The organism is Ruegeria sp. AG1 (assembly GCF_056541705.1).
Genome location: NZ_JBQFYU010000018.1, coordinates 1 through 57,671, shown reverse-complemented (window position 1 = coordinate 57,671; position 57,671 = coordinate 1). Strand labels below are relative to the sequence as shown.

43 protein-coding genes are annotated in these 57,671 nt (G+C 54.5%); 19 read left to right on the top strand and 24 right to left on the bottom strand.

The genetic code is table 11. The features are described from left to right. The first annotated feature begins 54 nt into the window (after positions 1 to 54). Together ACR0B5_RS21690 and ACR0B5_RS21685 are read left to right on the top strand one after the other, a co-directional pair. Positions 55 to 1,590, top strand: a complete 1,536-nt coding sequence (locus ACR0B5_RS21690; protein WP_480543383.1) for a hypothetical protein — start codon at positions 55 to 57, stop codon at positions 1,588 to 1,590. Next, positions 1,587 to 2,552, top strand: a complete 966-nt coding sequence (locus ACR0B5_RS21685; RefSeq protein ID WP_480543381.1) for a glycosyltransferase family 2 protein — start codon at positions 1,587 to 1,589, stop codon at positions 2,550 to 2,552. The genes ACR0B5_RS21690 and ACR0B5_RS21685 overlap by 4 nt, the downstream gene beginning before the upstream one ends. Before the next feature lie 4 nt (positions 2,553 to 2,556). Here ACR0B5_RS21685 and ACR0B5_RS21680 read toward each other — a convergent pair whose 3' ends face one another. The 17 genes from ACR0B5_RS21680 to ACR0B5_RS21600 all read right to left on the bottom strand — a co-directional run bounded on the left by ACR0B5_RS21680 (position 2,557) and on the right by ACR0B5_RS21600 (position 19,237). Further along, the gene (locus ACR0B5_RS21680) at positions 2,557 to 3,924 is read right to left on the bottom strand and encodes an oligosaccharide flippase family protein (protein WP_480543379.1); all 1,368 of its coding nucleotides are present in this window, start codon (positions 3,922 to 3,924) and stop codon (positions 2,557 to 2,559) included. A 38-nt stretch (positions 3,925 to 3,962) separates the two neighbouring features. After that, the gene (locus tag ACR0B5_RS21675; RefSeq protein WP_480543377.1) at positions 3,963 to 5,033 is read right to left on the bottom strand and encodes a WavE lipopolysaccharide synthesis family protein; all 1,071 of its coding nucleotides are present in this window, start codon (positions 5,031 to 5,033) and stop codon (positions 3,963 to 3,965) included. Between the two features lie 5 nt (positions 5,034 to 5,038). Then, complete coding sequence (locus tag ACR0B5_RS21670; protein WP_480543375.1) at positions 5,039 to 5,794, bottom strand: glycosyltransferase family 2 protein; 756 nt, start codon at positions 5,792 to 5,794, stop codon at positions 5,039 to 5,041. Next, positions 5,788 to 6,108: a cupin domain-containing protein gene (locus ACR0B5_RS21665; RefSeq protein ID WP_480543373.1), complete on the bottom strand. Its 321-nt coding sequence runs from the start codon at positions 6,106 to 6,108 to the stop codon at positions 5,788 to 5,790. The genes ACR0B5_RS21670 and ACR0B5_RS21665 overlap by 7 nt, the downstream gene beginning before the upstream one ends. Further along, the gene (locus tag ACR0B5_RS21660) at positions 6,105 to 6,851 is read right to left on the bottom strand and encodes a glycosyltransferase family 2 protein (RefSeq protein ID WP_480543371.1); all 747 of its coding nucleotides are present in this window, start codon (positions 6,849 to 6,851) and stop codon (positions 6,105 to 6,107) included. The genes ACR0B5_RS21665 and ACR0B5_RS21660 overlap by 4 nt, the downstream gene beginning before the upstream one ends. Continuing rightward, positions 6,848 to 7,480, bottom strand: coding sequence for an HAD family hydrolase (locus ACR0B5_RS21655; protein WP_480543369.1), 633 nt, complete (start codon positions 7,478 to 7,480; stop codon positions 6,848 to 6,850). Before ACR0B5_RS21655 ends, ACR0B5_RS21660 begins: the two co-directional genes overlap by 4 nt. After that, positions 7,470 to 8,105 (bottom strand): PI-PLC domain-containing protein, encoded by a 636-nt coding sequence (locus ACR0B5_RS21650; RefSeq protein WP_480543367.1) that lies wholly within the window; start codon positions 8,103 to 8,105, stop codon positions 7,470 to 7,472. Before ACR0B5_RS21650 ends, ACR0B5_RS21655 begins: the two co-directional genes overlap by 11 nt. A gap of 3 nt (positions 8,106 to 8,108) precedes the next feature. Then, positions 8,109 to 8,981: a class I SAM-dependent methyltransferase gene (locus ACR0B5_RS21645; protein ID WP_480543365.1), complete on the bottom strand. Its 873-nt coding sequence runs from the start codon at positions 8,979 to 8,981 to the stop codon at positions 8,109 to 8,111. Continuing rightward, on the bottom strand, positions 8,978 to 10,003 hold the full coding sequence (locus ACR0B5_RS21640) for a hypothetical protein (protein ID WP_480543363.1): 1,026 nt from the start codon (positions 10,001 to 10,003) through the stop codon (positions 8,978 to 8,980). Before ACR0B5_RS21640 ends, ACR0B5_RS21645 begins: the two co-directional genes overlap by 4 nt. A gap of 624 nt (positions 10,004 to 10,627) precedes the next feature. Then, positions 10,628 to 11,602, bottom strand: a complete 975-nt coding sequence (locus tag ACR0B5_RS21635) for a polysaccharide deacetylase family protein (RefSeq protein ID WP_480543361.1) — start codon at positions 11,600 to 11,602, stop codon at positions 10,628 to 10,630. Next, a complete protein-coding gene (locus tag ACR0B5_RS21630) occupies positions 11,599 to 12,804 on the bottom strand; it encodes a glycosyltransferase (protein ID WP_480543359.1) in 1,206 nt (401 codons plus the stop codon). The genes ACR0B5_RS21635 and ACR0B5_RS21630 overlap by 4 nt, the downstream gene beginning before the upstream one ends. Before the next feature lie 196 nt (positions 12,805 to 13,000). Beyond that, a complete protein-coding gene (locus ACR0B5_RS21625) occupies positions 13,001 to 13,738 on the bottom strand; it encodes an SDR family oxidoreductase (protein ID WP_480543357.1) in 738 nt (245 codons plus the stop codon). Then, positions 13,735 to 15,060, bottom strand: a complete 1,326-nt coding sequence (locus tag ACR0B5_RS21620; RefSeq protein ID WP_480543355.1) for an FAD-binding oxidoreductase — start codon at positions 15,058 to 15,060, stop codon at positions 13,735 to 13,737. Before ACR0B5_RS21620 ends, ACR0B5_RS21625 begins: the two co-directional genes overlap by 4 nt. After that, a complete protein-coding gene (locus ACR0B5_RS21615) occupies positions 15,057 to 15,479 on the bottom strand; it encodes a GtrA family protein (RefSeq protein ID WP_480543353.1) in 423 nt (140 codons plus the stop codon). The genes ACR0B5_RS21620 and ACR0B5_RS21615 overlap by 4 nt, the downstream gene beginning before the upstream one ends. After that, a complete protein-coding gene (locus tag ACR0B5_RS21610; protein WP_480543352.1) occupies positions 15,476 to 16,915 on the bottom strand; it encodes a UbiA family prenyltransferase in 1,440 nt (479 codons plus the stop codon). Before ACR0B5_RS21610 ends, ACR0B5_RS21615 begins: the two co-directional genes overlap by 4 nt. A gap of 439 nt (positions 16,916 to 17,354) precedes the next feature. Beyond that, on the bottom strand, positions 17,355 to 18,329 hold the full coding sequence (locus ACR0B5_RS21605) for an endonuclease/exonuclease/phosphatase family protein (RefSeq protein ID WP_480543350.1): 975 nt from the start codon (positions 18,327 to 18,329) through the stop codon (positions 17,355 to 17,357). 212 nt (positions 18,330 to 18,541) lie between these two features. Beyond that, positions 18,542 to 19,237: a VPLPA-CTERM sorting domain-containing protein gene (locus tag ACR0B5_RS21600; RefSeq protein WP_480543348.1), complete on the bottom strand. Its 696-nt coding sequence runs from the start codon at positions 19,235 to 19,237 to the stop codon at positions 18,542 to 18,544. Positions 19,238 to 19,846: 609 nt separating this feature from the next. On the opposite strand from ACR0B5_RS21600, the gene ACR0B5_RS21595 reads away from it, so the two are divergent. Beyond that, entirely contained in the window at positions 19,847 to 20,551 is a 705-nt protein-coding gene (locus ACR0B5_RS21595) for a sugar transferase (RefSeq protein ID WP_480543346.1), read from the top strand. 719 nt (positions 20,552 to 21,270) lie between these two features. Here the strand turns inward: ACR0B5_RS21595 and galE are convergent. Continuing rightward, positions 21,271 to 22,284, bottom strand: coding sequence for a UDP-glucose 4-epimerase GalE (galE, locus tag ACR0B5_RS21590; protein WP_480543344.1), 1,014 nt, complete (start codon positions 22,282 to 22,284; stop codon positions 21,271 to 21,273). 553 nt (positions 22,285 to 22,837) lie between these two features. Here galE and ACR0B5_RS21585 point away from each other — a divergent pair. The 9 genes from ACR0B5_RS21585 (at position 22,838) to ACR0B5_RS21545 (ending at position 34,110) form a co-directional block, all read left to right on the top strand. Continuing rightward, positions 22,838 to 23,605 (top strand): WecB/TagA/CpsF family glycosyltransferase, encoded by a 768-nt coding sequence (locus tag ACR0B5_RS21585; protein WP_480543342.1) that lies wholly within the window; start codon positions 22,838 to 22,840, stop codon positions 23,603 to 23,605. Between the two features lie 488 nt (positions 23,606 to 24,093). After that, positions 24,094 to 24,660 (top strand): dTDP-4-dehydrorhamnose 3,5-epimerase, encoded by a 567-nt coding sequence (rfbC, locus tag ACR0B5_RS21580; RefSeq protein WP_480543340.1) that lies wholly within the window; start codon positions 24,094 to 24,096, stop codon positions 24,658 to 24,660. Continuing rightward, on the top strand, positions 24,660 to 25,700 hold the full coding sequence (gene rfbB, locus ACR0B5_RS21575) for a dTDP-glucose 4,6-dehydratase (protein WP_480543338.1): 1,041 nt from the start codon (positions 24,660 to 24,662) through the stop codon (positions 25,698 to 25,700). The genes rfbC and rfbB overlap by 1 nt, the downstream gene beginning before the upstream one ends. Further along, positions 25,697 to 26,569: a dTDP-4-dehydrorhamnose reductase gene (rfbD, locus tag ACR0B5_RS21570; RefSeq protein WP_480543336.1), complete on the top strand. Its 873-nt coding sequence runs from the start codon at positions 25,697 to 25,699 to the stop codon at positions 26,567 to 26,569. Before rfbB ends, rfbD begins: the two co-directional genes overlap by 4 nt. Before the next feature lie 3 nt (positions 26,570 to 26,572). After that, positions 26,573 to 27,439, top strand: a complete 867-nt coding sequence (gene rfbA, locus ACR0B5_RS21565) for a glucose-1-phosphate thymidylyltransferase RfbA (protein WP_480543334.1) — start codon at positions 26,573 to 26,575, stop codon at positions 27,437 to 27,439. A 915-nt stretch (positions 27,440 to 28,354) separates the two neighbouring features. Continuing rightward, a complete protein-coding gene (locus tag ACR0B5_RS21560) occupies positions 28,355 to 29,161 on the top strand; it encodes an ExeA family protein (protein WP_480543332.1) in 807 nt (268 codons plus the stop codon). Next, positions 29,158 to 30,696 carry a GumC family protein gene (locus tag ACR0B5_RS21555; protein ID WP_480543330.1) on the top strand — a complete coding sequence of 513 codons (1,539 nt, stop codon included), beginning with the start codon at positions 29,158 to 29,160 and terminating at the stop codon, positions 30,694 to 30,696. The genes ACR0B5_RS21560 and ACR0B5_RS21555 overlap by 4 nt, the downstream gene beginning before the upstream one ends. Before the next feature lie 279 nt (positions 30,697 to 30,975). Next, positions 30,976 to 31,548, top strand: a complete 573-nt coding sequence (locus ACR0B5_RS21550; protein ID WP_480543328.1) for a tyrosine-protein kinase family protein — start codon at positions 30,976 to 30,978, stop codon at positions 31,546 to 31,548. 96 nt (positions 31,549 to 31,644) lie between these two features. Continuing rightward, positions 31,645 to 34,110 (top strand): tetratricopeptide repeat protein, encoded by a 2,466-nt coding sequence (locus tag ACR0B5_RS21545; protein ID WP_480543326.1) that lies wholly within the window; start codon positions 31,645 to 31,647, stop codon positions 34,108 to 34,110. Between the two features lie 14 nt (positions 34,111 to 34,124). Here ACR0B5_RS21545 and ACR0B5_RS21540 read toward each other — a convergent pair whose 3' ends face one another. Further along, positions 34,125 to 35,045 carry a hypothetical protein gene (locus tag ACR0B5_RS21540; protein ID WP_480543324.1) on the bottom strand — a complete coding sequence of 307 codons (921 nt, stop codon included), beginning with the start codon at positions 35,043 to 35,045 and terminating at the stop codon, positions 34,125 to 34,127. A gap of 152 nt (positions 35,046 to 35,197) precedes the next feature. On the opposite strand from ACR0B5_RS21540, the gene ACR0B5_RS21535 reads away from it, so the two are divergent. The 5 genes from ACR0B5_RS21535 to ACR0B5_RS21515 all read left to right on the top strand — a co-directional run bounded on the left by ACR0B5_RS21535 (position 35,198) and on the right by ACR0B5_RS21515 (position 51,109). Continuing rightward, a complete protein-coding gene (locus tag ACR0B5_RS21535) occupies positions 35,198 to 36,418 on the top strand; it encodes a glycosyltransferase (RefSeq protein ID WP_480543322.1) in 1,221 nt (406 codons plus the stop codon). Positions 36,419 to 37,759: 1,341 nt separating this feature from the next. Further along, positions 37,760 to 44,221: a type I polyketide synthase gene (locus ACR0B5_RS21530; RefSeq protein WP_480543320.1), complete on the top strand. Its 6,462-nt coding sequence runs from the start codon at positions 37,760 to 37,762 to the stop codon at positions 44,219 to 44,221. A gap of 2 nt (positions 44,222 to 44,223) precedes the next feature. Then, entirely contained in the window at positions 44,224 to 45,234 is a 1,011-nt protein-coding gene (locus tag ACR0B5_RS21525; RefSeq protein WP_480543404.1) for a glycosyltransferase family 2 protein, read from the top strand. Positions 45,235 to 45,237: 3 nt separating this feature from the next. Then, on the top strand, positions 45,238 to 49,899 hold the full coding sequence (locus ACR0B5_RS21520; protein WP_480543318.1) for a MupA/Atu3671 family FMN-dependent luciferase-like monooxygenase: 4,662 nt from the start codon (positions 45,238 to 45,240) through the stop codon (positions 49,897 to 49,899). 283 nt (positions 49,900 to 50,182) lie between these two features. Next, positions 50,183 to 51,109 (top strand): FkbM family methyltransferase, encoded by a 927-nt coding sequence (locus tag ACR0B5_RS21515; protein WP_480543316.1) that lies wholly within the window; start codon positions 50,183 to 50,185, stop codon positions 51,107 to 51,109. Positions 51,110 to 51,308: 199 nt separating this feature from the next. Here the strand turns inward: ACR0B5_RS21515 and pqqE are convergent, their stop codons facing one another. From pqqE to pqqA, 5 genes are read right to left on the bottom strand one after another with little or no spacing between them, the layout of a single operon-like run. Continuing rightward, positions 51,309 to 52,388: a pyrroloquinoline quinone biosynthesis protein PqqE gene (gene pqqE, locus ACR0B5_RS21510; RefSeq protein WP_480543314.1), complete on the bottom strand. Its 1,080-nt coding sequence runs from the start codon at positions 52,386 to 52,388 to the stop codon at positions 51,309 to 51,311. Continuing rightward, on the bottom strand, positions 52,385 to 52,672 hold the full coding sequence (gene pqqD, locus ACR0B5_RS21505) for a pyrroloquinoline quinone biosynthesis peptide chaperone PqqD (protein WP_170475152.1): 288 nt from the start codon (positions 52,670 to 52,672) through the stop codon (positions 52,385 to 52,387). Before pqqD ends, pqqE begins: the two co-directional genes overlap by 4 nt. Next, on the bottom strand, positions 52,669 to 53,397 hold the full coding sequence (gene pqqC, locus ACR0B5_RS21500; protein WP_170475149.1) for a pyrroloquinoline-quinone synthase PqqC: 729 nt from the start codon (positions 53,395 to 53,397) through the stop codon (positions 52,669 to 52,671). The genes pqqD and pqqC overlap by 4 nt, the downstream gene beginning before the upstream one ends. Next, the gene (pqqB, locus tag ACR0B5_RS21495; protein ID WP_480543311.1) at positions 53,394 to 54,281 is read right to left on the bottom strand and encodes a pyrroloquinoline quinone biosynthesis protein PqqB; all 888 of its coding nucleotides are present in this window, start codon (positions 54,279 to 54,281) and stop codon (positions 53,394 to 53,396) included. The genes pqqC and pqqB overlap by 4 nt, the downstream gene beginning before the upstream one ends. Before the next feature lie 26 nt (positions 54,282 to 54,307). Next, a complete protein-coding gene (gene pqqA / locus ACR0B5_RS21490; RefSeq protein ID WP_152460716.1) occupies positions 54,308 to 54,415 on the bottom strand; it encodes a pyrroloquinoline quinone precursor peptide PqqA in 108 nt (35 codons plus the stop codon). A gap of 199 nt (positions 54,416 to 54,614) precedes the next feature. Between pqqA and ACR0B5_RS21485 the strand changes: the two genes are divergently transcribed. Then, complete coding sequence (locus ACR0B5_RS21485; RefSeq protein ID WP_480543309.1) at positions 54,615 to 56,678, top strand: 4Fe-4S binding protein; 2,064 nt, start codon at positions 54,615 to 54,617, stop codon at positions 56,676 to 56,678. Then, complete coding sequence (locus ACR0B5_RS21480) at positions 56,675 to 57,565, top strand: FAD:protein FMN transferase (protein ID WP_480543307.1); 891 nt, start codon at positions 56,675 to 56,677, stop codon at positions 57,563 to 57,565. The genes ACR0B5_RS21485 and ACR0B5_RS21480 overlap by 4 nt, the downstream gene beginning before the upstream one ends. Positions 57,566 to 57,671 lie beyond the last annotated feature (106 nt).

The following is a 57,671-nucleotide window of genomic DNA, read 5'->3' as shown; positions in this document are numbered from 1 at the left end:
TTCGTGTACCTAAGAGGTGTTGCTTTTGAATACTTGGCGCGGGGCGGCTCCAAAATGTTCGGATATATCGTCCTGTATACTTGGCCGCTGGTTGTATTCGCCTTTTTTCGCGCGTGGCCCCCGGCGGTAGCGATATTGGCGGCAATCATAGGGGGATATCTGTTTCTCCCGACGGGATTGTCTCTCGACTTGCCCGGCCTGCCAACCTTGAACAAAAATACGATACCGGCGACGTCGGCGTTCATAGCCGCACTGATAACTTCAGGAACGACCACACCAACGAGCTTGCCGGGTTGGTTTCCCAAAAAAAGCCTGCCAATAGTTTTAATCGTTGTTCTGGCTTTGGGTACGTGTTTGACCGCTTTGACGAACCGAGACCCGCTTTTCTATGGACCACTCGTCTTTCCGCCGCTCCGAGTCTGGGACATTCTTTCGTCACTGCTTTCAGCTACGATGATGCTGCTGCCTTTTTTTCTCGGACGAAAGTACTTAGCCCATCCAGAAAAACAATGGCTTTTTCTGAAGGCACTCGTCATTTCTGGAGCCGGGTATTCGCTCTTGGCTCTGTATGAAATTAGGATGTCGCCGCAACTCAATTTTATGGTTTATGGGTTCTTCCCACATGCATGGGAACAGCATATTCGTCCCGGAGGCTATCGCCCACTTGTTTTCGTGCAGCATGGCCTTTGGTTGGCAATGTTCTTCGCAATGTGCGTTTTGGCCGCCGGAGGCCTCGCCAAGTACCTCAAAGAGAAAAGCGGTCGTGCTTATCTCTTGCTTTGTATTTGGCTATTGATGACGCTGTTTTTGTCAAATTCTCTCGGGGCCTTTTTAATCGCAACGATCCTGATCGTTGTGGTGTTTGTTCTGAATATCAGATTGCACTTTGCTATTGCTGCAGTGTTTTCCGGCATAGCACTGTTGTATCCGATGCTGCGGGGTGCTGATCTTGTTCCTGTCAATACTATCATTGAATGGGTTTCGAACCTGAGCGTTGATCGAGCTGACTCTCTGGAGTTTCGGGTCGTCAACGAAAACTATCTTTTGGAGAAGGCGCGCGAACGACCGCTGTTCGGATGGGGCGGTTGGGGTCGCAGCTTTGTGTATGACCCAGCCACTGGTGAGGGCATCAGTCTAGTTGCCGATGGGTATTGGGTTGGGGCAATTGGGGTTGGTGGATGGGCGCGATACTTATCCGAGTTTGGCTTGCTTTGTCTCCCGTCCATAATACTCTTTTTAAGGGCTCGAAGATTTGGTTTGGGTCCAGAGACGGCTATTCTTTCGTTGGTTTTGGTCGCAAATGTGATCGACTTGCTGCCCAACGCAACCATAACACCAATTAGCTGGCTTATAGCTGGGTCGCTTTGGGGCAGATTGGAATTCGCCCGTGTATCAGTAACCGACACTGAAACGGCACCAGTCGCTGTGTCGAGACATGCCCTTACCCGCGCTCGCCCAAGGGCACCCTTGTCGCCATCAACCACTGTGCCGAAATCGTCGGCCATGCAGCCGCGATCGGCCAGCCGCTATACCCGGCAAACCAACCGGATCACCCGTACCGGTCGCGGAAGGAAAGGATCTGACACATGACGGGCGGACCAACGGTTGGGGCCGTTATCATAGGCCGCAATGAAGGGGACAGATTGGTGCGATGCTTGATCTCAATTATTAAGCAAGCAGATCGAGTTGTTTATGTGGATAGCGGTTCGACCGACGGTAGCCAACAGGCGGCGAAAGCCGCCGGCGCGATGTGCATCGAACTGGAGCAAAGCCAACCCTTCACAGCGGCTCGGGCACGCAATGCCGGTTTTGATATGTTGCAAAAAGACCCTGAGCCCGTGCAATTTGTGCAATTCATCGACGGCGATTGCGAGTTGCAACCTGGTTGGATTGAAGCCGCGCTATCCTTTCTAAAGGAAATGCCAACTGCGGCCGTCGCCTGTGGCCGCCGCCGTGAACGCTTTCCTGAAGCATCGGTTTACAATCGACTTATTGACCAGGAGTGGGATACGCCAGTTGGCCAGACCAGATCCTGTGGTGGCGATGCACTAATGCGCAGCACAGCCTTGTCGGCGGTTGGTGGTTTTGACTCGGCACTCATAGCAGGGGAAGAGCCTGAGCTATGTGTCCGCCTGCGCGCAACGGGCTGGTCGATCTGGCGGCTCGATGAGGAAATGACGTTGCACGATGCGGCTCTGACCCGGTTTGGGCAATGGTGGAATCGGAACCGGCGTGCGGGCCACGCCTATGCGGAAGGGGCGGCCATGCATGGGACACCGCCCGAACGTCACTGCGTGCGGGAAACCCGATCAGCCCTCGCTTGGGGGGCTTTTCTGCCTTTGCTCGTTGTGATGGGTACGCTTGTAACATTTTGGTCGCTCGCGTTGCTTCTGGTTTGGCCCGCTCAGGTGCTGCGCCTTGTCGCGCGTGGGATGGACCCGACCCGTGCCGTGTTTTTAACACTGGGCAAAATCCCTGAGGCACAAGGTGTCTTGGGCTATTGGTGGGACAGGTTCCGTGGTCGCCGGGCAAAGTTGATAGAATACAAATAGGATTTTATTGTCCGACAAATGGCAGAATGCCCAGAACGCTCGGGTTCATCCAGATGGCAGCCATCACAACTCCGCAGGAAGCAATCAAGAAAGCGACGTCTTGCTTGGGAAACCAGCCTTTGTAAGGCTTTATGAAATAGATCAGAATTGGATAGGAAAGAACATCAACGACAACAGGAGCTAAAGCTGCGCCGACCAGGCCAAACTTGCTGACCATAGGTAACAACACCAAGATTCGAGCGATTGCGGTGCCCGTCGTGAATATAGTGAAATCGCGCGAGTTCCCATTCGCCAATAGTATCTTGTCATAGCTCATGATGATCAGTCTTGGGATCATCGCCAGACTAAGAAGTACCAGAATTGGCCCTGCTGCATGGTAGCGGGGGTCATAGAGAAAAGTTACAGCAAAAACGCCGACCATCGCCAAGATGGCAGCCATTCCAAGTGCTCCTACGGTCAGCAGCATTCGCGCGCGTCCAATACTTTGTCGATTTGCGTCGTTGTCTGCAGGTGGTCGGGAACGATAAAGCGGGAACAATATCCGCTCTAGCAGTTGAGTGCTGAGTGTCAGCGGGACAGCGGCAAGCATGAAAGCGATGGTGTAGATTGCAAGATCTTCAAGGCTTACATATTTCCCGAGCACCATACGGTCACCCTGCTGCACAAAGAATCCTGCAGCAGTCCCAAGCAAAATGTACTTTCCGAAATGGAAGATTTCCCAAAAAGCGTCACGTTCCCAAGCAAGTCGATTTGCTGGCCCGTGCAAGATCATATGTGAAAGCACAACGCGAACGCTAACCCCGACAAGAGTACCCAATACAAGGGCCCAAACCGAGTTTAGCCAAATAGCCATAGCGATCATGAATACGGTTCCAGTAATCTGGGACACCAGTTCCATTGCCGTCAAACGGCCTAAGTTGAGATGTCGATTGGCGAGATACATTTTCGTCGACTGGCACCCCTGGATGAATGTCGACATCGCCACAACCGGAATAATTAGGCCAAGTTCAGGTTGCTCGTAAAAAACGGCGATCGGATTTGCGCATAGACACGCTACAACCCAAAGCAAAGCACCCCGAATAACCTGCAACGTCCACGCGGTGTTTAGGAACTTGGGGTCATCGCCTCGCGGGCTTTGGACAACAGATGGACCTATTGCCACGTCAGAAAACATTTCGAGGCCTGCGATGACAACCTGCACCAGAGCCATCAGGCCGAATGCTTCTGGAAAAAGAATGCGCGTCAGGATCAGGTTCGACCCTAGGCGGATCAACTGACTGCTGCCGAAGCCCATGATACTTAAGGCTGTTCCGCGGATTGCCCGCGCCTTTAAACCATCACCCCTAAGAGCGGACTGTATCGCAGTTTTCATGATAGCAGCAAATGGTGATCAGGTTGTCTTAACATGCCTTAACCAGTGCGTCTGGCGAGGTCTATGGATTCCATGAACCGCATGTCTAGGGCCTGTTCATACTTTCGCGCGGCCTCTGGCAGCACCTGCCCTGAGTTCAAAAGCAGCCAATCGGCAAAAGTTAACTCGTTGCGGGTCCAGATTGTGTCATAGATGTTGATGAACTCGCGGAATGTTCCTGTCTGCACTTTGTGCCAGAAGAAATCCGTTGTTGCATAGTCGACGAAGGCAAAGCAGTCGCGGTAGGCCATCCAGCTGTCTTCCAAGGTCCAGTTCAACGGACGTCCTATACGTGTCAGGAATGTTGAAGCGATATAGCTTTCCGCAGCTCCGTATTGGCAAAGTTCACCGATAGGGACTTGGGCATAAATGTCTGAAAGCGCTTCAGGCCAGTGATCAGGCAAGGCGTCGGTTCGTAAGCCCGGCGTCCAATAGCGCAGCATATCTTCGGCATGGCCGAAGACGGTTTGATCTGTGACGTGATAGGGAGCAAATTTGAGCGTCCCGTGTCCTACGCCTATGATCCGGTGAAGCTGATCAAATCCACCCCGAGCCGGGAAGCTGCGGGCGAGGGCAGTGAGGAAACCCATGACATTGGGACGGTACAGCCGCTGATCAGTACGGGTTTTCATGATCCATGTTGCACCATCTTTATGCGCTTGAGTGATCCCGGCGCCAGCGCTGACCAGTTGCATGTTAATGTTGAAGAGCCCCGGGATCTCGGGTTTTTCCGATAGCACCACATCGACCCCTTCTGCTCGGATAGGGGCAAGATCGGCCTCAGGCGTGTCATTCCAAGTTGACAAGATTAATCTGACATCAGGCATGTTGCGGCGATAAATCCGCAAGGTTTCCACAGTGAAATCATTCAACGTGGAGATCGGTCCCTGCATGACGATTGCCATTGGTTCATTCGTGGCTTCGGGTTCGGATTGATCGATGATCTGGCGGCTTAGTTTAGGCCGCTGCGTGTATGTTAGAAAATGATCTGATGACCGGGTGATCTGCTCCAGACTCCACATCAACAAGCGCCGAGCAATTTTGACCATCACGGTATCAGGAGTATCCATGGTGTTTATCCCGTCAGGCCATTGGTAGCCTTTTGCGATACCGGCGCGGCTAGGAAAGCATCAAGATCATTTGGTACGCCGATCCCGTGCATCCCCGCGCCGACCCGACCGATGGAATGACAGGCAATCGTCGCGCCCTGTTTGATCATTGTCGTGTAAGCAGGAGCAACATAGAATTCTCCGTTTACACGGATATTGGCGGCGATCATCGCATCTGCGGCGGCCACGAAGTCGCGGCCACGCGCAAAATTATAGATGCCGACTGTCGCCTCGTTCGAAACGACTTCCTTTTCGACTACCTCAGTAACGCGGCCGTCGTCATCTCGGCGTACGAAGGACCATTTGTCGTCATCAGCCCACATTGTCATAATGAGCCCGTCGGCTGTTCCCATGTCGCCTAGGTAGGCGTCGATGTCGGCATCAATGTATTGGTCACAATTGGCGATCATCAGCGCATCATCATTGTTGATGGCGTCACGATTGAGAAGAACAGTGCAAGCTGCCCCTTCCGTTACCGCATCGACGTAGGTGATAGAGCAACCCGGTGCCCAACCCCGTAGCATGTCAGCCAAACCATATTCGCTGTCGTGTTCGCGCAGGATCAGAAAATGGAACTGGTGTGGTATAGATGGTGCCAGATTGGCGATTACGACCCGGATCATTGGAAATCCATGAATAGGGATCAGGGGTTTGGGAAGGTCATAGCCTGCATCAGCAAACCGGCTTCCCCGGCCGGCCATCGGAACAACAATGTTCAGCATTCGTATTTGTCTCCAGCCACGCTTGGGGTCTTGACGACAACGGTGGTTACGTCGGTAAGCGTCTCAAAGTCGGTCGCTTCGCCCGGTTCGATCAAGATGATGTCGCCAGCGCCGTATTCTACCCCATTCATTCTGACCCGACCTGTCGCAATCAGCGTCACTTCCGAGGCAACCTTGTGCATGTGGCGGGCCTCTTTCGCGCCAGCTTCGTAGGATTTCATTGCAACTTCTGCATCCTGAGTTCGCAGCACCACTGGATCAAAATCGCCAACAAACCAACCCTTGGTCATGTCTTCCAATCGAAATTTCTTCATGATGCGGCCTCGCGCCGACGGGCGATCAAGTCCTGTTCATAGTCTTCGACCGCCTGTGGCGTCGCCAATGATATGTACCGTTCTCGGTCAATCTGATAGGTGCCGACCGATTTCTGCAATAGGATCAACTCGTTAAATGTCGGGCAGACGAAATACCCTCCGTTCACGTCGGCTCCTTTCATGATCATGGCCTGCGCTGCGTCCACAAAGTCTTGACCACGTTTGAAATAATACATACCCGCTGTGGCATTGCGGCTGATCGGGCGCTTTTCCGCAGCTTCAATAACCATGCCATTTTCATCAGTTTTCACGAAGGACCAGCGCGGATGAACACTGTCGAACACGACGGTCCCAGCATCCAAATTGCGACTGCGGAAATCAGAGATCACAGCCGCTAGGTCGAATGCCAGGATCTGGTCGGCATTGGCGATTAGAATCTCATCATCATTGGCCAAATGCTCGACCGCCAACAGCGTCGTACAAGCCGCCCCGGCGGTTTCCCCTTCCGTGCAGATTATATGGCAATTGGAGTGCAAAAGTTGCAAAACCTCGCGCAAATGGAAGCGTAGGTCATCTTCTTTTCGAATGATGAAAACGAACTCCGCTCCGTCGATCACATCTAAACAGTCGGTAGCATGCTCGATCATCGGGCGTCCGTCGATCTCGATCACGGGCTTGGCAAAAGGAAAGCCATGTTTGCGGAAGCGCTCGTCGCTACCGGCCATGGGGATCACGATTTTCATACCTCACCCTCCTCTACACGAGCAATTGCATCCAGTATGCGATCCAGTTGGACATCGTAGACGCTTTGCACCACCAGTAAGTGGCAACCTGCATCCTCGGCTGCCTTTATGCCGTTTTGATTGTCTTCGACCACTAGACACTGGTCGGGTCGCAACCCCAGCTTGGCAGACGCTGTCAAGTACATGTCAGGATCGGGTTTCGATCTGGCGACATCTTCGTTGGAAAGCATCACATCAAGATACCCATCCAGCGCGCTTTTCTGCATCATCAATTCGACGCTATCCCGCACCGAATTTGAGGCTAGCCCCAGTTTGTAGCCGCGCGCCTTGAGGTTCGAAAGCGCGTATTCATGTACAAAGACCGGATGACAGTTCACATGCACCTGATCGACTGTAAATTTCTGTTTCAACGTGTTCAGAAATTCATGTAACCCACGTGGCAGGCCGCGTTCCTTGGACAGCATCTCCAGTTTGGTGCGTGTAGGTAACCCGTCGAAGGTCGACAGATGATCCGCTCGAGAAATCGTATAGCCAAAATGCTCTAGCGCGCGGTTTAAAGCATGATAGTGCCATTCTTTAGCGTCTATCAATACGCCGTCCATATCAAATATGACCGCCTCAATTTTCATGATTAAAATACTCCTTGGCCGTTTCCGGATAGTCAGTGCAAATCAGGACGTTGTCATGTTTTGAGACGTCCCATTCTGCGAGGCGCTCCCACACTGGTTCATAGGCGCGTTTGTGTAAGTCGGGCGAAACAATACACACGCGTTTTCCCGCGTCCAAATGCCGTGAGATATCATCGCGGCTCCACCAGTCAGTGCGGAATGCGTCAAGCCACACTCCGGTGGCCTCTGAATAAAGAGGCGGTTCCGGTTCTACATCCGAATGGCGGGTGAAAACCGGGACACCAGCGTTGAACCAGTGCAGCGTGTCGGGCACCGACATGTCGAAGACAAAGGCATCACGCAGTTCAAACTGATCCAGCAGATCCCGAACCATCACCTGCAGACCGTCCGCCTTAACGTTCAGTGCAAGAGTCAATCTCGGGTTTACTTTGGTATGGATTGTGAACATTTCTTTGGCCTGCATGGCACCGGCTCTTGGCGGATCGTGCGCAATGACCAGATCACCTCCTAGGTCGCGGAGGTCGGTTTCGGTTCCGAAGCCCAGTTCGAATGATCGGTTGAAGGCATCCGGTGTGTTCTTCTCCGCCTCGGTCTTCCAATATCCTCTATGACTTAGAATTTGCATGTCTTACTCAGATTTCACATGAAAACAGGTTTCTGTCCCGACGGGCGTGGGTGGAGATGCTTTTTCCAGACCAGCCTGTCGTAGCATCCGCGCCATCGCGCTCTGTCCTGGGTAAATCGGGCGGGACGTGGAAAATCCGTTGCGAGCTGGTACCAACCGCCGCCCCAGCCATGAATAGCTCAGCGTGTTAAGCGTCGTAATCGTCAGACCTTTCATGCTTCTCGGATTGGAGGCAAGCTCCACAACAGTCCCAAAGAAATAAGGCCAAAGCGTTCCCCCGATGATGATGGCCTCTCCGTTGGAAGCTAGCACACGGTTGATCTCGGTAAAAGCTGGCGTCAGATCGAAATATTGATGGGCCGACACGCACAGGACGAGATCGAATTCACCATCGCCAAACGGTAAGGCCTCGGCTGCACCTTGACGTACTTCTGGAGGTTCCATGCCTTCACGCTCACAGAAGATAGTGCCCATCTGAACATAGGCCTCGACGGGTTCAACGCCCATCACTTTTGCCCCTTGTCGCGCAAAGGACATCAAATTCGTCCCCATGCCGGACCCAATTTCGAGCACGCGTCGTCCGCGAAAGCGCTGAATCTCGAGCTGAGGTGCAGCACCTTCGAAAGGCAGCGCCCTGTCACGTTCGATCCAGAATTGGTACTCGCGGCAAGAATCCGCAGCGCAAATGCCAAGTTCCGTTCTACACCCGTCTGCCCCAAGCCATTCCAATTCGCTGGCCTGAGCTCTGGGACTGGAACTTTGGAGTTTTGGATCTGTTTCAAGTGCCAGACCGTGCATGAAACGGATCAGATCCTCGCTTTCAGGGCCAAGAAGTGCTTTGCGAATGTTCTCAAGTGATTTTGGGTCAAACTTCATTTGATCCGCTCCAGAACGCCCAGATTCAGGGCGGGATCGTGTACGATGATTTCGAAAGAATCGGAAAAGGTTGTGGCCCTCTGATTTGCGATGTCCATCCAGGTCACAATGCCGCGCCAATCTGCCAACACTTCAATCGGACTCTCGAGCACGTAGTTCAAAATGTGGCCGTCAGTGAGGATTGCTTGAAGCGCAGTTGGGTTGACCTTGCCATCCAGATTGATTGTCCGATCGTGCCAGTATCCTACCGTTCCTGTTTGCGCGGCGCCAACCCAAGTTTCGGCGGGGACGTTTTCGGTGACCCAATCGACAACCTGAAAATGTCCCTGGTTGCGCACTCCTGGCATCAGGTAGCGGCCTAGAAGGCAAACACACAGCACCAAGGCTCCCAAACCCAAAAAACGGGATATTTCGGTATGCCGCACGGGCGCAATGCGTCCCACAATCGACAAGAGAACGGATACTGCAGCGATAGTGGTGAAAGGCGCAATGGGGGCCAGATAGCGACTCAGAAACCAACCAGCGCCGAAATAAAACCCATAGTATACGCTGAGGGTAGTAGCGAACATCAAGAATGCAACAGTTACGTATCGCGCCGGACCTCCACGTTTCCAGGTTTGGACCACGAACACTGAAACAATAGGAAAAACCAATGAAATTGCGATGATTTGAAAGAGCGGAGTAATTTGCGTTTCGGCCGGAACCGGTAGCATCGGAAAGGTGTTTTCAAACAGGATTGCGGGCAACAAATCGACGTGTTTGGCAAAGCCTCCACTCAAAGCTTGCGCCGTTCCGCTGACAGGCACGATGGAGCCGAAGTTTACATAGTTGTTGATCAGCCATGGCGCGGCAATGACCAGGCTCAGTATGCCGGGTGGAAGCAGATCGGCGATAACTTTTACAAACCTGTCTCGCGTCACGATCAAGTTATGCAAACCCCAGACAAGGAAGATCGCCGTCACCAGGAATGCACCGTCATTGCGTGCCAGGAAAGTCACGCCGCAGGATGCGCCCAGGATCATTCGGTCCGCAAAGGTTGCACTCGGACTCTGTCCCAGCACGTTGCAGAACAGAACGAGCGTTAGCGCGATTATTGCGGTGTAGAGCCCAGTCTCAAGCCCGTTCATTGTATGAAACAACAACAAAGGTCCCAGAAACCACAGAGCGGCCACGAACCACGGCCAAAGCGGATTGTCGTCTTGCCGCCGCAACAAATCTCGCGCCAATGCGCGAACTGCAAAAAGCCCTCCTACTGATATGGTTGCCGCGATCAGGTGTACTCCGGTCAGCCCCAAAACCTTGTCGCCATTGGTCAACAGATACGGGATCGAAAACAGGAACGTGGCCAATGGCTGAACGCCATTGCTTGCAATTGTGCCGTCTGACACCGACATCCCCAAACCGATTGCCATGTTACGAGCGATGGTCAGCATGAGATAGCCGTCTTCGGTCATGAAGAATTGGGCAAGCGCTGGCATGCCCGCCACAATGGGCCAAAGTCTATAAGCCATACCCAAGACCAAAGATGCCACAATAAGGCGAAATGTGGTTTTCTCAGTTAAAACTGTCATAGCCTAACGCTATTGCCTGAAAAATGTGTCATTAATATTGCCGCCGTTAACAATGAACTCGTTCCGTTTGAAGCTTCACATCCCTATCATTCGCAGTCGAAATCTCTCCATTCCATCATACCGGCCTATACCGATCCGTGGCAGCGCTTGCCTTGGATCATCAGGCATCATAAGCCTGTCTTCGAGGATCGTAGCACTGACAAAGCCGAGATCATCAAGCGTTTTCATCAAGCCGGGCGTGCAGTTTCCGTTGGGATAGGCGAAATGGCAGACTTCTTGCCCCGTCCAGCCCTGTAGAAGATCGCGTGATTGCGTGATACTGGCAGCGGCATTGCGCAGCGATATCTGATCCAATAATTCATGGCTGTGGGTGTGTGATCCAATGGTTACGAGAGACTCCGCCGAAAGCTCCTGCAACTGTAGGGGACTCATAGGTTGAAGCGGCGTGAAGCCTTTGGTCTCCTGAGCTGTTTGCGCAACAATTTTGTCGGCCAGCGCGTCTCTGTTTGCGGTGTTTGCGGCTTTCAACGCTTCTAGTACCGGGCCGATCTGAGCCCAACGGTGTTTGCCGCCATTTGGCCCGATTTGCCAGGATCCAATGCCGTCCAGCGTGATCCTTGTGGTCCCTTCACTCTGCAGCGCATTCATTACCCGATCGAACCAGAATGCCCGGTTGGTTTCGATTTGTTTTGTTGCAACATAGACAGTCACTGGCAGAGCTTCAGCCCGGATGATCGGTAATAGGTACTCGTAGAGCCCTAGTTCTCCGTCATCAAATGTAAGCACCGCGCGGCGGCGGTCGCTAGCGGTGGGAACCAATGCATCGTCCAGAGAAACAATATCATAGTCTCGCCGCAGTAGATCGATTTGCGCGCGAAACGCTTCGACGGACAGCACAGTCCATGCATCCAGTTGCTCGTTGGCTGGCCGGAGGGTGTGATAGCATAGGATTGTCACTGGGTTCTCTTTTAGTGCCCGACGACGCAGCAACCCATAGACCGGTGGCGTGGTCAGCGCCATAAGCGCTCCACGTTTCAAAAGCGCTTTCATGATCCGACGGCCTCAATCAAGACTTTCAACTTGGCAGCTTCGACAGACGCATCGTGACGTGCTTGCACCCGGTCGAAACCGGCTCGGCCTACTACCTCAAGTTTTTCAGAGGGCATCTCTGCACAGGCCAGCATCGCCTGTTCCAGATCCTTGACTTGTCCTGCCGGTACCAACCAACCTGTTCGCCCATCCTGGACCAGTTCCGGAATCCCCGCGATAAACGTTGAAATGACCGGTCGGCGCTCCGCCATGGCTTCCATGATCACGACGGGCAGGCCTTCTGTGAAACTCGGATGTACCAGCGCCCGGGCACCGCGCAATTCTTTGCGCACCTGATCTGATGTCACCCAGCCAGTGATCCTCACGGCCTGTTCCAGATTTAACTGAGTAATCCTATCTTCCAGCGCCGCGCGCATTGGCCCGTCACCCGCCAGTACCAGCCTTGCCTCTGGGTAGGCGGAATGTACGGCGGCAAAGGCTTCAATCAGTAGTAAATGCCCCTTTTCAGGGCTAAAACGCCCAACACTCAGGTAAACCGGAACATCTGGCAACGGTGCAGCCTCGCCGACAAAGGCCGAGGCCGCCAGCCCGCATCGCACAACATTGACCTTTGACCAATGTGCAGGGGGCACATGATACATCATCTGGCCACCAATATAGGCGCAAGACGTTGCCGCAAACCGCGAGCGGTCTATTTTCAATGGGAGTGCGTGGCGTTTAGGATCATCGAAAACCTCGGATCCATGCGTCGTAAAGCTGAAACTCGGACCGCCTATCGCTTCTACCAAAGCGGCAATCTCTGCCGAGTTAGAGCCGAAATGGGCATGCAGATGGTCCACTTCCGTCCTTTCAAGCCAGGTCACAATCTTGCAGGCATGGGCGAGGTAGATCAGGTGATAGGGCCAAGGGCGAACGGCCCCCTTCGACATCAAAAACGCTAGCTTCAAGCCACGCAAGAATGCGCTCGGACGGCGCAGCCCCCAGCCCAGAGCCCCCAGTATCAGCCTGCCAGCCCCGTCTTTCAGTGTGTGGCGGGTCCGAGCCAGTTCTTCGAGGTCCAGCGGATCGACAAATTCGCTGTCCCACCCTCTGAGCGCAAAACGCTCGATTGTAACGCCCATGTCTTCCAGCGCCCGGATCTCGCGACGAATGAAGGTATGGCTGTTTGCTGGGTATTGGTTGATCAGATAGGCGATGCGCATTCAGGCCTACTCCTAGCTGCAATCAGAGACGCGCAGCTGTTTTGTTCATCACCAAAGTCAGTGAATTGATTCGAACTTAGACGTCCCCGATCCCAGTGGATATCGGCAATGTACGCGACTGCGTCGTCCGGCAGAGTCATGCAAAAAATCTTATCTCTAAGTGTCATGGTGAGTTTCAACCGATATGTGCCAAATGTTAAATATCCAACTTCTTAAATATGCTTTCCGGGATCGCACCAATAATCGCCATAATTACAAACCAGATGCGGCGCACGTAGATGACGTTTCGGCCTTTGCGTAGGCCATTGAAGATGGCCTCGGCCACCTCCTCCGGCTCGGCTGTTAGCTTTTCCGGAAGATCCATACCTGCGGTCATTTGTGTATTCACGAACCCTGGCAGCACTGTCATGACATGGATTCCGCGTTTGGCCATCCGATTGCGCAGGCCTGAGAGATAGGCGGTGAAACCTGCTTTAGCGGAGCCATAAATGTAATTCTTGGCCCGTCCGCGGTTGCCCGCCACCGAGCTAACGCCCACAATCTGACCAGAGCCCCGCACATCGAACCGTTCCGCAAGCAGGCCCAGGATATGCGCTGGGCCTTCGTAAGTGCTTCGCATCACACGCGTAGCGGCCTCGGTGTTGCTTTCATTCTCGATTTGATCCCCCATTAGTCCGACGGCGCAAACTACTACGTCCGGCAAGGCTGGCAGAGCGTCGACGAACTCGATGAGTTTGGCACTCTCCAGCACGTCAAAGTCGTGTAGGCTAACTTCCACGTTGTGACGCAAGGCGATGTCCGTCCGCGTCTTTTCCAGCGCGGTGCTTTCACGTGCCGCAAGCTGGATATCGTACCCTTCTTTGGCAAAACGATGCGCTGTTGCACGCCCGATATCGGAGCGCGCACCGAGAAGTAGAACTGTTCTTTTGCTCATAGACCCAGCCTTTGTGATTGTTGTGATTGAAAGGCTTCCGCTGCACCAAGCTGAGCTCGCATGTGCATAAATTGCTCTGTACGGGCATCAGAGGCGTGTAGTGTCTGTGCGCTCATTCGGCTGTCCTTGGCGAGATAAAAGCGCCCGCCATGTTCCAAAGTGATCCTGTCCAGCTTTCGCATCAGCCCGATCATTCTGGGCGTGGCGGGGAAGTCGAGGGCCAGTGTGTAACCCAGCATGGGGAAGGAAAAGGCGCTATCCTGCGGTCCAAACCGTTTGAGCACAGCAAGAAAGGAACCGGCTTTTTCCTGCGAGGTTGCCTTGAGCAATGTGTCAAGCCCTTTGCGCGATGTCTCCAGCGGCAGAACGCACTGGAACTGCATGAAACCGCGCCTCCCATAAATCTTATTCCAGCCATTGATGGCATCAAGCGGGTAAAAATACGCGTCGTAGTCGAGGAAACTGATCCCGGATTTGCGGCTGCCATTCCAGTAGTAAAGCGCATTGAAGGCCCGGACCGTCAGTCCGTTTAGCGGGCTGAAAGGTGGCGCGATAGGTACGCTGCGCCGTGTCTTTTTCGGGGTTTCGTAAGGGTAACGTGCGGCGTCATCAGACAGCTCTTCTGGTACGGCATGTTCCCCCAGCATAAGAATAGCCCGCCCAAGCGCATCACCAGATTGCAGGCAATCGATCCAGGCAACCGAATAAGTGGCTTCATCTGAAGCCTCAAAGGCAGAGATGACAGCATCAAGATTGGGCAAGGCCTGCGCGGTCTGCCGTATCCAGGCAGAAGGCACCGCCCTAAGTCGGATAGCGGCGCGCAAGATAATGCCCGTGAGCCCCATGCCGCCTATTGTCCACTCGAACAGTTCTGATTTCTCGTTTCGGTTGCAGCGATGTACGACACCGTCGGCATCCATCACATCTAGCCAATCTACGAAGTTGCGGAAACTGCCATCTTTGTGATGGTTTTTGCCATGAACATCTGCTGCGATCATGCCTCCGAGGGTGACAAATTTCGTTCCCGGCGTGACCGATGGAAACCACCCATGGGGCAGAAATGCCGTAATGATATCACTGAGGAGAACACCCGCCTCAGCCACCAGAACGCCGCTTTGTCGGTCGAAGCTGAGCATGTGGTTGAGCTTTTGCATATTGATTGTGCCGTGCAAGCCGATTGCGCTGTCACCATAAGCCCGCCCATTACCACGCGCGATAACCGCCCCCGCTGTGACAGCCTTGATCAACGCAGTCTCACTTGCAGGCTCTGTTACCGCCCCGGAGAATTTGGGAAAACCGCCCCATCCCGAAAGGTCTGTCATAGCGCTGCCACCTTTTGGGAGTCTTTAAAAACAAAGCGCCGATCAAGGGCATATTTGACTACGTAACCTAGCGAGAGCCCCAGCACAGCGCCAAGCTCGCGCATCGTGTGCGTTTCCCAAATCAGCCAGAATGCTGTTTCCGTGCTCCAAAAGATCGTGGTCGTAACAATTCCCATGAGTGTATAGAGAGTAAATTTCTGGCTGTGCGCTTTTATTCCAGTGCTGAAATCAGCAAAGATCCAGCGTTTGTCTAAAATATATTTGACGACGAGACCCGCGAGTGTGCCGCAAAATACTGCCAGCGCAAAACCAGTTGCATCAATGCGCCATGATAGAACCAGCCTCTGGACGCCGAGATTGATCACGGTCGCGATCACGGCAAACAGAGCATAGAGAGCCGCTATACGTACGACGCTCACAACAACGTCCCGCCAGCGGCAACGATCAGAATCAAAACCGCGCAGATCTGACTTTGCCGATCTCTTGCAGCAAAAACGACCGGGTCTTCGTGCATCTGTCCGCGATGCGCCAACAAAATGACTCGGGAAATCCAATAAAGTAGTATTCCGCAGATGGCGCCCAAGAATTTGGGGTTTGCATAAAGCTCCGAGACCGAGGGAGACTGGATGTAGAGCGCCATGACCAAAACAGACACATAGCCGGACGCCACAGCCATCATGACCAGAACGGGCAAGTCATCCACGACATAGCCGCGCCCCGCAGCCTTAAGCTTGCCGCGCGCAGCACTGTCCATAAGTTCGGCTTGCCGTTTCACAATCGCCAGTGAAAGGAAAAAGAAAATTGAAAATGCTAGTAGCCACATCGACATCGTTATACCTGTTGCCACTGCGCCCGCGATGATCCTTGTCGTATAAAGCGTAGCTAATGTGCCGATGTCCACGATTGCCTTACGTTTCAACCAAAGTGAATAAAGCGTTGTAATTAATACATAAAGCAGCATAATCCCAATAAAGGATCCGCCAAGAAACAGAGACAGGATCAGACCAAGCCCCATCAGCGACGTAATCAGATAGGTTGCATGGGCGATCGGAATTGTACCGGCAGCAAAAGGGCGTTTGCATTTCGTAGGATGCGCCCGGTCAGAGCGTAGGTCGAGCAGATCATTGAGAACATAGATGCTGGAAGCCACAATAGAAAAGACCACAAAGGCCAAAAAGCTATCCAGAATGGTGACTGCGTCAAGTTGGTGGGCCGCCAACATCGGCAAAAAGACCAAAAGGTTCTTCAGCCACTGATGCACCCTGATGGCCTTGAGATAGTCCTTTAGTCCGGGTTGGGTGGTGGATAAATGTTCAGCTTCTACACCCAAAGTGTCAACGCGTTCACGAAGATCTGAAGGAAGGTTTACCGTTATCGCTTTATTTGCGTGTTCCCAAACCTGCAGGTCTGCCTCGGCATCTCCCATATAGGCGTAGCCGCCAAGCCCGAATTTATCCTTCAGAAAGTCGGCTTTTGCGCTGGATTTGAGATTGCGAGTCCCGTCTGAGCCGTGAACGCCATCGAAGATATTAAGATGCTGGGAAATCTCTTGGGCAATCGTCTCATCAGAAGCCGTAACCAAAAGAGCTGCCCCTCCATCCGAGCGCCATTTTTCAATGTAGTCGATCACCTGTGGATCATAGGGCAGCGTTGCAACGTCAATGTCCATTCGTCTTGAGAGATCGCGTTTGAGAGCCGCCCGTCCCGCAAAAAGCGCCAACGCCGCACCCAGCGGCGCACGCCAATCCCGGCTGGTCGCCGACCAGAAGCTTTCAAACAACATGTCCGAGCGGAGCAGTGTCCCGTCAAGATCGACAGCGAGTATGCGCTGGTCTTTCAGCTGATCCGGTTCCATACTGTTAATCTCCTGAATACAAGTCTGCCCGGTCGACCGACGGATACGGAACAGTGCAGCGTAGCAGAATTATACAATTGAACCCAACTAAAAGCAGACAACGGTCCATGAATTTTGCGGGAAAAAAAAACTTGTAGATTGACATGAGAAGAAGCTTCCATATTAAGCTCGCATGAGGTGAGATCTCAGATGAGCGGAGCACTCTTGGCATCCGGCAGGAACGGAATGTTGAAAAATAACCAATACCAAGAGAAATGGGAGGCTGGACGCGCTCGCGTAATCCCGCAAATGCCTGTAGTATCGTAACGTTTCCCGTAAATTAAACCCTCTCATTTTATAGGCCATGTATTGAAATCTTGCAAGTTTGCCTCCCGTTTCGACGTCATACATTGTGGCGTTCACAAAGGCCTCGTGTGTGTCCGGTGAGCCCGTTTAAAAATCAGCTTTTAGTCTGCGGCACGGCAATATCCGCAATGAACCCGCGATGGTTAGAGCCAAGTCCCTCGCCGAATGCCTTCATTGCTACCACCCGCGTTCCATTGTGGACGAGAACATGATCGATGGGGACACCGAAGCGCCCCAAACCAACAGGCCAGCTTCCGAAAGGTTGTCGTAAGGTTCGAAATTCCGTGCGAGCCAGAAGGTCAAGCATGGAGCCGCTCCAGGGCGCGGCATTGAAATCGCCAACCGCGACGGCTGGTGCATCGAACCAATCATATTGCGCCACCAGATTCTCGTGCTCTACCTCAGCCAGACCGGTCAGCCAGGGCTTGAGCAGATGAACGGCTGAGACAAACACATGTCGGTCTCTCTCTAGTTCCAGCTCAACAACAGCATAGCGGTCCAGCCAGGCTGCGTTCAATTGCAACGCCCAATAGCGCTTGGGGGCGTTGCGTGCCGCCACGACCAATGAGCACGAATCTTGCGTACAATCCGACAGAAGCGTGTAGTGATGGCCAAGAAAAGGCAAAGCCGCTTTTATCGCTTTGGCCTCTGCAAATATCATTAGATCAGGCTCTTGCATCAACGCGGCAGCCACGATCTGTTCCGCTTGGGCATGGTTGCTGTCTAGCACATTGAAGAAAAGCACCCTCAGATCAGTTGGCTTCTCCGATGCGAATGGGAGGCTAAGGGCACGATGCTGCCAAATCAGATGACCGCTGCTCAATGCTGTGCTTAGTATCAGCATTGCTCCAAGGCGCCAAAGCCCCAGACAAAGGGTCGCCAATGCAAGCAGAAATGCTAGCACAAGCCACCCCGGAGCGAGACTGTCGATCAAACGTGCTCCAGCGCTCAATACGTTATGTTGCGGGACAAATTTCGGAACTGTTCCCGCACTTAGGAAAAGTATCGACAAAATAGCCAAGGCGCCAGCCCAAGCCATCCTGGTTTCAGGTCTTGGTTCATTTTGCATGCAAATGCCTTGCCATCACTTCGCGTATCCGCTCTGTCACGGGGTCGTGTGGCGACCTTGCCCTCTGCGAAAACCGTAGCACGGGTTAGATGCTACCAGTGGAGCGTACCGTCTAAGTGAATGCGACCTTGAAATGTAAAACTCGACTGAAGCGCCAAAGAATAAGCCAGTTTTTTACCGAGTTGGGTTTCAATCAAAATACGTGCGTTTGATCAGGCGAATTGCCGACGTCGGCGCATCAACCCAAGCCCACATAGGCCTGTCAAAAGTAACACAACGCCTACAGGCAACGGCACTGATGGCAGAACATTGAACGTAATGCTCTGCAGTTTAAAGTCATCATCCCAGCTGTCAGTACCGAACCCGATGATCGAACCCGTGACCTCCCCAGCACCAAAGTAATGCGTGTAAGGATTAGATTCTCCGGAACCCAGGTTTTCTTCATGGATCAATGCTGTGGCTGGAAGTGTAGAGTTTTCATAGGTGCCGAAAGCGAACGTATCGCGGTTGTCCCAAAATGAGAAAAGAACGGAAGTCACTTCAACTGTCAGATCGCCGAAATCGATCAACGCAAATTCGTTAGGGCCCTGCCCATCAATCAAATGGTTGTCCGTGCACCAGTTTTCCCAGCGGCAGTCATAGACACCAAGTCCACTACGGTCGTCGTCCCCATCCCAACTTGCGGTCCAAAATTCCGCAGTACTGGTGATTGTGCCTGAGCTATTTACCCTAACACCGTCCACCCCAACTGTTACTGACCCGTCTGTGCTGGAATAACTATTGGATCCACTGGCGTAGCCGCGGTTGACGCCGAAGTTTATGGTTGTTGCACTCGCACACGTCGCGAACAGCAAAAGGACAGCCGCGGCAAGACCCACTTCGGTCTGTTTTGTACACATTTCAATCATTACCCCTAAGAACTACGCACAAGTATTACGTTCCGTCGTTTTCGACATTCTAAACCTACTACACATTACTTTTAGCCTATTGTCTGGTTGCTTTACAAGTCTGCAGGTTGCGGAGAGGCTATCGCAATGGCCAGGGGGCGTTCCGCAACCATGCCCGCAGCCCCCCTCTTGGGCCAAGACGTTTCGATAGGGGGTTCTGGTAGCCCGGCCAGACAATACCCCGAAAGCACAGTGTTTTTTTGAGTAGTCTGCACTAGACAGCGGCAGTTCTCGTTCGGGTCGTCAACTGGCGCTCAAACAGGTCTGCTGTAGTCGAATTCCCAACTGCCTCTTTGTCTTTAAATCGGGATCAAAAACCTAATAAGTCTACAAGGGTATCAAAATAGGAAACACTAAAGGCGCCCAGAACGTAGAATTGTTAAAGTGCTGCAAGATTTTTCGGTTTTTGGGTAATGACTATTTGTGGAACCGAGTCAAAATGTGTTACCGTCATGTTGTGGTAACGTTTCTGCCATGATTGAGGTCGTCCATAATTTTGAGACCTCGTTCTGATATGAGTGCTGGTAAGCGTGTTGTAACGAGTATGAATCCATTGTGATTCTTGTGTTTGTGAGTAAAAAAGTGACAGTTCAATATACTGATATTCAGAAAGAATCGCGACGTATTATCGTTCAGGCTGAACAGGGGGTTTATTGCTTTCACCAGGTGAACGCTTACTCAAGTTTCTTCAAGCGTACTCTGGATGTTGTGCTGGTTTTGCTGGCTTTACCGATCGTTATGCCGACACTGTTGTTCTTTGCGTTGCTTGTGGCACGAGATGGAAACAATCCGTTCTACGGACAAACGCGCATTGGCCGCGACGGTAAAGAGTTCACAATGTGGAAACTGCGGAGCATGGTTCCTAATGCACATGTTTTGCTAGCCGATCACCTGACGCGCAATCCAGCTGCCAAGCGAGAATGGGACGAAACCCAAAAACTCAAAAACGATCCGCGTGTTACTAAAATCGGCCTGTTGATGCGCAAGACATCATTGGATGAGCTGCCGCAACTCTGGAATATCCTGATCGGTGAAATGAGCCTCGTTGGGCCACGCCCGATGATGCCGGAGCAAAAAGGTTTGTATCCGGGTAAAGCTTATTATTCCATGCGCCCAGGGCTAACGGGCCTGTGGCAGGTGTCTAAGCGTAACGATAGTAGCTTTGCTAGCCGTGCCGATTTTGACACTTCATATGCTGGTCAACTGTCTTTGCGTACTGATCTGGGCATTATTTTCGCGACAATCGGTGTTGTCGTACGTGGTACCGGATACTGATCCATTACATTTTCGGCGCGTGAACTTCACTTTGTGTCAATCGAAACGAGGGCGCATGCTTGGGCGTTGTGCGAAATGAAAACGGAACGTATTTCAGCGTGATAGTAACCTGACCTCTATTCAATTTGCTTTTCGCTCGGTGGCCATTGCATTGGAATGAGAGTCTCTGATCGTATGGAGATGATCTTACTCAGACGTTGAGTCTGCAAACGGCTATCCGCGCGCGATGTGTATCAGGTTGGCTACCCAATTGGCGCGCTTACAGTATTTCGGATATTCTTGAGAGCAGTTGAAGGGCTTTGCATCAGCGACATTGGATCGTATGGTCGTGCTGGTTGGGGAAGACCTCATTCTAGAGTGCGTATTCTCCGAAGTAAGTGAATTCGTACGCTGTTGTCTTCTATTTGCGATAAGGTGTTTGCTACCGGGATCTGGCAGAGATGATGGCGGAACGTGACATTGATTTGGACAAGTGACGCCGGATCCTTGGGTCATCGAATCGCCAACTTCGTCTAAGCTTATGCCGGCTCTAAGCTGATGTCGAAAGCACTTGCGACGGAACGCCTTCGTTGTACGCCTCACGGGCTTACAGGTGGATGCCGGAAGAAACCATTCTGCAGACTAAAGAGCTTAAATCTCGATAGGATATGCGCCGCAGAGAATTCCTATCAAACATCGTACTCTGAACACTCGCTATTTTCGAAATATAAGCCTTGCCCTTAAGGTTCGAACCCTGACGGGTTTTTGGACTGCCAGGTCCATGCCGTTCTACATATGTCGGCAATGTCACGCTTAGCGCTCCAACCAAGTAGCCTTTGAGCTTTGGACACTTCGGCAAAACTTCGCGCCACATCGCCTTGGCGCCTTTCTGCGATTTTGAATGGTATTTCTCTGCCTGATGCCTTCTCGAACGCTTTCACTATTTCTAACACAGTTATACCTTTTCCGGTGCCTACGTTAATGGCTTCGCATCCGCAGTTTACGCGCGCGTATTTGACAGCGGAAAGATGAGCTCCTGCAAGATCATCTATGTGGATATAGTCACGCTCGCCCGTACCGTCCCGGGTTTTGTAGTTGCCGCCAAATATGCTGAGTTCGTTGAGCCTACCGACTGCCACCTGCGCAATGTAGGGCAGTAGATTATTTGGGGTCGTGCGTGGATCTTCTCCAATATCGCCGGAGTCATCCGCCCCAACTGGGTTAAAATAACGCAGCAGAACTGCGCTCGCTTCCGGTCGCGAAGCTGTCCAATCGCGGATGATCTCTTCGATAAAGTACTTTGTGCGACCATATGGATTGGTGGGGTTGAGCGGGTGATTTTCGTCATACGGAAGATACTGCGCCTCGCCATAAACCGTGGCAGAAGATGAGAAGACGATATTCTGGCAATCGTACCGCTGCATGCATTCCAGCAGGTTGATGCTGCCCGAAACGTTCTGCGCATAATACGCTAACGGCTTTTCGTTGGATTCACCAACTGCCTTTAGTCCGGCGAAGTGAATGACCGCGTCGGGACGAAATGTCTCAAAGATTTCATCCAGAACTTCTGGGGCGCTGTAGTCCCCAACGTGAGTTTCAAAGCTAGAGTTGGTTAGTTTCCGGATCCGGCGCAACACTTCAGGCGAGCTGTTGGAGAAGTTGTCCAATACCATCACGTCAATACCATCTTGCAGCAGTTTTAACAGAGTATGGCTTCCAATGTATCCAGCTCCGCCGGTCAACAGCACACGCATACCATCTATTTCCTTGTCGACTCGTTGATTTTGCACGTTCTTTGAGCTAGAGGAAATCCTATACCGACATAGTTGCGCAAGCCACCAAGTGATTTGGAGTAGGTGTGATTATTGTTGACCGTTGCTTAAGTCAAAGGCGCTTGTCAATCCGAGTGCTTGTCCGTCGTCAGCGTATTTTCACTTTCGGCACGAAGTACCACAACCTCATCCCAAGCCCATTTGTAAAGCTATCAATAACAGTCAGTGTAGACTATCGACCGCGCCGCCCGAGAAAGGAGACACAGCTCTGAGAAAAGTCTGGACAGAAGGCCAGCCCCTCCGGAGAGATGCCAATTTTTGACCTTCATGAGTCTCGAAAATTCAAGAGTTAGATCTGTATTCAATGTTCTGGCCAAGCAAGACCGGAAATATAGCTGAAAGGACTGGTTAAAATGGTACTGAAGGAGCGAAGTGCTTTTGCAAAGGCTTATGGACAAAGAAAGGACACTCGCGCATCAAGGACGAGACCAAGTGCCCATTTCTGCCTTTGGTATCCTGTATGAGTGAAGTGGCAATGAGTGAGACAGATATACAGCACACAGCCAAAGTTCTGAGTCTTGTGAACTTCCCTGACCGGGCCGAATTGTTCGAGAGCGTCCAGGAGCACTGGAAAAGAAATCAAGGCTTTGCACTGGCTACTTTGAACCTCGACCACATCGTGAAGATGCGTAGCGACCCTGATTTCTTCCAATCGTACATGGAGCATAGCCATATTGTGGCGGATGGAAACCCCATCGTGTGGCTCTCAAGGATGGCGGGGAGCGAGGTTGATCTGATGCCCGGTTCCGAGTTGATAGAGCCGCTGGTAGAATTGGCCGCCCGTTGCAATGTGCCAGTGGCGTTTTTGGGAGCCACACCCGAAACGCTTGATCTGGCAGCGCAGAAATTGACAGCTCAATACCCCGGATTGCGAGTTGTTAAAAGGATTGCACCCCCTTTTGGGTTTGATCCCAAAGGCACGAGCGCTGTTTCCTATCTTGAGGCAATTCGAAAGTCTGGGGCAAAACTGTGCTTTCTAGCGCTGGGGGCGCCCAAGCAGGAACAATTGGCGATTGAAGGGCGCAGGTGCGCCCCTTGCTGCGGATTTGTCTCAATTGGCGCTGGGCTTGATTTCATCGCGGGCAGTCAGACGCGTGCTCCAAAGTGGGTAAGGTCACTGGCGCTTGAATGGGTCTGGCGAATGCTGAGCAATCCAAAACGGCTGGTGCGGCGCTATTGGGAGTGCACTCTAATTTTACCGGGATTGGTGCGTGAGGCGCGATGGATTGGGAGGCGAAATTGACAAATCAGCCTTTGCATTTCGGTGACCGTCCCAGATGCTTTTGTGCCGTGCGCACAGGCACTGTATATGAAAGCGAGCGCTTTGCCGCGCAGCTTGAACACCGTTTCTTTGGTGCAAGCTTGAATGAACGTCATTTGGGTAAAGCGGAGACGGAGGCTTGGCGTAAATAGTACAACGAGGAATTGTCTCACAGTAAGGTTGAAAAAAGACCCGGAGACAGCTGGTGCGTTTAGTTGATGAGACCGGTCCGCCAAGGTGAGAAAGGGCTCAACCCTCTGGAAGTCAGTGGTAAAATCTAAACTTGCAGTTTCTTATTGTGAATGCGGGGCTTTGAGAGCAGGTTTTGACCGGAATCAGTTCTCTTATCCCTTCTTCCCAGTTACTAAATGCCTGTAGATGCCCGATAGCCTCGGGCAACATTCACAAAAGGCTATGACATGACTTGCAAGTTTGATAATGCCAAATAGTCGAATAAGACGTGTATAGTTATGGAATTTGTGCCTCTTGTAGTCCCAGAAGTGGTTTTACTCACGCCTAAGCGGTTTGGGGATCATCGCGGTTTCTTTGAAGAAACCTACAACGCGACCAATTTCGGTGACTACGGCATCGACACAGTTTTCGTACAAGACAATCGCTCGCTTTCGGACGCAGTGGGAACGGTACGGGGTCTGCACTTCCAAGCTCCGCCAAGGGTGCAGGCCAAGCTAGTGCGCTGCGGGCGGGGACGGCTTTTTGATGTTGCCGTGGACATTCGCAAGGATTCACCCACATTCGGTCAATGGGTTGGTGAGGAACTGAGTTTCAAGAACGGGCGGATTTTGTTCGTGCCGGCAGGATTCGCCCATGGGTTCATGACATTGGAACCTGATACTGAGATCATTTACAAATGCTCTGACACCTACGCGCCAGAAACAGAGGGTGCAATTCGATGGGATGATCCCGATATCGGGATCAATTGGCCGTTGGATATGACCGAACCGCTATTGTCAGATAAAGATAAAGCTGCTCCCTTTTTGCGAGATTTGGAGACCCCCTTTGCGATTGAGGACAGTTGATGAAAATTCTAGTGACAGGCGGCGCGGGTTTCATCGGCTCAGCCGTGATCCGGCACGCGATTGCCGATGGGCATTCGGTCGTAAATGTCGATGTGCTGACCTATGCGGCTTGTCTGAACAATGTCGCCTCGGTGGCGGATGCGCCGGGCTATGTTTTTGAACAGGCCGACATCCGAGATGCAGGCGCGATGGCCGAGATCCTGAATAAACACCAGCCGGACACGATCATGCATCTGGCCGCCGAAAGCCATGTTGACCGCTCGATCGACGGGCCTGCGGCGTTTATCGATACCAACATCACCGGCACCTACGTCCTGCTGGAAGCCGCGCGGGCCTATTGGGTCGGGGCAGGCAAACCCGATACGTTCCGCTTCCATCACATCTCTACCGATGAGGTCTTTGGGTCACTCGGCGAGACAGGTTTTTTCACCGAAGACAGCCCCTATCAGCCAAACTCACCTTATTCGGCCTCGAAAGCAGGGTCGGATCATCTGGTGCGGGCCTGGCATGAAACCTACGGTCTGCCGGTGGTTCTGACCAATTGCTCGAACAATTACGGCCCCTACCAGTTTCCCGAAAAGCTGATCCCGGTGGTGATCCTGAACGCGTTGGCTGGCAAGCCCATTCCGATCTACGGGACAGGGGACAACATCCGCGACTGGCTGCATGTCGAAGACCATGCCGAAGCGCTGCTGCTGGTGTTGGAGCAAGGCAAGCTGGGCCGTAGCTACAATATTGGCGGCGAGAACGAGATGACCAATCTCGATCTGGTCAAATTGCTTTGTGCGATCCTCGATCGTTTGAAGCCCGGCAAAACACCCTATGCCGATCTGATCACCTTTGTCACAGACCGCCCCGGCCATGATCGTCGCTATGCCATCGACCCGGCCCGCATCCGGGACGAGCTGAACTGGCGCCCCTCTTACACGCCTGAAACCGGGCTGGAGCAGACGGTTCAGTGGTATTTGGACAACGGCGAATGGTTGGCTGCTCTGCAGGACCGCAGCGGTGTAGGCGAGCGGCTTGGGGTGACCGGATGAAGGCTCTGGTCTTCGGCCATCGCGGGCAGGTCGCCACGGAACTGCGCCGGCATGCGTCGGCGTATGACATCACGATCGAGGCGCTGGACCGGTCCCAAGCGGACCTGTCTGATCCACAAAGCTGCGCTGCCGCGATCCGCAATACAGATGCCGATGTAGTCATCAACGCCGCTGCCTATACGGCGGTCGACAAGGCCGAGGATGAGCCTGATCTGGCCCGGATGATCAATGGTGATACGCCGGGTGCCATGGCACGCGCTGCGGCAGACCGTGATTTGCCTTTTCTGCATATCTCGACCGATTATGTGTTTGACGGGGCAGGGGCCTTGCCTCGGGCTGTCCAAGACCCGACCGGCCCGTTGGGTATGTATGGCCAAACCAAACTGGAGGGAGAGCGCCAGATCGCCCAAGCAGGCGGATGGCACGCGATCCTGCGGACAAGCTGGGTGTTTTCAGCCCATGGTCATAATTTTGTCAAAACCATCCTGAGGCTGGCTGAGGCCCGGGACAGTCTGACCATCGTGGCCGACCAGATCGGTGGGCCGACCCCGGCCGCCGACATCGCCGGGGCGCTGCTGACCATGGCCAGAGAGCGTGCCGAGGGTGGGCTGTTTCATTATTCCGGGGCACCCGATGTCAGCTGGGCCGATTTTGCGCGCGTAATTGTCTTGCAGGCGGGTCTGACCACTCAGATCATCGATGTTTCAACAACAGATTACCCGACCCCGGCCCCCAGACCGCTCAATTCGCGGCTGGAGTGTTCGCGGTTTAATGAGGTTTACGGGCTTGGGCGGCCTGACTGGAAAGCGGGCCTGACGCAGGTGCTGGCCGAACTGAAGGTCACCGATAGCCCTGCTTTGAAAGGATAGATCATGCAACGCAAAGGTATCATTCTGGCTGGCGGCTCGGGAACTCGGCTGTATCCGATCACCATGGCGGTCTCAAAGCAGCTGCTGCCAATCTATGACAAGCCGATGATCTTCTACCCGCTGAGCGTGCTCATGCTGTCGCATATCCGTGAGATCGCGATCATCACGACGCCAGAGGATCAGGAACAATTCCAACGTCTGTTGGGCGATGGCAGCCAGTACGGCCTGTCGCTGACCTGGATCACCCAGCCGTCGCCTGACGGTCTGGCGCAGGCCTATACACTTGCCGAGGATTTTCTGGCTGGTGCCCCATCTGCGATGATCCTGGGTGACAATATCTTTTTCGGTCACGGTCTTCCCGATCTGTTGCGCGCTGCAGATGCGCAAGAGAGCGGCGGAACAGTCTTCGCCTATCGTGTGGCCGATCCCGAACGCTACGGCGTGGTCGATTTCGAAGGGCAGAAAGTACGCGGCATCATCGAGAAACCGAAAGTGCCGCCCTCCAACTATGCGGTGACCGGCCTCTACTTCCTCGACGGCGACGCTCCGGCGCGCGCCCGTCAGGTCCAGCCGTCCGAGCGTGGCGAGTTGGAGATCACATCCCTGCTCGAGATGTACCTGAACGAAGGTCTGCTGAATGTTCAAACCATGGGCCGCGGCTTTGCTTGGTTGGACACCGGAACGCACGGGTCTCTGCTGGATGCGGGGAACTTCGTGCGGACACTAACAGATCGGCAAGGCATGCAAACCGGCAGCTTAGAAGAAATCGCATGGACCAATGGCTGGATTGACAATGAAGCGCTTGAAGAGCGAGCCAGACTGTTTGCCAAGTCTACATATGGTGAGTATCTGAAGCTGCTTCTGAGTTGATAATTGTGAGATATCTCTGTTAATTTAAGTTGCCATTTTTGTTTAATAGATCCTTCAAGGCTTGTGGTTTTGTCTTACAAAGCCGGGAACTGACTCGATGAAATCAGCATGTTTTTGTGCGCGCCGTCTACAGTGATCTGTGTTGCTGTTTCCGCCTACAGAATCTCTTGGGTCCCGCCATGGACGCGGCTCTTCGCAATGCACAACAGTGTTAAAACTCGGCAATGCTTTCCTCACATTTCAGGCCATCCAGATCATTTCTGGTCGCTTCTGTCGGTGTGATAGGACAGCATAGCGTCTGGCATTGTTCTTTCCGAAGGGCGGTATGAACACAACGTTGCACACTGTTCATGGTAGCTGTGGACGTTTGGCTGCGATGCTCACTGGTTCCGATTATCTCCAAAAAGCTCAGATATGCGCAAATTGACCACATTTCAGAAACCACACGAGAAGCCAGTGAAATGAGGCGAACGCTGCTACAAGTATTGCAATCGGATCGAGTTCACGTTCGGTAGGTTTAAAGACTGGCTACGTGTGGTGGCGCGTTGTGCTAGATTCCCAAAGGGCTTGTTTTCCACCATCGCACTTGCAGCACTCGCCATTTTCATCTCAACGGTCATGAATCCTGAACCTAAACTGTCCGACTGGTACTAAAATCAGACACGGTCCAAAGGAAACTCTCCGTTTGGACAACCCTACCTATTTAACACGAGCTTCAAGTATTCTATCTTAAATGTGTCAAAAGGAACGTTGTAATTCGTCTGGCGAGAATATTGTATGCACTAGGTTCGAACCGGAACATCGTGCCCGGCCAACGCAACAGAGTTTTGGATCAGTACCTTGAGAGCAGATCTTTATCTCCAACATTTCCAGTTTCGGGAGCGTCCGTTTGCGCTGCCGCCGGATCCGGATTTCATGTTCTGGTCCAAAGGCCACAAGCGTGCGTTTTCGGTTTTGGAATATGGGTTGGTGACGGGTGCGCCGATTACTCTGCTTACAGGTGAGGTTGGAGCGGGAAAAACCACGTCGCTATATGCGCTGCTAGAACGCATCGACAGTGATGTGGCGGTTGGTCTTATCTCCAATGGCCAGGGCGGGCGCGGCGAGCTTTTGCGCTGGGTGCTTAACGCCTTTAATTTAACGTATGACACCAATGCAGACTATGTGGCGCTTTATCAGAAATTCGTGGATTTCCTACTTGGCCAATATGCAGAGGGTCGATCGGTCCTGCTGATACTTGATGAAGCCCAAAACCTCTCGAAAGAGACATTGGAAGAGTTGCGCATGCTCACCAATGTCAATTCCGGCAAGGACGAATTGCTACAGCTGATCCTGATTGGTCAGCCGGAACTGCGTGACATCATCTCGCAGCCCGAGCTCAGCCAGTTCGCGCAGCGTGTCTCTGTCAGTCATCATCTGGGGGCAATGGATGCGGTATCCAGCCGTGACTACATCATTTCTCGCCTTCGACAAGTGGGGGGCAGTGGTGAGGAGTTCACGGACGACGCTTTGAAGAAAGTGTTCGACTATAGCGGCGGGGTGCCTCGGATGATCAACAAGATCTGCGATCTGGCGCTGGTCTATGCCGCCAGCGCTGATCAAATGCGTGTCGATGCCGAGGTGATCGAGGAGTTGATCAGCGATGGGGTGATCCTGAAAACGGCGACTGCTCCTGTCTCGCTTGCGGATCACTACGTTGTGACAGGAAAGACCGCGAAATGAACCTGCCGCTACGTTTTTACTGGTATCTCTTCAAGCGGCGCCTGCCGGCGATGATGGCGCTGTTTTTGATCTGCTCCGGGCTTGGGGTTGTCACCGCCTTGCAATTGCCGCCGACATTTATGTCTTCGGCACGATTGCAGGTCGACCCGCCGCAAATTCCTGATGAAATGGTGGTCTCCACGATTCAGACCGAAGTGGCGGAACAGCTTCAGTTGATAGAAGAACAGCTGATGACGCGGGCCAATCTCATTGACATTGCACAAAGACATCAGGTCTTCGAAGACATGGCCGCAATGACGCCCGACAGGATTGTGCAGGCGATGCGGGATAGCACCAGAATTCTCCGCAGTGGTGGGCGTGGTCAAGCCTCTTTGATGGCCATCCAGTTCGATGCCAGAAACGGTCAAACAGCAGCCAATGTGGTCAATGATTATGTGACCCTCGTGCTTGAGGCAAACAGTTCTTTCCGACGAGAGCGAACAGAGAACACGTTGTCGTTCTTCGAGCAGGAGGCGGCGCGGCTGGTCGCGGAGATTGACGAAGAATCCAACAGGATCATTTCATTCAAGAATGAAAATGTTGATGCTCTTCCAGAAGATCTCAGTTATCGACAGGATCGGCAATCCACCCTGCAGGAGCGTCTTGGTCGACTTGAGCAGGATCGCGCCGCCATTGTCAGTCAGCGCAGCGAGATGATCGCAGTCTTCGAAGCAACAGGTCGCCTCGGGAATGATGCGCGACGAGAATTGTCTCCAGAGGAACGCCGCCTGCAGGAGCGGGAACTGGAACTGGCTGAAGCGCTGACTGTCTACTCTGAGACCAACCCAAGAGTCATCCAATTGCGTAGTCAAATTGAACAATTGGAGCTTGCGATCACGGGACAACGGCCTGAGGACCGACAAGGGGACGCAGAAGTTGAACCAACGTTCCTCGACATCACGCTGGCTGAAATGAGTTCACGCATCGAAGAAATTGATCTGGAAATCCTGCGCGTGAACGAAGAGTTGGATCGGCTGAGTCGCGCAATTGCGGCCACAGCCACAAATTCGATCACTCTGGAGCGTCTCGAACGGGATCTCGCAAGCGCGCGAACGCGTTACAATTCGGTTTTGGCCAATCTCAATCAGGCCCGGATGGCAGAACGGATTGAAGTCAATGCGCAAGGTGAACGCATCAGCCTCATTGAGGCGGCTGGCGTGCCGCAAGAGCCATCCGGGCCGGCCCGCAAAAAGATTGCCGCAATGGGCGGTGCCATTGGTGGCGCGTTAGCGCTGGCGTATTTCATGCTTCTGGAATTGCTCAACCAGCGTGTTCGTCATCCGGCGGAATTGCAGTCCCGTTTCGAAATAGTGCCTATTGGCGTCATTCCCTATCTGGAAAGCCGGAGAGAAAAATGGCGTCGGCGTCTGCTGCATCTGAGCGCATTGGTCATAGTCATGGCCGCGGTTTCAAGCGCACTTTACTACGTACATACAGAGTATGTGCCGCTCGAGGTACTTGTGAACCGGGTTCTGGCCCAAGCGGGCCTAGCTTGAGAAACGTCACGGTTGGAAGGGTAAAACTGGATGGAAAAACTGCAGGCCGCTCTCGCTAAGGCGCGTGCCGCACGACATGAGACCCCGCGCCCTGATCCTGCGCCGCGACCTCAGCACGTACGCAAGTCATCCAAATCTAGAACGACAGGAACCATCTGGGAGGAACTGCCCCGGATTGAGTTGTCGCCTGACGTTCTGCGACAGCACCGTATCATCGCGGGCGAGGCAAACAGTGATGCCACCCCTTTTGACATTCTGCGTACCAAAATCATTTTGCAAATGGAACAGAACGGCTGGTCGCGCCTAGCCATCACCTCACCGGAACCGTCTTGTGGCAAAACCACTCTGGCTTGCAATCTTGCTCTGGGTTTGGGGCGGCAAACCAGTTCCCGCACAATGCTGTTCGACTTCGATCTTGGCTCCCCCTCGGTACACGAGTTTTTCAACCTCAAAATGCATTTTGGACTGTCAGATGTGATCACGGATACGATTGCCTTTGAAAAACAAGCAGTGCGGGTAACGGACAATGTGGCGGTGTCGATCTCACCTCATCCCGAAAAAGACCCTACACGTTTTCTGATGATGGACCGTACAGCAGAGTTCCTAGATGACGTCCAACGCGACTATGCTCCGGACATCATGATCTTCGATCTGCCATCAGCCCTTTCCTCTGACAAAGCATTGGCATTTCTCAAAAATGTCGATTGCGCTCTGATCGTGGCGCGGGCGGAACATACTAAGTTCAAACAGCTTGATCGGACTGAAATCGAAGTTGCCGCCAATACCAACGTTTTGGGAGTGGCACTAAATGGCTGCCGCCGCGGTACACTTTCCGACAGCGACCTGAGTTGATGTTTTCCAGAGTCTGGGACAGTGAAGCCGTTAAGGCAAATGCTCTCGCGTGGAGCAGTTTAAGACACGAAAAATAGCAGAATAGAGTAGCCGACTATGTTTAGGACCAATTCCTCGTTTCCCCGAATCCTAAGGCTACTTATTCTGACATTCGCCCTTTGCTTTGGCCTGGCAGCCTGCGAGTCCGTTGAAGAGCGTGCCGAAGCCCATTTCACTTCAGCCCAAGAATTGATCGACGAAGGCGATCTTGACCGGGCGGTTATCGAGTTGCGCAATGTCTTTGAGCTGGTGCCCAACCATGTCGCAGCGCGCGAGACCATGGCAGCGTTAGTACTACAAAAAGACGACAAGGAGGCCGCCTATGGCCACTATCTGCGGCTGGTCGAACAGATACCTGATCATGCCGAAGGGCGCACAGTGCTGGCAGAAATCGCATTTTCGGCACGCAACTGGGAAGAGTTTTCCCGCCATGCAACCGAGGTGATTGCTCTCGCACCTGATGCACCCCGCACTCAGATGATCGAACTGGCCTTGCAGTACGAGCAAGCGCTGGCGGCGCGCGATGTTCTGACGCGGAATGCCGTACGCGATCAGGCCGCGGAACTGGCACAAGGGGCTCCGAGTAATGACATTCTGCAGCTGATCCTATTTGACGCCTATGTTCGCAACGGGGCGGTCGATCAGGCCTTGATACAACTTGAGAAAATGATCGCCAAGCAGCCGGACAATCGCGAGCTTTATACGCAGAAGCTTGTCCTGCTCGAACAGCAAGGCGACTTCGCAGCGCTTGAAACACAGCTGCGCGACATGGTCATTCGGTTTGCTGACGAGGATGAACCCAAGACCCAACTCATTCAGTTTCTGTTGGCAAGGGGCGAGCCTGACAAGGTTGAGGCCTTTCTCCGCGAGGTATCGGATCCCGCGGCAGAAGACCCTACGCTTTTCTTTGATCTGGTTCGTTTTATAAACCACCGACAGGGGCCAGACGCCGCGCGTGCTGAGCTGCGCGCTGCCTTGGAGATCGCGGCAGACCCCAAACAGATACAAATCATTCTTGCCGCGCTCGATTTCGAGAACGGTGCGGAAGACACGGCAATCGAAACGCTTCAAACACTGCTTGAGAGCGCCGAAGAAGGTTCAGATTCAGCCAATCGCATCCGCATAGCACTCGCCCGCATGAGAGTTCAGACCGGCAATGAGATCAGTGCGCGCCAGTTGGTGGCAGAGATACTCAAGGCGGACAGCGACAATGTCGAAGCGCTGAAGATGCAGGCGGCTTGGATGATCCAGGACGACGAAGCGGACGAGGCTATTGCCACGCTGCGCCTAGCTCTTGATACAGCGCCTGATGATGTCGCTGCCATGGACCTGATCTCCCAGGCCTATACGCGCGCTGGCAACCATGAACTGTCGCGTGATTTCCTTGCGCTGGCGGTAGATGCCTCCGAAAATGCGCCAGAACCTTCTTTGCGATATGCCCGGATTCTAGCAGGTGACGAACGTTATATTGCGGCTGAAGAGGTTCTGATCCCGGCATTGCGACGCGCGCCTGGCAATGCGGACATGCTAGTGCTTCTTGGCGAGATCTATTTGGCCGCAGAAGACTACGCGCGTGCCGATGGTGTGATCGCGCGCCTCCGCCGAATTGGTACAGAGCGAACCCTTGCCGTAACGGATGCGCTTCAGGCTCGGCTTCTGGGCAGCCGCGAAGGCGTTGAACAGGCACTTGGGTTTCTGCGTGAACTCTCAGAGCGGGAAGACGCCAGCCTCAACACTCAAATTGCGCTTCTGCGCGCGCGCCTCAGCAGCGGGCAAACCGAAGCAGCACTGAAACAGGCCGAGGCGCTTGTCGCAGAATACCCAGAAAATACCGCGCTGCGTTTCATTCTGGCCACCTCCCATGCTGCCAATGGTGCGCTGGATGTGGCAGAAGCTCAAACCCAGGCCCTTGTGGAGGAGGACCCAAGGCGAGGTGAGGCCTGGGTCCAGCTTTATCGTCTCCAACGTCTTCAAGGCAAAGTCGAAGCAGCGTCGCAAACCCTACGCAACGGGCGCGCCGCCCTGCCGTTCAACCGCGAGCTTCTTTGGGCGCAGGCTGGCGAGATGGAGGCGGTTGGCGATATTGACGGTGCCATAGCCAACTATGAGCTGCTATATGAGCGCAATTCCAACGATCTTGTTGCTGCCAACAATCTCTCCAGCCTGCTGTCAAATCACAAGACAGATGCCTCCAGCCTTGAACGTGCTTGGGCTGTTGCCCGGCGCCTGAATGGCACAGATGTACCCGCCTTTCAGGACACTTATGGCTGGCTTGTCTTTCGCCGCGGTCAAGCTGAAGAGGCCTTGCCGTATCTCGAAAGTGCTGCTGCTGAATTGTCACAGGACCCAATCGTACAGTTTCACCTCGGGCAGACATATGCCGCCCTGAGACGGCAAGAAGACGCGGTCGCGCAATATCGCCTGGTATTGGAATTAGCGGAGGATGGCGACCCGCGTCCGCAAATAGCCATCGCTCGTACCGAAATATCCAGGCTGGAATCACTCTCACCCGCCGAGGAATAGTCTGACGCATACCGCTATTGGTTTTGAGGCACCCCGCTTGGCGGATAAGACGTGACCACGTCCCAAACAGTTTCTTGCATCAATCTCGCCGCTTCGGGACCCGGATCAGCTGCCGGACTACCATCGGCCAGTTGCAACTGGTGAGGCAAGCCAACGGGCGAGCGCCCATAAAGCACAGCGTAGTGAGTGAGGGCGACAAGATAGCCACCATATTCACTGAAGTGGATGTTGTCATGGAACATGTCCTTGCGGTCGCGGATAGGTCCAACCCCGCCAGCCGCTTCAACCTTGCGCACAAAAGCAGCCATGACTTGCCCAGCCGGGATGACGTAGATCGGCTGGTCGACTTCCTCATAAGCCAACGTGCGTTTTAGAATTTCGCCTTCCCAATAAACGCCCAGATCCCGGTCGAGCCGTTCAAGCCAGCCTTCTGGATCATCCAATGGATGCCAAGTTTCGTAGAAGTAGACACGTGTATCTGGATTGCCCTCCCATGCGGCGACGGCCCAATTGCGCAAATACTTATGCGGCGTGAAATACTTGATCATGTCTTTAATTTCGACTGCTTCGGTCAGCACCACCGCGTCATACTCGCCGGACGCCATAGCCTCTTTTGCATCTCGAAAGTCTGGGGGGCCGTTGGACTCTTCAAAGCCATTGATCACCACATCTGGCTCCCAATGCGCACGCAGCGGCGTACCCCAACCAAGCTGACTGTTGAAACTGTGCCCCTCGCTACCACCCTGTTCCGCCAATTGCCGAAGCATCCCGGGCATGTATGGGCCCACCAGACTGTGTCCCAGATGATAGACGTTGAGTGCTTCCTCAGGTGCGGACGCAGCGCTCTCATAAATCGTGCTGAACCGTGCTTCGTCCACCGGATCAGGTGTGCTACAGCGATTGACCAGCCCGCAGGCGGATAAAACAAGCAGCATTAGTGGTGCGAGTTTTTGTTTGATACGATGTAAAGTCATATTCATGTACGAGTTAAATGGCAAAATAAGTCCTTATAGATATGTGCAGCGACAACGCGTCATTGCAAGTATACATCTTAAAACCAGTTTCATAACGGGATACAAAGACCTTCATGACCAATTCAGGCAAGCTACTGATTTATGCACCAGTGCCGTTAGTGCAGACTGATTCCGGCCTGTATCTTGAGGATCAAGCTTGCAATGGGCTTAGGCTCTGGGCAGAACATTTTGATGAATTGATTGCGATGCACCCCGTCTCTAATACTACGTTGCCAGACGCTTGGGTGCCTATCAAGAATGTCGGGCCAAACTTGGAACGCATTCGTATCTTGCCTCTACCTACGGCCTATCGTCCTGATCAGTTTCTTCGCCACTACCGAGCCACTCGAAATCTGATACGCGCAGAGATTGAAGAAGCTGACTACCTTGCTTTCTCCATCGGTGGCCTGACTGGAGATTGGGGATCTGTTGGGGCTTGGCAGGCCCATAGAGCTGGTCGCCCTTTTGCGATCTGGACCGATCGCGTCGAATCCGAAGTAACACGCCGCACAGCGTCTAGTAACCCTCTTTGGCGCCGCCGGATCCGAGCGCAGTTAGAGCATCGTCCCATGTGGGAGTGGGAAAAATTCATCATCCGACGCGCTGATCTGGGTCTGTTTCACGGTAAGGAAACCTATGAGACCTATGCCCCCTATTGCCGCCAACCACAACTTGTGCACGATATCCATATCAAGACCTCGGAACATCTCTCTCCCGAAGCTCTGAAAGCAAAGGTTGGCGCTGCGAACGTGGGCCCCCTGAAGATCGTCTATACAGGAAGGGCGAGTGCAATGAAGGGCCCGCATGACTGGGTGGGGGTTCTCGAGACACTTGCAAAACGACAAGTGGATTTCCAAGCCACTTGGCTAGGTGACGGACCAGAGTTGGCAGACATGAAAGCGCGCGTCGCAAGTGCGGGCCTTCAGGACCATGTCTCCTTCACAGGTTTCGTGAACGACCGCGCCGCGGTTTTCGATCAACTGCGACAGGCTCATATCTTCCTTTTCTGCCACAAGACGCCGGAATCTCCGCGATGCCTGATCGAAGCACTGGTTTCAGGCACGCCGATCTTCGGTTATGGTAGCGCCTATCCCGAGGATCTAATTTCGACCCATGGTGGAGGGCAACTCGTTCCATTGAACGATTTAGCTGCTCTGAGTGAGGCGGTGCAATCGATTGATGGAGATCGGTCACTCCTTGGAGATATGATGACCCTCGCTTCGAAGGATGGCGGCGGCTATACTGACGATGCAGTCTTCCAACACCGCTGCGAAATCATAAAGAGGTATCTTTAGTCAAAGGGCCTCCGAAGAAATTTGTCTGGTGTTGATCAGGGTCGTCCGGATGTAGATTCCGTTCGTATTTTGCTGTGATACCCACGCTTTCAACACTTTGGTATCATGGCCTTCTGAATTGCTCAGTATGATGAGCCAATAGTGCCACGTGAGTTTGTCAGCGTTGCCGAAGGCATTTTTTCAGGATGCGTTATTGTATTTTTAGCAAACTCTGAGCTCGGTTTGGTGAAAGTGCGTTCATCTGTGCCTCTTGCCGACAAAAAAAATCAGCAGACAACGATATGATCTCGTTGAAAGATGCGCGCTTTCCGAAGGAAGCAATCCTATGTACCGTTTACTTTTGTCTTGGGCACACCGTGTCGTATCGTGACTTTGAAGCGATTGTCGCCGAACGCGGACAGCGGTTTAACCAGGCTATTCTCAATAGAAGTATTCGCCCCTCGCGTCTCTGCGTTAGCAGTCCAAGAAGCACCCATCTCTGGTATTTTGGCGTTGGGAAGAGAAATTTTATGAATGCGCGAGAAGTAAGTATTTATCTAGTGCGTGGTTGAAAAAGCTATACACACCCTTGAATTCATGATGGCCCAGCGGAGAAATATTCCAGTAGCAACTATGTTCTTGCCAGGGCGCTATCTGAAAATTGGATATCAGATAGAGTTCTCATCGCCAATCTGCCGGTCTGGACTGGCGAGTACAGGTTGAAGATACCGAGCCTCCACCTTTTTTACGCAATCCTTCCCCTAGCTGGATTCGAACCCTTTGGGATGAAATCTTAGACGATCTAAGGCTTGGCGAGATCGGGTGTTCAAAAAAAAACAACATATGGTCCGGTAACACGCTTCATAGTTTACAGGCACATTTCATAGCGCGCTGAGAAAACGCTGTCACTAGGGGCTTATTTGGCTTCATTTCCAACCGAGGTTGTATTTCCACATGACTATGACCCCGGAAAACGAGTACTATAGCTTCGATGGCGAAGGGTCCGAATACCGCAACGGAACTATCATTTCTGTCGGTTGTCCTACCGAACCTGAAGCACTTGGATAGTCGGAAAAAAGGGTTCTGAGCCCAACCACTTCTGGAATCAAATAATTGCGCAACAAAAAATCATAGAAACAGATATCTGTATCCCTTTTGTGGACAGTCTATTGTAGAATCAAACGAGCCTTGGTTATCGAATGATCGCGTAAAACAAGTACTTTTGGGAGAGTAACAATAGATTCTGAAAAAAGTGCCTTATTCTGTTGAGAGAAAATCCTTACACAACCTGTATAGTGGTCAAAAATGTCAGATTTGTTTGGCAACAGTGTTCGCACTGCATAAGATCAATGCGGTTGAGTTATGGGTGATTTGAAAGTGAATAGTTCCGTTCGGGAAAACGATATTGCCATTGTTGGCATCGCGGCCCACCTACCTGGGGCAGCTTCGGTTGAAGAGTATTGGCACAACTTGCGGGCTGGCATTGAATCCATCCGCCGTCTTAGCGAAGACGAACTACGTAAAAGCGGAGAAGTTCCGCATCTACTAAACCGGCCGGATTATGTGCCTTTTGCTGCTCCGCTGGAGGGGTTTGAGGGATTCGATGCCGAGTTTTTTGGCCTTTCTCCCAAGGAAGCGGCCATCATGGATCCGCAGCATCGCCAATTCCTTGAGGTGTCTTGGGAAGCTCTGGAAAATGCAGGTCATACGCCGGAAAGCTTTTCTGGTCCAATCGGGGTCTTTGCCGGTTGCGGCATGGGGAGTTATTTCTATTTCAACATCTGCTCGAATGCTGACCTTGTGGATGACGTGGGCATGTTCCTGTTGCGCCATACCGGCAATGACAAGGATTTCCTCTCAACTCGTTTGAGCCATATTCTTGACCTCAAGGGCCCCAGCGTGAATGTGCAAACGGCCTGCTCAACCTCGCTGGTGGCAACGCATTACGCCACGCAGGCGTTGTTGACCGGTGAATGTGATATGGCGATTGCCGGGGGCGTCACCATCGAGTTGCCGCAAAACCGCGGCTACATCTATAAAGAGGGTGAAGTTCTGTCGCCGGATGGTCATTGCCACGCCTTTGATCATCGGGCGCAGGGGACAGTTTTTGGATCAGGTGCGGGGGCAGTGGTGCTGCGTCGCCTGTCAGATGCGATTGCCGATGGTGATCACATCTGGGGTGTGATCCGCGGTACGGCGATCAACAATGACGGGGCCGACAAGGCGGGGTATCTGGCCCCGTCCGTCGAAGGGCAAGCTGCTGCCATATCCGAGGCCCACACCATGGCCGATGTCACCGCCGATACGCTGGATTACGTGGAATGCCACGGCACCGGCACGTATCTCGGGGACCCGATCGAGGTGGCGGCGCTGACACAGGCCTTTTCAGACACCACCGATGAGACGGGGTTTTGCAAGCTTGGGTCGGTGAAAACCAATATCGGCCATCTGGATACCGCCGCCGGGGTGGCGAGCCTGATCAAGACATCGTTGGCCCTGCATCACAAGGAAATCCCGGCAAGCCTGGGCTATGAAAAGCCCAATCCGGCGATCGATTTCGAAGACAGCCCGTTTCGCGTCAATGACCAGTTGACTCCATGGGTGTCTTACAAAGGGCCACGACGCGCCGGGGTGAATTCGCTGGGGGTCGGCGGAACCAATGCCCATGCGGTACTGGAAGAGGCCCCCACACGGGCCGCCTCCGAGCCATCCGATTGGCCGTTCCAATTGCTGACTATTTCTGCGCGCAGTAAAAAGGCACTTGAGGGCAACTCAGCCGCGCTGGCCACACATTTGCGGGCGCATCAGGATGAAGATCTGGCCGATATCGCGTGGACCCTAAAAGAAGGACGTCGGGGTTTCGAGAAACGCCGGGTGATTGCTGCCGAAAGCCACGAGGAAGCCGCGGCGCTTCTGGAAGACGGCGATCCGCGCCGGGTCTTTACGCATTCCGTCATCTCCAACAATCCCGACCATGTTTTCATGTTCCCCGGAGGTGGTGCGCAATATGCTGGCATGGCGCGCGATCTCTATGAAACAGAGCCTGTTTTTGCCGACTGGATGGATCGCGGGCTGGAGATCCTGCAGCCCAAGCTCGACTATGACATCCGCGCATTGTGGCTGCCGGAATCCGGGCAGGAGGCCGAGGCTGATGCACGTCTGACAACGCCTTCGGTGCAATTGCCGCTGATCATGATCACCGAATATGCCCTGGCGCAGCTCTGGATCAGCTGGGGTGTGGAGCCAGCCGCGCTTGTCGGTCATTCCATGGGGGAAAACACCGCCGCTTGTGTGGCCGGTGTCATGTCCTTTGAGGATTGCATCGGCCTTGTGCATCTGCGCGGCCAGCTTTTTGATACCGTACCGGCAGGTGGTATGCTGAGCGTGCCGCTGCCTGCGGATGAATTGCGCCCGCTGCTGGGGGGCGATCTGGATCTGGGCGCGGTGAACGCCCCGGGCTTGAGTATTGCAACCGGGCCTCAGGCCGCGCTTGACGCGCTTGCCGAGCGGCTGCAGGTGCAGGATATCGACTGCCAACGCATCCAGATCGACATCGCTGCGCATTCCCGCATGTTAGAGCCGATCCTGAAGGATTTTGGCGATTACCTGCGCGGCATCACCCTGAACGCTCCGCAAATTCCGTTCCCATCGAACCGGAGCGGCACATGGATCACAGCCGAAGAAGCCACCGACCCGGAATACTGGGTCGGGCATCTGAGAAACACGGTTCATTTCGCCGATTGCATCACCACACTGGCGGAAAACCCCGAGCGGATTTTCATTGAGGTCGGTCCGGGCAAAGCGCTGGCCTCACTGACCGGCCAGCATGACAAGGTGGATGCCAACCAGGTGATTGGCAGCCTGCGTCACCCGCAGGATGACATCGCCGATGACGCATATTTCCTTGCGATGCTGGGCCGGGTCTGGGCCTTGGGCGGAGAGTTTGACTGGGGCCAATATTGGGGCGAGGCGCGGCGCAATCGCGTCGTGTTGCCCAGTTATGCTTTCCAGCGCGCGCCTTATTTCATTGAACCAGGCAAAGCCCAGCCAGATGCGGAAACCCAATGGTTGATGCGCAGTGATGATCCTGATGGTTGGGGATACCGCGTCAGCTGGACCCCCACCTATGCCGCTTGCGATATCGACGTGACGAAGGGCCTGGAAGATGAGCCACCTGAAAGCTGGCTTGTCTTTGAAGATGAAGCGGGCCTATGCCGTCAATTGGCTGAGCGCTTGCGGGGTGCTGACCACACCGTCACCACGGTGGTTCCTGGCGACGGCTTCGCGCGCATCCAGGAAGATCACTATTGCCTCGCTCCGGAGCGGGGTCGCGAAGGTTATGACATGCTGATCAGGGATTTGTCGGATCAGAGCCGCCTGCCCACACGTATCGTGCATGGCTGGTCCCTGACAGACCGTGAAAGTTTCCGACCTGGCAGCAGCTTTTTTCACCGCAATCTGGAGCAAGGCTTTTACAGCCTCTTTTTCCTGGCGCAGGCGATTGGCGAAGAAGACCTGCCAATGCCGCTGCATATGCATGTGCTGAGCTCGGGCGCCTTGCAGGTCCGGAACGAAGATTTGCCGCATCCGGAAAAAGCCACGCTGACCGGCCCCACACGGGTGATCCCGCGCGAGTTTCCCGGCCTGACATGTGCCCTGCTTGATATCGATTTGCCTCAAGCCGAAGGCAAGCGCCGCCGCCCGGCACTGCCCGGCGACATGGTGGTTCAGGTTCTTGAGGATCTGCTGGCAGAACCGGCCACGCTGACCGCGGCCATTCGCGGCGGCAAGCGCTATGTGCAGGGGTACCGGTCGCAGCCTTTGCCTTGGCCTGACATTGCAGATTTACCTCTGCGCACCGGAGGCACCTATCTGATCACCGGTGGGTTCGGGGGGATCGGGCTTACATTGTCCGAAGCGCTGATCCGCAAAACCGGCGCCAATATTGTTCTTATGTCGCGCAGCTCTCTGCCTGTGCGGGACAGCTGGGAACAAATTCTGCATCAGAACGCTCCGCAGGACCGAACCGTCCGGAACATCCGCGCGATCCAGACACTTGAAGCTGCTGGCGGAAAAGTCCTGCCCCTTACAGGAGACGTCAGCAATGTCGAAGACATGCAGCGCATCATTGCGCGCAGCACGCAAGAGTTCGGAGAAATCCATGGCGTCATTCATGCCGCTGGCCTGATTGATGACGCGCCCATCATGACCAAGTCCATGATGGAGATTGAAGACATCTTTACCCCCAAGATTCACGGTACGCAGGTTCTGAATCAGGTCTTTCCTGACGGATCACTTGACTGGTTGGTTCTGTTTTCCTCGACCTCGACGGCAACCGCGCCCATTGGGCAGATCGATTATGTGGCGGCCAATGAATATCTCAACGCCTATGCCCGCGCGCGCGCGAAGGACAAGACACAGGTGCTGGCTGTAAACTGGGGCATCTGGTCCGATGTGGGCATGGCCGCGGATGCCATGGAAACGCGCATCGGACCCGAAGAGGCGCCGGTTGAATCGATCGACCAGCCCATGTTGGACAACGCCACTTTTGACCGGTCCGGGAACCGGATCTTTACTGCCGAGTATAAAGTAGCAGAGCGCTGGTTCCTTGATGATCACCGGACCAAGACAGGTCAGGCGCTGGTGCCGGGCACAGGTTATCTGGAGCTTGCCTCCGAGGCCCTGCGCGCACAGGGCGAAACCGGCCCGTTTGAAATTCGGGACCTCTATTTCCTACGCCCGCTGGCTGTTGACGATGATACCGGCCAACAGATGCAACTGCGCCTGCCACGCAGCGACATGGGTTATGATCTGGTGATCGAGAGCGCGCCTGAAGGAGCATCCGGCTTTGAGATGAACGCCCAAGCCAACCTGTCGCTCTTGCCGTTGGAATCGCCAGTACCTCTTGATATTGCCGCGATCACCGCCCGATGCGCTCCGCAGTATAAAGCCGAAGCAAATGCGCGCCTGACAGCTGCACAGGAAGCACATCTGAATTTCGGCCCGGGCTGGCAAGTCCTGACCGAGACAGCCCTAGGAGCCAAAGAGGGGATTGCCCATCTCAGCCTGCCGGAAAACCTGACAGGCGATCTGAGCGCAGGCTATGATCTGCATCCCGGTCTGATGGATTTGGCGACGGGCTGGGCGATGGATCTGATCGAAGGCTATCAACCCACCCATCTGTGGGTGCCCGTTTCGTATCGCTCGGTGAAAGTGCACCACCCGCTTGGACCACAGATCGTGAGCTGGGTCCGTAACGCTGGCGATAATCAGGCTGACGGCGAAACGGCCGGGTTTGATGTGACAGTTGCCCTGCCCGACGGCACAGTATGTGTTGAGGTTCAGGAATTCACCATCCGGCGGATGGATTCTGCCGCAGACTTTGCCCAGAGCGATACATCACCTGCGGCGGGTGCAGGGGATGCGGATATCGCACAACCCTTGTCGCCTGCCGAGGAACGGCTGCGCCATAACCTGTCACAGGGTATTCTGGCGTCAGAAGGCGCCGACCTCTTCTTCCGTGCACTGGGATTGAACCAACCGCAGGCCATTCTGTCATCTTTGGATCTAAACGCGCTGATTAAACAGGCTGCAGAGACGGGTGCATCGGCCAGTGACAGCGAACAGAAATTTCAACGCCCCGATCTCGACGGAGAATACGTGGCCCCGGACAATGATATTGAACGCAGGTTGGCAGGATTTTGGCAGGAGCTGTTGGGGGTTGATCAGATCGGGGTCGAGGACAGTTTCTTCGATCTCGGGGGGCATTCCCTGATCGCTGTTCGGCTTTTTGCGCAGATCAGAAAAACTTACAATGTGGACTTTCCCATTTCAGTGCTGTTTGAGGCACCAACCATTCGCAAGTGTGCCGAATTGATCGCCGCCCGCGGTGTGCCAACCGAAGGTGAAGCGGCCGTCGCATCCGAGGACGTACCGGCCACACCGGCGCGTCGATTTACGCATCTGGTTCCAATGCATTCGGGCGAAGGCGGGTCGAAGACACCATTCTTCCTAGTGGCGGGTATGTTTGGCAATGTTCTCAACCTGCGCCATCTGGCCCATCTGATCGGATCTGACCGGCCCTTCTACGGGTTGCAGGCCCGTGGGCTTTACGGTGACGAGGAACCCCACCGGGATTTGCGCGAAGCGGCGCGCGACTATATTGCCGAAATGCGTCAAGTGCAGCCGCATGGCCCTTATGTGCTGGGCGGTTTTTCCGGCGGCGGTATCACCGCCTATGAAATTGCTCGCCAGTTGAAGAAAGCAGGTGAGGAAGTCTCGGCGCTGATCATGTTGGATACACCCCTGCCGGTGCCCCGCGCACTTAGCGCACGAGATCGGGCGATGATCCAGTGGCTTGAGTGGAAGAACAGGGGGCTGTCCTACCCGGTTACTTGGCTGAGAAACCGCATCGCCTGGGAGATCGAAAAACGGCAAGGTGGCATTGAGGAAGGCGCGGGAGCAGAAGGCCAAAATTTCCATGACACGGTCATTGAAGCTGCGTTTCTGGAAAGTGTCGCCAATTACCCATTACAGCCTTGGGATGGACCGCTGACTCTGTTCCGGCCGCCGCTTGTCGGCAAATGGCAGGTCGCACCGGACCGTCTGGTGAATGATGATCGCGACTACCTGAGCCCTGACAACGATTGGACCGAGTGGGCGCCTAAGCTTGAGGTGTATGAAGTGCCCGGAGATCATGACTCCATGGTATTGGAACCCAACGTACGCGTACTTGCCGCCCGGATGCGGCGCAGTCTGGAAGCCGCGGAAAAATCTGCGCTGTCGACCTCTCTTCGGCACCCCCGGCAGGAGGCGGCCGAATGACAATGTCCAGTTCTGTCGTCCTTACAATTATACTGAACTACAAGACCGCCGAGATGAGCCTGCGTTCAGCCGAAGCTGCCCTTGGGGCGATGGAAGGTATCGAAGGCGAAATCATACTTGTCGACAATGATTCACAAGACGAGTCTTTCGAGAAGATGTGCACGCATGTCACCTCGCGAGGTTGGGACAAAAACAACAGGGTCCGCGTACTGCAATCTGGGCACAACGGTGGGTATGGATCAGGTAACAACGTTGGCATCCGCGCCAAGCTCAGCAGCGGTCAGGCGCCTGATTACATCTATGTACTAAACTCTGACGCTTTCCCCGAAAAAGAGGCAATCCGCATCCTGCGGGATCATCTCGATACCCATCCAAAAACTGGGTTTGTCGGCAGCTATATTCACGGCGAAGATGATGATCCGCATCTGACCAGTTTCCGCTTTCCGTCGATCGCCAGTGAGTTTGAAAGTGCGATCCGTTTTGGGCCGGTCACTCGGATCCTGGCGCATCATGTTGTTCCAATTCCAATCCCCGATCACAGCCGCCCAGTCGATTGGTTGGCCGGGGCAAGTTTGATGATGCGCCAAAACCTCCTTGATGAAATTGGTTTGTTTGACGAGACTTTTTTTCTGTATTTTGAAGAAACAGATTTATGCCGCCGCGCTGCACAAGCCGGTTACCAGACACACTATTTGCGAGATAGTCGCGTCATGCATATTGGTTCGGTGTCGACGGGCATGAAGTCTTGGAGCCGAGTGCCAACGTATTGGTTCGACTCCAGACTGCACTACTTTACTAAGACCCATGGGGCTCTTTATGCGGCTGGGGCGACCCTAGCACATCTGAGCGGCGGTTTTCTGCATTGGCTACGCTGCCTGATTACCCGCAAGAACCGCGATGTACCGCCTTTCTTCTTAACGACTTTGGCTTGGCACGATTTAAAAGCCGGTCTGTACGCTTGCCTGCCCAACAACAGGCGAGAACGTCGGCATAAACCTATTCCTGGAGAGTAACGTATGTCCTTTTCAACCCTGTTGATCGGCCATGAATCCCTGCTCGTACAATGCGGCGCAATGCTTCTTGAAGCCGGGCACAATATCCGGGGCGTTGTGACCCGCAATCCGGATGTGCGAAATTGGGCCGAAGGGCAGTCGCTGACAGTTTATGCGCCGGGTTCGGATCTCGCTGACCGGCTTTCAGATACAGAGTTTGACTGGCTGCTCAGTATCGCCAATCTTGATCTTCTGCCACAGAGGCTTCTGGAACAAGCCCGGAAAGGCGCAGTGAATTTCCACGATGGCCCCTTACCTCGCTATGCTGGGTTGAACGCACCGGTTTGGGCGCTCTTGAATGGAGAAACCCAACACGGCATCAGCTGGCACAAGATCACAGGAGGCGTGGATGAGGGCGATATCATCGCCCAACGTCACGTCGATATCAGCGCAAACGACACGGCGTTGACGCTCAATACCAAATGCTATGGCGCTGCGATGGATAGCTTTCCTGATGTCATTGCGGCGCTTGAGGTGGGGATTCCCAATCCACATCTTCAGGACCTGAGCCAGCGCAGTTATTTTGCCCGTGACGCGCGCCCCGAGGCCGGAGCACGGATTGACTTCACCGCTTCGGCCAAGTCGATAAGCACACTGGTTCGCGCCCTTGATCACGGGGATTATTGGAACCCGCTGGCCTGCCCCAAGCTGGATACAGGTGACAAGATTTATCTGGTTGGCCAAGCCGAGGTTCAATCATCGGAACAGGCCGCACCGGGTACAATTTTGGCCCGCGATGCGGACAGTCTGACCATCGCCACAGGGCAGGACGCCACTAGATTAAGCCAGTTCAGAGACTGTTTTGGAGAGGAGATCACGGCCGCTGACATCGCCCCGGATTGCAACGTGCTCCCCTTGTTCGATGCCGCAGACCAGGCCGAGCTTACCGTCACGCTCACCCCCGCAGCCAAAGCGGATGTTTACTGGCGGGAAGTCCTGGAAAAGCTACAGCATTCCGATCTGCCGATGATTGAACGAAATGCACCCGCATCCGATGTGATTTCACACGCAGTGAATGCGAGCGCCACCTTTGAGAAAGCAGCCACTGCGTTGGCCGCGCTTTTCCTTTGCCAAGTGGACGATGATGCCCTGAATCTGGCTCTGTCTCTGCCCAGAACGGCCTCAGACTATGTCAGTAGCTGGGCACCGGTCACTGTGACATCCGGCACTGCAACAGCGGATCTACAGGCCGGGCTGACGCAAGACATCACCGCGGCCCGGGCACGTGGCGGGTTCTCCATTGACCTGCCCGCACGTCTGTCCCGGTCCAAAGATGATCATTTTGCTATGCCACAGCTTGGCCTGACAGATTCAAATGCTGAACTGATCCCTGGCACCAGCCTGACCCTGTCATTTGTAGAGGGTCAGATTCAGCTTTGTGCCGACAGTGGCCATATCAGCGCCGAGGCGCTGGCCCTGATTGCCGCCCGGCTAGAAGCCATCTTGGCACAGTTGGATGCCCCGGAGACGGCCTTAAAACCCATCCGCGATCTATCCCTGATGCCTGAAGCTGAGCGGGTGAAAATCCTGACGGAAAGGAATGCGACCGACACGGATTATGACCACACGACCTGCATTCATCAGCACTTTGAAACCCAAGTCGCCCGGTCGCCCGACGCCATCGCGCTGGCGTTCGAGGATCAAAGCTATAGCTACGATGCCTTGAACCGTGCGGCCAACCGGTTTGCGCATGTTCTGCAGGATATGGGGGTTGGCCCCGATACTTTGGTCGGGCTGCATGTCAAACGCTCGCCGCAGCTTGTGATTGCCGCCTTGGGCATTCTCAAAGCTGGCGGTGCTTACGTGCCGATGGACCCCTCTTACCCGGCAGACCGCACCGCGCTGTATCTTCAGGATAGCGCCGCACCCGTTGTCATTACCGAGACCGATCTGGCCCGGAATCTGCCGGAATCCGCGGCGCAGATACTGTCAATCGATGCGGATCCGCGCCTGTCTGCTGCGCCTGACAGCAACCCCGACAGCACCGTGACGGCAAATAATCTGGCCTATGTGATCTATACGTCAGGCTCGACCGGACGACCCAAGGGCGTGATGATCGAACACCGCAATGTGTCGAACTTCTTCACCGGTATGGATGGGCGTATTTTACATGACCCGGCTGGTGTCTGGATGGCAGTTACCAGCTTGTCCTTCGATATTTCCGTGCTGGAGTTGTTCTGGACACTGGCGCACGGATTCAAGGTTATTCTAAGCGATGATGACAACCGCGCCCTTGTTGCAGGCGACGGCACTCCGGCGCGGGGGTCTACCGGACGCGGCATGGATTTTAGCCTCTATTACTGGGGCAATGATGACGGCGTCGGCCGTGACAAATATAAATCCCTGCTGGAAGGGGCAAAATTTGCAGACAAGCACGGGTTCTGCGCCGTCTGGACTCCCGAGCGCCACTTCCACGCTTTTGGCGGGCCCTATCCGAACCCGTCGGTTACCGGCGCAGCCGTCGCAGCCGTTACCGAAAACTTGTCGGTGCGCGCAGGCTCCTGTGTCGCGCCGCTGCATCACCCGGCTCGGATTGCCGAGGAATGGGCCATCATCGACAACCTGACCAACGGGCGCGCTGCGCTGGCCATCGCCTCCGGTTGGCAACCTGATGATTTCGTTCTGCGACCAGAAAACACACCGCCGGACAACAAGCCAGCCATGCTGCAATCCATTGATATTCTGCGCAAACTTTGGAAGGGAGAGCCCGTCGAGTTTCCGAAGAAGTCTGGAGAAATGCACGCTGTCGTCACTCAGCCCCGGCCCGTCTCGAAGACACTTCCAGTATGGGTCACCACAGCAGGCAACCCGGCAACCTGGGAAGAGGCTGGCGCCATCGGCGCAAATGTCCTGACCCACCTTCTGGGACAAAGCGTCGATGAAGTCGCTGACAAAATCGGTCTCTACCACAGCGCATTGCGCGAAGCAGGCCATGACCCGGAGGACCACACAGTCACCCTGATGTTGCATACATTCGTCGGAGCGGATCGTGAAGAGGTACGCGAAGTGGCGCGCGAACCGATGAAGGATTACCTGCGCTCCGCTGCCGGATTGATCAAACAATATGCCTGGGCCTTCCCCGCCTTCAAGAAACCCGAGGGCGTCAGCAATGCGTTCGAACTGGACCTGGGCTCACTTGAAGAAGAAGAGCTTGAGGGCATTCTTGATTTCGCCTTCCTGCGGTATTTCGAAGACTCCGGTCTTTTTGGCACGGTCGAAGACTGCCTGACGCGCGTCGAAGAGCTTAAGCAAATTGGCGTGGATGAGATTGCCTGTCTGATCGACTATGGCATCCCGGTGGATCAGGTGCTTGAGGGGCTCAAACCTCTGGCCGAGGTTCTGCGCCTGTCCAATCAGGATACCGAACCACCCGAGGATGATTTTTCGATCGCGGCACAAATTCATCGCCACAAGGTTACGCATATGCAGTGTACTCCCAGCATGGCGCAGATGCTGGTGATGAATGACGAAGCCCGTCAGGCGCTGTCGCATCTCAAGTACATTATGATCGGGGGCGAGGCTCTGCCTGGCGCATTGGTATCGGAATTGGCCGGTATCACCTCGGCACGTATTGAGAATATGTACGGGCCAACAGAAACCACCATCTGGTCGACGACCGAAACCGCTGCATCAGTGGCAGGTACCGTCAATATAGGTCGACCAATTGCCAATACTCAGGTCTATGTTCTGGATGAGGATCAAAACCCGACACCCATTGGTGTTGCGGGTGAGCTCTTTATTAGCGGGGCGGGTGTCGCCCGTGGGTACTGGAAACGTGAAGATCTGACAGCCGAACGTTTTGTGCCTGATCCATTCCGTGACCAACCTGATGCTCGGATGTACCGGACCGGTGATCTGGCGCGTTGGCGTCCGGACGGGCGGCTTGATTTCCTGGGTCGGGCAGATCATCAGGTCAAACTGCGCGGCTATAGGATTGAACTGGGCGAGATCGAGAGTGTACTTGATGCTCAGCCGAGTATTCGCCAATCCGTGGTTCTGGCCCGCGAAGATACCCCGGGGTTGACCCAACTGGTGGGGTATCTGATCGCGGATGGTGATCTGAATGAACGGGCATTGCGGGATACCCTGACCGGGCAGTTGCCCGAGTTCATGATCCCCGCGCATTTCGTCACTCTGGACAGCTTTCCACTGACGCCCAACAAGAAGATTGATCGAAAGGCGCTGCCGGCTCCCTTGCCACGCAAGGTCGCTGCAACCACGCAATCTCAGACGGCTGACCCCACGCCCACAGCTGCATCGGATGGAACAGCTGTTCGACAGGTTGCCGCAATATGGTCTCGGATTCTTGGCGTTCAGGATATCAGCCCACGCGACAATTTCTTTGATCTTGGCGGCCATTCACTACTGGCCGTGCAGGCGCATCGTGAAATCAGAAAAGAGCTGAACGTTCAGGGCCTCAGCATTACGGATATCTTCCGGTTCCCGGTCTTGGGCGTTCTGGCTGCAAAAATAGAAGAAAAAATGGGAGGCGTCGCTGCTATAGGCTTGTCTACACAGGCGTCTCAACCAACGGAGAGTTCTACGCAATCCGACAAGGCCGAGAAACGCACCAACGCAATGTCGCGCCGACGGGAAATGCGCGCCCGACGTCAAAAGCGGGCGTAATGGAATTTAGTCTGATCCGTGTTGAACTGACCGGCTCAGCCGGCTCCGATATTGGTGCCGGTGTTAACGATCCCAAGGTTCCCAAAGGTGCCTTGTTTCCAGAAGAAGCCTCTACTTGCAGGGTGTCTTGTATGAGGATCTGCTATGGATCAGGGGTCAAAGGAGGCGATGTAGAGATCTGCCTAGTTTTGTCAAGACAGAGTTAGGTTGTCTCACATGATAAAATCCGTCTCACCTATTTCGGACTAAACGTGTAACCTACTGCAGCTGAATAGATATTCTTGTGAAGGAGTTTATTATTGTGAATATGGTTCTTTTGAATCTCTATGCGTTGCCTCTGCGTCTCATTCGACCAAACGTCGGATTGACAGCTTTGAGCTTCAACCGCTTTACGAATGCGCTTTTTGAATCTGTTCAAGGCGAACTATTGGCGCGCCTCCCATGCGGTGCCAAAATCAGAATAGACCCCAATGAATACCATGGACGAATAACTTGGATGGTGGGTTCAGCAGACTGGAAAGTTTCACGCACAGTAAACGCACTTCTTTCTCCGGGTGATATACTCTTGGATATTGGGGCGAACTACGGCTCGATAGGGTTTGAAGCCGCCGCGAGGGTTGGTCCGAGGGGCGAAGTTCATATGTTCGAACCACAGGCTCGCATTGCTAATCGGTTGGAGGCTGCAATAACAGATGATGGCTTTTCCAACGTAAAACTGCATCGTGTGGCTTTGTCGAACGAAGATGGAGAGGTATTGTTGGCTGGTCCGCTACACCATTCCGGCATGGCAACGATACTCACCAATGACGAGCTTGAACGAGACCGCGATCACAGCGAAGTTGTAAAAGCGTGCGATACTGCATCCACCATTCGCCAGCTGGTCAAGGACCGCAAATTTGGAGTGAAGATCGATATTGAGGGGGCCGAACCAATGGTTTTGCCCGGATTGATTGAACAATCGGCTCTCAAATTTGTGGTCTTTGAAGGTGTGCAATCGGAGCAATGGCTCTGGGATTTCTTCACCGAAAATGGATTCAAGATTTTTGGATTAGAGCGCTCAATTCTTATGTCCCAGATTACACCTTTGAAGAGTTTTGAAGATTGGAGTAGGTTTCACGATTTTGTGGCTGTAAGAACGCAACAGGAATTGCAATCTAAAAAAATGAGCTTAACCGAGATGCGGCAAATACTTGAAAAGGACGATTGGTAGATCGGCGATAAGTCTACAATCGGGACCTTAGATAGATATTAAAACCGCACGCCATATAGAATTTTAAGGTACGGGGCGTGGCAACTTTCTAAAGCGCGCGGAACTGGTGGCCAAACTCATCGACGCAAAAGTGAGTTTCTGAACAACCGTAAGCTTTGCAACAGAACCCAAAGCCGTGCGAAACAGCACCAGCTAGGGGTCACGCTTTGCGATAGACGAATTCTCTTTCAGGATTGGCTGACATGGCGTCCAAAACATCTTTAACCCGGCTATTCAGAGGTGACTTTTTGCAAACGGGATCTGTGGCTTCGGCGTCCTGCGCTAAGGCCATCGCCTGACAACGACAACCTCCGAAGTCGATCTCTTTCCTCTCGCAGCTTTGGCAGGGTTCGGGCAACCAATCGGTTCCCCGATAGGCGTTGAAGGCGCTGCTGTGGTTCCAGATGTCCGATAATGGTTTATCGCGCACCGACTCGAATTCCAGATGGGTGATCGTCTGTGCCGCATGGCAGGGCAGGACTGTGCCGTTGGGCGTGATGTTCAGGCCCGTGGACCCCCAACCGCCCATACAGGCTTTGGGATAGTCCGAGTAATAGTCGGGCGGCACGAAGTCGATGGCCAGAACACCTCGTAAATCCTTGCTGGCGCGGACAACGGTGTCTTTCACGGCCCGGGTCTGCTCAAGCGTCGGCAGCAGTGCGGCGCGGTTCGACAGAGCCCAGCCGTGGAATTGCACACAGGCGACCTCGAGCCTGCGGGCACCCAACTCAACGGCCATTTTAATCGTGCGATCCAGATCATCCAGGTTGTGGCGATGCATGACCGCGTTCAGGGTCAGCGGGATACCCCTGTCACCGATCTCTTTGGCGATGATCATCTTTCGGTCAAAGCCGCCGCGATAGCCGCCAATGCGATCAGCCAGATCGGCATTCGTGCCCTGCAAGGACAGTTGGATGTGATCCAGCCCTGCCGCCTCGAGCCGGTCCAGCCGTTTGGCGGACAGTCCGATGCCGGAGGTGATCAGGTTGGTGTAAAGCCCGATACGGGCGGCCTGCGCGGTCAGGTCTTCGAGATCGCGGCGCGAAGCGGGTTCGCCCCCCGACAAGTGCAGTTGCAAGACGCCCATGTCGAAGGCTTGCTGGAACACATCCGCCCAGGTCTGCGTGTCGAGTTCCGTTTCCTTGCGCTCAAGCTCCACAGGGTTGCTGCAATAGGGGCAGCTGAGCGGGCAGCGGTGGGTAAGTTCGGCCAAAAGCGCGATGGGGGCTGGGGCGGTCATGCCTGCACCAACACGTAGAGGCGGCTGCGCAGAGCCTGCAGGAAGTGTTGAACATCGGTTTCGACCTGATCGGCAGGGGCGTCGTAAGTGGTGGCAAGATCAGTGACGATCTGGCAAAACGAGGTCTTCCCATCCACCCGCGACAGGATGGCGACACCAATATCGTCCAGTTCGATGACTTTTTCCGGGGCTTGCAGGACCATGCGGTCACGCACCGTGTCGCGCTGAACCCGCACGCCGCGCGGCAGATAGGGGCGGTCGGTCTGGTGCAGCTCAAGCGTCATAGCAGGCCTTCCCCCGTTTTCCACGCACCGGGTGGGACTAGGCCAGGCTCTACATATCCGGACCAAAGCGCATCCAGCTGCGCCCACAACACGTTGGTTTTGAAGATCAGCGCCTCGCAGGCCATGTCTTCTTTTTCCGCTGTGTCGGCGTGGTCCAAAACCCAGTTCAGGCCGAATGCCACGTCCTTCGGGGCTTGGGTCAGGCGCTTTTGGAAATAGGATAGGCTGTCGGAATTGGCGAAGTCATAGTGCTGCAACAGGCCCTCGATCCGCTGTTCGTGGATTTTGGGGGCAAACAGCTCGGTCAGAGAAGACGCGATCGCCTGCAGCAGAGGCTTTTCGCGTACGTAATGCACATAGGCGTCGACGGCGAATTGGGTCGCGGGCAGGATACCTCGGCCCGAGGCGACATAGTCAGGGTCCAGCCCCACGGCCTCGGCCAGCTTCAGCCAGCGCCGGATGCCGCCGCCCTCGGTCACGCCGCCATCGTGGTCTTCGATGCGGGATCGCCACTCGCGCCGGATATCGGGATCGTTGCAGCGCGACATGAAGGCGGCATCCTTCATCGGAATCGCCGCCTGATAGGCCCAGCGATTGATCACCCAGGCGCGTACCTGATCGGGGGTGCATTCCCCGCTGTGCAGCCGGTGATGAAACGGGTGCTTATCGTGGTAACGCTCCGCCCCGATCTGACGCAAGCGGGCCTCTAGGGTTTCGCGGCTCATATCGTGATCTCCTGCCCGTCATAGGCGATGGTCCAGCCTGCGGTTTCCACAAAGGCGCGTTCCGGGCTGTCGGGTTGCAGAACAGGGTTGGTGTTGTTGATGTGGATGAAGGTTTTCGCCGCGCGGATCTCTTGCAGTCGGGCGATCGACCCCTCGGGTCCGCTGATCGAGATATGCCCCATCCGCTGCCCGGTTTTTACGCCGGTTCCGGTGCGGATCATCTCATCATCATCCCAAAGCGTGCCGTCAAAGAACAACTGATCGGCATCCGTAATTCGGGCCAACAGGTCATCGGTCACCTGCGCGCAGCCGGGGATGTAATAGGCGGTCTTGTCGGTGGTGGTCAGCCGGACGCCCACGGTCTGTTCGCCCAATAGATCGGTCTGAACACTGTCGCCCTCCATGAACAGAGGGACCTTACCGGGCACCGCAAACAGCTGCGCCTGCAGCCCCTTTTGAAGGTTGAATTCATCACCTAGGGCAATCTGGCGGCGGTCCACTTTCTCGCGGTTGACCGCGTCGAAAATCCGGTTCTGGGACAGCACATCCAGAATATCGCCCGTGGCAAACAGGGTGAAAGGGGTCTGTTCACGCAGGCTGAGCAGCCCGGCGATATGGTCGATATCCCCGTTTGTCAGCAGAACCGAAGCAACAGGCGTGTCGCGCAGCGCGCGCGGGTGCATTTTGGGGCTGTCCAGCATCTGCTGGCGAATATCAGGCGAGGCGTTCAGGATGCTCCAATTCAGACCATCTGGGGACACCGCCAAAGAGGATTGGCCGGACGGCGGGATCTTGCCCTTACGGGCGTCCTCGCAATTCCGGCAACCGCAGTTCCATTGTGGCAAACCGCCACCTGCAGAAGCCCCAAGAACCAGGAAATGCACTTTGGGCCTCCGCTGCGTTTACGTGATCAGAACAGGTCGGGCTCGTACTCGCGGCCTTCGTCCTCGGACGGAGAATACATGTTGATCTCCATGCCGCAGTTCACTTCTTTCAGCTTCGGTGTGCTCCAGGTCATAGTGTCCTCCCGATGAATGACTGGCGTTGTTAAAAACCTACTACCGGCACGATTTTCGGAAAATGCTCCTTTGGTCGTAGGGATGGGATGTAGTGTTGAGGGCCGGGGCGGCTGCGTCAACCGCCTTGGGGTCGTAGAGGCGGGACCTAGGACTTTCGTCGAATGTCACCGTCGCGGGGTGAAATATAGTCTCACGCTCATGCGCGCGATCCTGTTTCTTGTGTTTTTGCTCATCAGCGGCCTGTCGGTTCAGGCAGAGCCTCTGCCGCGTGAGCAGATCGAAACCTATATCCGCGCCCCGTTTTCACTCGGCGATGCGCTGAACGATGACGGGGTTTACAGCCTGCTGAACTCGGGCGGCAGTGAGGCCGGATATGTGTTTGAATCCGAACCTTTAGCCCCCTTGCCGGGGTTTTCGGGCGCGCCGATCAACATGCTGGTGGTGCTGGACCTTGAGGGACGCTTTTTGGATGTCCAACTGATCGAACACAACGAGCCGATCTTTGTCTCGGGTCTGGGTGAGGCCCCGTTTCACAAGTTCTTTGAACAATATGGCGGGCTGTCGATTTCGGATTCGATTGTGGTGGGAACACCCTATGGCGATGCGGCGGCGGGTTCACAGCTTGTCTATCTGGATGGCGTCACCAAGGCGACGGCCAGTGTGCGCATTGCCCACGAATCCGTCATTGGGGCCGCGCTGGCAGTGGCCCGCGAAAAGATGCAGGGACTGGCCACCGCGCCGCCCGCCTTTCCCGACCCCGAGTACCAAGAGGACCTGACCTGGCAGGATCTTGTCGATCAGGGCATCGCCACGCGCAAGACCTACACCAACGCGCAGGTCGACGCCTTGTTCGCAGACACCTTGTGGGAGGATGACGACCCCGAGGCGCAGGAGTATCCGAATGAGCCATACTTGGATATCTGGGTCGTTGATCTGGGCCCAACTTCAATCGCCCGCGCTGCGCTGGCCGAGGACAGTTTCGACGAACTCCAGAGCTTTCTGGAAATCTCGGACAATGATGAACCGATCCTGGTGATCGAAACCGCGCGCCACGGTTTGGTCAGCGAGGACTTCGTGCGCAATACAGCTCCAGACTGGCTGTCAGCAGAACAGGACGGTTTTCCGGTTGCGCTGCGCGATGCCGATCTGTTTGTAGAGCTGGCCGATGGCCTGCCCGATGGCACAGCCATGATCTTGCGAACGGACCGTAGGCTGGGATTTGACCCTTCGCGCGATTGGGTTCTGAAGGTGCTGGCCGTGCGGGAACACGGCATGTTCCAGCCCGAAACAGGCTCGGTCACGCTTGAGGTGCCCCATATCACGCCCGAACGGTTCTTTACCCGTCCGATTCAGGTAACGCCGGTCCCGCCATGGCTTGAGGCGCTCCGCAACCGTCAGGGTGACATGATCGTTCTTGGGCTCTTCCTGACAGGTCTCGTCGCCGCGCTCAACTTTTGCATGAATGCACTGGCGGCGCAGCCTTTGTTCACGCCCCTCCGCTTGGGCGTACTGGCCGTTGTCATCGGTTTTGTCGGATGGTGGGGGCAAGGGCAGCTGTCCATCGTCACCGTTCTTGGAACACTCAGAGCAGCAGTCGAAGGCGGCAGTTTCGCATTCCTTCTGTATGACCCGTTTTCCCTGTTGATCTGGGTGGTGTCCATCGCCGGTTTCATCGCATGGGGCAGGGGGCTGTTCTGCGGTTGGCTTTGCCCCTTCGGCGCAATGCAGGAGTTCGCGCATCACCTCGGCAAAGCCCTGCGCCTTCCGCAAATTGAGCCGTCCGACGCCTGGGACAGACGCCTGAAATGGCTGAAATACGTCATCCTCGCGGGTCTTGTGGGCGTAGTGTTCGTCGCCCCCGATCAGGTCGACAAAGCCGCCGAGGTCGAGCCGTTCAAAACCGCGGTCACCACCTTCTTTGTACGCGAATGGTATTACGTGGCTTACGCGGCGGGATGGCTGTTCTTTGGAATGGTGCTGTTCAAGGGATTTTGCCGCTATGTCTGTCCGCTTGGCGCTTTCATGGCGATCGGAGGGCTGTTGCGCGGGCGCGATTGGATCGACCGACGCTCGGAATGCGGTTCTCCGTGTCAATTGTGCAAGGTCAAATGCAAATACGGGGCCATCGCAAAGAGTGGACGCATCCAATATGATGAGTGCTTTCAATGCCTTGACTGTGTGACGATCCATGACGACAACACGAAATGCGTGCCTCTGATTGTCGCCGCCCGACGCCAAGCCAGAGAGGTCGCCGCCGAATGATAAACCGCCGCCGCTTCCTTGCCATTTCTGCCGCCGCGTTGGCGACCCCGGCTGCGGCCCAGCCCACAAAATGGCACGGCTATGCCTTGGGTGCCGAGGTCAGCCTTACGTTTGACGCGCCTCCGGACGTTGCCGAACCCGCCATCGCCCGTATCCGAGCCGAGCTTGAACGCTGCGAAGCATTGTTCAGCCTCTACCGCCCGAATTCCGACTTGTCTCGGTTGAACCGTTCTGGCCACCTGAAAGCACCCGCGCCCGAAATGCAGGCGCTTCTGCGCGCCTGCGATCGCGCCTACCGGCAGACCGACGGGCGTTTTGATCCGACCGTTCAACCCTTGTGGCAGGCAGCGGCGCAGAATGGAGACCTCGATGCCGCGCGCAAAGCCCTTGGATGGGACCGGGTTCGGATTTCGCCCGATCACATTGCGCTGGATCCCGGCCAAGCACTGACGCTGAATGGTATTGCGCAGGGCTTCGCCACCGACCTGGTCACAGAGGTGCTGCGTCAGGCGGGTTGGCACAACGTATTGGTCAATATCGGTGAGTATTTTGCGGCAGGACGCAACTGGACCCTGGGCGTGTCAGATCCCCAACACGGGATCGTTCAGACCCGGACGCTCAAAGATCAAGCGATTGCCACCTCTAGTCCAGCTGCGTTGCGACTGGGTGGCGGTCAGTTTCATGTCCTGAATCCGAAAACCATGCACCCACCCCAATGGTCGACGGTCAGCGTTCAGGCTGCAGACGGCACATCGGCAGACGCGTTGTCAACGGCGCTTTGTCATGCAGATGAGGGTGAGATTCAAACCATCCTGGATCGGACACCCAATCGCACCACTGTAATTTGTGTTCACCAGAATGGGTCTGTCCGGACCTTCCAATCATAGCAAAAGCCCCGGGGTTTTGCCCGGGGCTTTTGGGTTTGTTGTTTCTGTGTTTACGAGCAGTTTTGGACGGCGCGTTTTGTCATGACGCTGACGAGATGCGCGCGGT

Coding starts and splice junctions, on each gene's coding strand:
- ACR0B5_RS21690 (WP_480543383.1), top strand. CDS start 55: ATGTTCGGATATATCGTCCTGTATACTTGGCCGCTGGTTGTATTCGCC.
- ACR0B5_RS21685 (WP_480543381.1), top strand. CDS start 1,587: ATGACGGGCGGACCAACGGTTGGGGCCGTTATCATAGGCCGCAATGAA.
- ACR0B5_RS21680 (WP_480543379.1), bottom strand. CDS start 3,924: ATGAAAACTGCGATACAGTCCGCTCTTAGGGGTGATGGTTTAAAGGCG.
- ACR0B5_RS21675 (WP_480543377.1), bottom strand. CDS start 5,033: ATGGATACTCCTGATACCGTGATGGTCAAAATTGCTCGGCGCTTGTTG.
- ACR0B5_RS21670 (WP_480543375.1), bottom strand. CDS start 5,794: ATGCTGAACATTGTTGTTCCGATGGCCGGCCGGGGAAGCCGGTTTGCT.
- ACR0B5_RS21665 (WP_480543373.1), bottom strand. CDS start 6,108: ATGAAGAAATTTCGATTGGAAGACATGACCAAGGGTTGGTTTGTTGGC.
- ACR0B5_RS21660 (WP_480543371.1), bottom strand. CDS start 6,851: ATGAAAATCGTGATCCCCATGGCCGGTAGCGACGAGCGCTTCCGCAAA.
- ACR0B5_RS21655 (WP_480543369.1), bottom strand. CDS start 7,480: ATGAAAATTGAGGCGGTCATATTTGATATGGACGGCGTATTGATAGAC.
- ACR0B5_RS21650 (WP_480543367.1), bottom strand. CDS start 8,105: ATGCAAATTCTAAGTCATAGAGGATATTGGAAGACCGAGGCGGAGAAG.
- ACR0B5_RS21645 (WP_480543365.1), bottom strand. CDS start 8,981: ATGAAGTTTGACCCAAAATCACTTGAGAACATTCGCAAAGCACTTCTT.
- ACR0B5_RS21640 (WP_480543363.1), bottom strand. CDS start 10,003: ATGATCCTGGGCGCATCCTGCGGCGTGACTTTCCTGGCACGCAATGAC.
- ACR0B5_RS21635 (WP_480543361.1), bottom strand. CDS start 11,602: ATGAAAGCGCTTTTGAAACGTGGAGCGCTTATGGCGCTGACCACGCCA.
- ACR0B5_RS21630 (WP_480543359.1), bottom strand. CDS start 12,804: ATGCGCATCGCCTATCTGATCAACCAATACCCAGCAAACAGCCATACC.
- ACR0B5_RS21625 (WP_480543357.1), bottom strand. CDS start 13,738: ATGAGCAAAAGAACAGTTCTACTTCTCGGTGCGCGCTCCGATATCGGG.
- ACR0B5_RS21620 (WP_480543355.1), bottom strand. CDS start 15,060: ATGACAGACCTTTCGGGATGGGGCGGTTTTCCCAAATTCTCCGGGGCG.
- ACR0B5_RS21610 (WP_480543352.1), bottom strand. CDS start 16,915: ATGGAACCGGATCAGCTGAAAGACCAGCGCATACTCGCTGTCGATCTT.
- ACR0B5_RS21605 (WP_480543350.1), bottom strand. CDS start 18,329: ATGCAAAATGAACCAAGACCTGAAACCAGGATGGCTTGGGCTGGCGCC.
- ACR0B5_RS21600 (WP_480543348.1), bottom strand. CDS start 19,237: ATGATTGAAATGTGTACAAAACAGACCGAAGTGGGTCTTGCCGCGGCT.
- galE (WP_480543344.1), bottom strand. CDS start 22,284: ATGCGTGTGCTGTTGACCGGCGGAGCTGGATACATTGGAAGCCATACT.
- ACR0B5_RS21585 (WP_480543342.1), top strand. CDS start 22,838: ATGAGTGAGACAGATATACAGCACACAGCCAAAGTTCTGAGTCTTGTG.
- rfbC (WP_480543340.1), top strand. CDS start 24,094: ATGGAATTTGTGCCTCTTGTAGTCCCAGAAGTGGTTTTACTCACGCCT.
- rfbB (WP_480543338.1), top strand. CDS start 24,660: ATGAAAATTCTAGTGACAGGCGGCGCGGGTTTCATCGGCTCAGCCGTG.
- rfbD (WP_480543336.1), top strand. CDS start 25,697: ATGAAGGCTCTGGTCTTCGGCCATCGCGGGCAGGTCGCCACGGAACTG.
- rfbA (WP_480543334.1), top strand. CDS start 26,573: ATGCAACGCAAAGGTATCATTCTGGCTGGCGGCTCGGGAACTCGGCTG.
- ACR0B5_RS21560 (WP_480543332.1), top strand. CDS start 28,355: ATGTTCTGGTCCAAAGGCCACAAGCGTGCGTTTTCGGTTTTGGAATAT.
- ACR0B5_RS21555 (WP_480543330.1), top strand. CDS start 29,158: ATGAACCTGCCGCTACGTTTTTACTGGTATCTCTTCAAGCGGCGCCTG.
- ACR0B5_RS21550 (WP_480543328.1), top strand. CDS start 30,976: ATGGAACAGAACGGCTGGTCGCGCCTAGCCATCACCTCACCGGAACCG.
- ACR0B5_RS21545 (WP_480543326.1), top strand. CDS start 31,645: ATGTTTAGGACCAATTCCTCGTTTCCCCGAATCCTAAGGCTACTTATT.
- ACR0B5_RS21540 (WP_480543324.1), bottom strand. CDS start 35,045: ATGCTGCTTGTTTTATCCGCCTGCGGGCTGGTCAATCGCTGTAGCACA.
- ACR0B5_RS21535 (WP_480543322.1), top strand. CDS start 35,198: ATGACCAATTCAGGCAAGCTACTGATTTATGCACCAGTGCCGTTAGTG.
- ACR0B5_RS21530 (WP_480543320.1), top strand. CDS start 37,760: ATGGGTGATTTGAAAGTGAATAGTTCCGTTCGGGAAAACGATATTGCC.
- ACR0B5_RS21525 (WP_480543404.1), top strand. CDS start 44,224: ATGTCCAGTTCTGTCGTCCTTACAATTATACTGAACTACAAGACCGCC.
- ACR0B5_RS21520 (WP_480543318.1), top strand. CDS start 45,238: ATGTCCTTTTCAACCCTGTTGATCGGCCATGAATCCCTGCTCGTACAA.
- pqqE (WP_480543314.1), bottom strand. CDS start 52,388: ATGACCGCCCCAGCCCCCATCGCGCTTTTGGCCGAACTTACCCACCGC.
- pqqD (WP_170475152.1), bottom strand. CDS start 52,672: ATGACGCTTGAGCTGCACCAGACCGACCGCCCCTATCTGCCGCGCGGC.
- pqqC (WP_170475149.1), bottom strand. CDS start 53,397: ATGAGCCGCGAAACCCTAGAGGCCCGCTTGCGTCAGATCGGGGCGGAG.
- pqqA (WP_152460716.1), bottom strand. CDS start 54,415: ATGACCTGGAGCACACCGAAGCTGAAAGAAGTGAACTGCGGCATGGAG.
- ACR0B5_RS21485 (WP_480543309.1), top strand. CDS start 54,615: ATGCGCGCGATCCTGTTTCTTGTGTTTTTGCTCATCAGCGGCCTGTCG.
- ACR0B5_RS21480 (WP_480543307.1), top strand. CDS start 56,675: ATGATAAACCGCCGCCGCTTCCTTGCCATTTCTGCCGCCGCGTTGGCG.